Source organism: Citrobacter sp. wls615 (genome assembly GCF_005281355.1).
Classification (GTDB): Bacteria; Pseudomonadota; Gammaproteobacteria; order Enterobacterales; family Enterobacteriaceae; genus Citrobacter; species Citrobacter werkmanii.
Map to the genome: position 1 here is coordinate 1 of NZ_SZXM01000062.1, position 57671 is coordinate 57671.

The following is a 57671-nucleotide window of genomic DNA, read 5'->3' on the forward strand; positions in this document are numbered from 1 at the left end:
TCTGTCACCTATGTATCCGGTCATACATAGCGCCACCGGGCAATTGTTCTACTGGTACACTGGCAGCAGGTTAACGCTCGACAGGATATGGATAACCGCGTTGCCGACACCGAAGACCAGAATCAGGGCAATCATCGGTTTACCGCCCCAAACACGGAATTTCGGGCTGCCGAAACGTTCGCGGGATTTACGTGCCAACAGCGCTGGCACAATGGCAGCCCAGATAGTTGCAGCTAAACCTGCATAACCAATGGCGTACAGAAAACCGTTCGGCCACAGCAGGCCACCGACAATTGGCGGGACAAACGTCAGCAGTGCCGTTTTGAAACGACCCATTGCCGAGTCATCAAAACCAAACAGATCCGCCAGATAGTCGAACAGACCGAGCGTCACACCGAGGAATGAACTCGCCACCGCAAAGTTGGAGAACACCACCAGCAGCAGATCCAGACTACGGCTGTTCAGCACACCGCTCAGCGCCTGGACCAGCACGTCAATATTCCCGCCCTGCTGCGCAATACCAATAAATTCCGGACGCGGAATATTCCCCATCGTACCCAGCAACCATACGGTATACAGCACCAGCGCCAGCAGCGTGCCGTATACCAGGCACTTAACGATGGTCTTGGGATCCTTGCCGTAATACTTCATCAGGCTCGGGACGTTGCCGTGATAACCAAACGACGCCAGACAGAACGGCAGCGTCATCAGCAGGTACGGCGTATATGAAGCATTGCTCTGCGCCACGTTAAACAGCGTGGCAGGCTGAACGTGTCCCAGCAGGCTGCCGAAGGTTAGGAAAAAGGTAATGACCTTTGCCCCCAGCACAATGGCCGTCATACGGCTAACCGCTTTGGTACTTAACCACACCACAAACGCGACCAGCAGCGCAAAGCCAAGACCTGCCGCGCGCGCCGGAACGTTCAGCGACATCTCGGCAAAGGTGTGGTGCAGAATCGAACCGCTCGCCGAAATATAGGCATAGGTCAGAATGTAGAGCACAAAGGCAATAGAGATGCCGTTAACAACGTTCCAGCCTTTGCCCAGCAGATCTTTGGTAATGGTGTCGAAGCTGGAACCAATCCGGTAATTGAGGTTGGCTTCAAGGATCATCAGCCCGGAGTGCAGCATGCAGAACCAGGTGAAGATCAGCGCCGCCATGGACCAGAAAAACCACGCCCCGGACATGACCACCGGCAGAGAGAACATCCCCGCGCCAATAATGGTGCCGCCGATGATCACCACGCCGCCAAGCAGCGAAGGTGACGTTTGGGTGGTGGTTAGTGTTGCCATTTAGCCGTCTCTCCAGTCATTTATATTGCGACTACATATCAATGTGCTGCACTGTACCAGTACACGAGTACAATTGAAATAAAAAAAGCCCCGATTGTTGAGATCGGGGCTGTATATTTTACTTTACGCTTTTAAGCCGTTTGGCTTATGCGTCACCGCCGAAACGACGACGACCGGCTGAATCATCACGACGCGGAGCTGAAGAATCGTCACGGCGCGGGCCACGACCACCTTCACGACGTTCGCCGCTGAAACGACGACCATCACCACGACCGCCTTCACGACGCTCACCGCCAAAACCACGGCCTTCACCGCGACCGCCTTCACGACGCTCGCCGCTGAAGCGGCCACCGCCACGACGCTCACCACCGGTGTGCGGTACGGCATCGCCAACCAGCTGCATGTTCATCGGCTTGTTCAGGATGCGGGTACGGGTAAAGTGCTGCAGCACGTCGCCCGGCATACCTTTCGGCAGTTCGATGGTGGAGTGGGAAGCAAACAGCTTGATGTTACCGATGTAACGGCTGCTGATATCACCTTCGTTAGCAATCGCGCCAACGATATGACGGACTTCAACACCGTCATCACGACCCACTTCAATGCGGTACAGCTGCATATCACCAACGTCACGACGCTCACGACGCGGACGGTCTTCACGGTCGCCACGCGGGCCACGATCGTTGCGGTCACGCGGACCACGATCGTCACGGTCGCGGAATTCGCGTTTCGGACGCATCGGCGCATCTGGCGGCAGGATCAGCGGACGTTCGCCCTGAGCCATTTTCAGCAGTGCGGCTGCCAGCGTTTCGATATCCAGCTCTTCTTCCGGCTGCATTTTCGCCAGCAGAGCACGGTACTGATCCAGATCGCTGCTTTCCAGCTGCTGCTGTACTTTCGCGGCAAATTTTTCCAGACGGCGTTTGCCCAGCAGCTCTGCATTCGGCAGTTCTACTTCTGGAATGGTCAGCTTCATGGTGCGTTCAATGTTACGCAGCAGACGACGCTCGCGGTTCTCAACGAACAGCAGCGCACGGCCAGCACGACCCGCACGACCGGTACGGCCGATACGGTGAACATAAGATTCAGAGTCCATCGGGATATCGTAGTTAACGACCAGGCTGATACGCTCAACGTCCAGGCCACGGGCCGCAACGTCGGTTGCAATCAGAATATCCAGACGGCCATCTTTCAGACGCTCCAGAGTCTGCTCACGCAGAGACTGGTTCATGTCGCCGTTCAGTGCAGCGCTGCTATAACCGCTACGCTCCAGCGCTTCTGCAACTTCCAGGGTCGCATTTTTGGTACGGACGAAGATAATCGCCGCATCAAAATCTTCTGCTTCCAGGAAACGCACCAGCGCTTCATTTTTACGCATGCCCCATACAGTCCAGTAGCTCTGGCTGATGTCAGGACGGGTAGTGACGCTGGACTGAATACGTACTTCCTGCGGCTCTTTCATAAAGCGGCGGGTAATACGACGAATCGCTTCCGGCATGGTGGCAGAGAACAGCGCGGTCTGATGACCTTCCGGGATCTGCGCCATGATGGTTTCAACGTCTTCGATGAAGCCCATACGCAGCATTTCATCAGCTTCGTCCAGTACCAGACCGCTCAGTTTGGAGAGGTCCAGAGTACCGCGCTTCAGGTGATCCAGCAGACGGCCCGGCGTACCGACGACGATCTGTGGTCCCTGACGCAGGGCACGTAATTGCACGTCATAACGCTGGCCGCCGTACAGGGCTACCACGTTCACGCCGCGCATGTGTTTAGAGAAATCCGTCATGGCTTCTGCAACCTGAACCGCCAGTTCGCGGGTCGGTGCCAGCACCAGAATCTGAGGTGCCTTCAGCTCAGGATCAAGATTGTTGAGCAGCGGTAAAGAGAACGCTGCCGTTTTGCCGCTACCGGTCTGGGCCATACCCAGAACATCGCGACCGCCCAGCAGATGCGGAATGCACTCTGCCTGGATTGGAGATGGTTTTTCGTAACCCAGATCGTTAAGGGCTTCAAGGATAGGAGCCTTCAGGCCCAGATCTGCAAAAGTGGTTTCGAATTCAGCCATGTAGTACGTGTGCCTCAAAATTAATGGCGGCCAGTCTACATAACTCATCATGAAATTGATCTGCAATTTTCATTGAAAAGTGTGAACCGGCTCAAAGTAGGTGTATTAACGAACAACAACGCCCTCACCCGTGAAGGTGATGGCAATCAAAAAAGATTACGGGCTGATGTGTACGTCAGCTATTGCTGGTCCGATTCTGCCAGGTCATCTTGGTCCTGGCCCAGGAGCGATAATTCCAACAATGCGTATCGGTGCTCAACAAAGTTATGAACGTTGTTAGCCACCGCCAGTTTGAACAATGCCGTAGCGTTGTCCAAATCCCCCAGACTTAGGTAGTACTTACCTAAATAGAAGTTGGTTTCACTGAGATGCTCAGCGAGCGAGGTGTTATCCGTTGCGTCCGCCTTCAGGCGTTCCATCAGCGTTGCTTCGCTAATGTTGCCCAGGTAGAACTCGACAATGTTCCATCCCCATTGCTCTTTATCCGATTTTTCGAAGCGTTGTTTTAACGCTTCTTTAGCCTGCTTCTCATCGAGCTTCTGCTCGGCAAGATAAAGCCACAGACTGCGGAAAGGATCATTGGGATCGTCTTGATAAAACGCCAGCAGATCATCTTGCGCTAACTTGTCGCGACCGCCGTAATACAATGCGATACCGCGATTTAAGTGCGCGTAGTTGTAAGTTGGATCAAGCTCAAGTACAGAATCAAACGCTTCATAGGCAGCATCAAAATTGCCTGCCTGCGTTAAATATATACCTAAGTAATTGAATACTTCAGGCATATCTGGTCGGATTGCCAGCGCTTGTGAAAAATCATTTCGCGCAAGTGCCCTCAGACCGAGACTATCATACAACACTCCGCGCTCATATAAAAGCTGTGCGCGTTCGTCATCGGTTAAAGCCCGACTGGCAAGAATTTGTTCCATACGTGCCAGAATCACTTCCTGCTGCAAAGTCGGTTGCAATGGTACTGCGAGGACTTCACTCTTACGCCAGGCGGAATTACTGCATCCAGCCAGCGTGAGTGCTGTCGCAACGAAACACCAGCGCAAAAAAGGCTTCATTTCCCACTCCCGAAGACAACGATTGAATGAACGTCCAGGTTCCCCGGTTGCTAACAAGGCGTCCTGCCGGGTTAAAGGCCCTCCGCTCACACGGAGGGCAATGGCAACCTTACTCGCCCTGTTGGCTTACCGGAGCTTCCGGTTCGCCTGCAGGCTGAGACTGCTCAGTTGCTTCTTTAATGCTCAGACGTACACGGCCCTGGCGATCAACTTCCAGAACTTTAACCGGTACTTCCTGGCCCATCTGCAGGTAATCGGTCACTTTCTCAACGCGCTTATCAGCGATCTGAGAAATGTGTACCAGACCTTCTTTACCGCCACCGATGGCAACGAATGCGCCAAAGTCAACGATACGGGTCACTTTACCATTGTAGATACGACCTACTTCGATCTCTGCAGTGATCTCTTCGATACGACGGATAGCATATTTCGCTTTCTCGCCGTCGGTCGCTGCGATCTTCACAGTACCGTCATCTTCGATTTCGATAGTAGTGCCAGTCTCTTCGGTCAGGGCACGGATAACAGAACCGCCTTTACCGATAACGTCTTTAATCTTGTCCGGGCTGATCTTGATGGTGTGGATACGTGGAGCGAATTCAGAGATATCGCCACGCGGCGCGTTAATCGCCTGTTCCATCACACTCAGGATGTGCAGACGCGCACCTTTAGCCTGGTTCAGAGCAACCTGCATGATCTCTTTGGTGATACCTTCAATTTTGATATCCATCTGCAGTGCAGAGATACCGTCGCGGGAACCCGCCACTTTGAAGTCCATATCGCCCAGGTGGTCTTCGTCGCCCAGGATGTCAGACAGAACAACATAGTTGTCTCCTTCTTTCACCAGACCCATCGCGATACCCGCAACGGCGGCTTTGATCGGCACGCCTGCGTCCATCAGCGCCAGGGAAGCGCCGCATACGGAAGCCATGGAAGAAGAACCGTTAGATTCGGTGATTTCAGAAACCACACGCACGGTGTACGGGAATTTATCCAGTTCCGGCATCACTGCCAGCACGCCACGTTTCGCCAGGCGACCGTGACCAATCTCACGACGCTTCGGAGAACCGACCATACCGGTTTCGCCTACGCAGTACGGAGGGAAGTTGTAGTGGAACAGGAAGTTGTCAGTACGCTCGCCCATCAGTTCGTCGAGGTTCTGCGCATCACGGGTGGTGCCCAGGGTCGCGGTAACCAGCGCCTGAGTTTCGCCACGGGTGAACAGCGCGGAACCGTGGGTACGCGGCAGAACGCCAGTACGCACGTCCAGACCACGGATCATGTCTTTTTCACGGCCATCGATACGCGGCTCGCCTGCCAGTACGCGGCTACGAACAACGTTTTTCTCGATGGCGTGCAGGATTTCACCCAGTTCGTTAGCGTCCAGGGTTTCATCTTCAGCCACCAGAGTCGCGATGGTTTCAGATTTGATCACGTCAACCTGAGCGTAACGCTCTTGTTTGTCGGTGATACGGTAAGCATCGCTCAGACGAGCTTCTGCCAGTGCGGCAACGCGCGCGTTCAGCGCTTCGTTGACGGCTTCTGGCTGCCAGTCCCAACGCGGTTTGCCGGCTTCTTTCGCCAGCTCGTTGATAGCCTGAATAACAACCTGCTGCTGTTCGTGACCGAATACTACAGCGCCCAGCATCTGGTCTTCGCTCAGCAGTTCAGCTTCGGATTCAACCATCAGTACGGCAGCTTCGGTACCGGCAACAACCAGGTCCAGCTTGCTTTCTTTCAGTTCATCCTGAGTCGGGTTCAGTACGTACTGGTCATTGATATAACCAACACGTGCAGCACCGATCGGGCCGTTGAATGGGATGCCAGACAGCGTCAGCGCAGCGGATGCGCCGATCATTGCCACGATATCCGGGTTAACCTGTGGGTTAACAGAAACAACGGTCGCGATAACCTGAACTTCGTTAACGAACCCTTCCGGGAACAGCGGGCGAACCGGGCGGTCAATCAGACGCGCGATCAGGGTTTCGCCTTCGCTCGGACGGCCTTCACGACGGAAGAAGCTACCCGGGATACGGCCAGCAGCGTAGGTACGCTCCTGGTAGTTAACGGTCAGCGGGAAAAAGTCCTGGCCTGGTTTCGCTTTTTTCTGGCCAACAACGGTAACGAATACCGCAGTGTCATCCATGCTAACCATAACAGCGGCAGTCGCCTGACGCGCCATCATGCCGGTTTCCAGCGTAACGGTATGCTGACCGTACTGGAATTTACGAACGATCGGATTAAGCAAAATAATATCCTTTCTCTATTTTTTGACGGCACATTTTTGCGCCATCGTTAATACCCGATCTTCTGCGCATCCTCGCGACTAATGACAACCCTAACCCATACGCATGAGTAAAGCCTCTCATTAGCCGCGCGAACCTCTGCAACGGAAGATCATTCATAGCAACAATACATTAGTTTCCAGCGAATTGCTGCCATCTGCTGGAAAAAAGGGGCCATGAAGGCCCCCTCTTTCTGAAACTCGAAAGAATTAGCGACGCAGACCCAGACGCTCGATCAGCGCGGTGTAGCGTGCAACATCTTTACGTTTCAGGTAGTCGAGCAGTTTACGACGCTGAGAAACCATGCGCAGCAGACCACGACGGCTGTGGTGATCTTTTTTGTGCTCTGCAAAGTGGCCCTGCAGGTGGTTAATCTGTGCAGTCAACAGAGCAACCTGAACATCGGTAGAACCGGTGTCGTTTGCATCACGACCAAACTCAGAAACGATTTTAGCGGTAGCTTCAGTACTTAGAGACATTTTAAAACTCCAAAGTGTTAAGAATGAAAGGATGCCGATCTCTAATTCAGCTATCCCAGTGTACGCCACGCAGATTGTTAAACAATTTACGCGACGTTAAGCGGCAGTATTCTACTCGCAGCGCCCTTTTATCGCAAGACAGAGAGCGTTATGCCGGATATTCAACCACCAGGCGACGAGGGGCGACACGACCTTCATCGTCGATCTCCCCCATGCCGATAAATTTGCCGTCATCGCCTTCCGTCACACGCACCAGGCCTTCCAGCGGGACACCTGTCGTACGTACCGGGTTACCATTTTTAAAGTAAACCGACGATGTTAAAGGCAAATTAACAACAGGATAGTCCGATGCTGGACTGTCCATTGGCATCAGCAAGGGATCAAGCAACTGAGCGGCCGGAATGTTCTGCTGCTCAGCCTGTTCAACCAGCTCGCGCAAGTGTTCCAGCGTCACCATACGATCCACCGGATACTTGCTGACCGTCAGACGACGCAGGTACGTTACGTGCGCACCACAGCCGAGCTTCTCGCCCAGATCGTCGATAATAGTGCGAATATAGGTACCTTTGGAGCAGTGAACTTCCAGCTCCAGCTCGTTACCTTCATGGCGAATAAACAGCAGCTCATAGACGGTAATCGGGCGCGCTTCACGCGGCACTTCAATGCCCTGACGCGCATATTCGTACAGCTTTTTACCCTGATATTTCAGCGCCGAATACATTGACGGAATCTGCTCGATATCGCCGCGGAAAGTCTCCAGTGCGCTCGCAAGTTGCTCTGCGCTGAAGGTTACCGGACGTTCCTGCACGATTTGCCCGTCAGCATCGGAAGTGTCAGTACGCTGCCCCAGGCGGGCTACTACGCGATAGCGTTTGTCAGAATCCAGCAAATACTGTGAAAACTTCGTCGCTTCGCCGAGGCAGATAGGCAGCATGCCCGTCGCCAGCGGATCCAGCGCGCCGGTATGACCCGCACGGTTGGCATTGTAGATGCGCTTTACTTTTTGCAGTACGTCATTGCTGGACATGCCCTGCGGCTTATCCAGCAGCAGGACACCGTGAATGTCGCGACCACGACGACGAGGACGACTCATTAGTCCTCCTTGCTGTCGTCCGCTGGGTTCACACGACGTTCATCGTCATGTTTTACCACGCTGGTCACCAGGTTAGACATACGCATCCCTTCAACCAACGAGTTGTCGTAGAAGAAGGTCAGTTCAGGCACGATACGCAGACGCATCGCTTTCCCCAGCAGGGAGCGGATAAAACCAGAGGCTTCCTGTAGGGCCTTAATGCCGTTTTTCACAGCCGCTTCGTCCTGGTCGTTAAGGAAAGTCACGAATACTTTGGCATACGCCAGGTCACGGGACATCTCAACACCCGATACGGTGGTCATCATGCCAACACGCGGGTCTTTGATTTCGCGTTGCAGGATGAGTGCGATCTCTTTCTGCATCTCTTGCGCGACACGCTGCGGGCGACCAAATTCTTTCGCCATAATAAATTCTCCAGAATAAAGACAAAAAAGGGGCCATAAGCCCCTTTTTAAATTTCTTGCCGGGTGGCGCTTTAAAGCCTGATGGCGCTACGCTTATCAGGCCTACAACCCGGCTAACAATCCTAACGTAGGCCCGGTAAACGAAGTACCACCGGGCATTACGAAGATTATGCGATAGTACGTTTGATCTCGATGATCTCGAACACTTCGATCATATCGCCAACGCGAACGTCGTTGTAGTTCTTAACGCCGATACCACATTCCATACCGTTACGGACTTCGTTAACGTCATCTTTGAAGCGGCGCAGGGATTCCAGCTCGCCTTCATAGATAACTACGTTGTCGCGCAGGACGCGGATTGGGTTGTGACGCTTGATAGTACCTTCGGTAACCATACAGCCCGCGATCGCACCAAATTTCGGTGATTTAAACACATCGCGCACTTCAGCCAGACCGATGATCTGCTGTTTCAGTTCCGGAGACAGCATACCGCTCATCGCCGCTTTCACTTCGTCGATCAGATGATAGATGACGGAGTAGTAACGCAGATCCAGACTTTCAGATTCGATCACTTTACGCGCAGAAGCATCAGCACGGACGTTGAAGCCAACCAGAATCGCGTTGGACGCCGCAGCCAGGGTCGCGTCGGTTTCAGTGATACCACCTACGCCGGAACCGATGATCTTCACTTTCACTTCGTCGGTAGACAGTTTCAGTAAGGAGTCGGAGATCGCTTCTACAGAACCCTGTACGTCAGCTTTCAGTACGACGTTCACTTCGTGAACTTCGCCATCGGTCATGTTGGCGAACATGTTCTCAAGTTTGGATTTCTGCTGACGAGCCAGTTTAACTTCACGGAATTTGCCCTGACGATACAGTGCAACTTCACGGGCTTTCTTCTCGTCACGCACCACGGTCACTTCGTCACCGGCAGCCGGAACACCGGACAGACCGAGGATTTCCACTGGAATGGACGGACCTGCTTCCAGAACTTCCTGACCCAGTTCGTTACGCATCGCACGCACGCGGCCGTATTCGAAGCCACACAGTACGATGTCGCCTTTATGCAGCGTACCTTCGCGTACCAGGACGGTAGCAACCGGACCACGACCTTTATCCAGAAAGGATTCGATTACCGCGCCGCTCGCCATACCTTTACGAACAGCTTTCAGCTCCAGCACTTCGGCCTGCAGTAGGATCGCATCCAGCAGTTCGTCGATACCGGTACCGGCTTTCGCAGAAACGTGAACGAACTGGCTCTCGCCGCCCCACTCTTCCGGCATGATACCGTACTGGGACAGTTCATTTTTAACGCGATCCGGATCTGCTTCTGGTTTATCGATTTTGTTAACTGCAACCACCACCGGCACACCTGCCGCTTTCGCGTGCTGGATAGCTTCGATGGTCTGCGGCATCACGCCGTCGTCTGCTGCAACAACCAGAACCACGATATCCGTTGCCTGAGCACCACGAGCACGCATGGAGGTAAACGCGGCGTGACCCGGGGTATCCAGGAAGGTGATCATACCGTTGTCAGTTTCAACGTGGTACGCACCGATGTGCTGGGTAATGCCGCCCGCTTCGCCAGAAGCCACTTTCGTGGAACGAATGTAGTCCAGCAGGGAGGTTTTACCGTGGTCAACGTGACCCATGATGGTTACAACCGGTGCGCGCGGTTCAGCCGCAGCGCCGGTGTCACGGTCGCTCATTACTGCTTCTTCCAGCTCGTTTTCACGACGCAGGATAACTTTGTGGCCCATCTCTTCGGCAACCAGCTGTGCGGTTTCCTGGTCGATGACCTGGTTGATGGTCGCCATAGCGCCCAGTTTCATCATCGCTTTGATGACCTGAGAGCCTTTCACCGCCATCTTGTTAGCCAGTTCGCCAACGGTGATGGTTTCGCCGATCACAACGTCACGGTTAACAGCCTGAGCTGGCTTCTGGAAGCCCTGCTGCAGAGCGGAACCTTTACGCTGTTTACCGCCTTTACCACCACGAACTGCGGCGCGCGCTTCTTCACGGTCGGCTTTCGATTCAGCGTGTTTGTTGCCTTTCTTCGCCGGACGCGCGGCTTTCGCGCTGCGAGTACGACCACGGCCGCCTTCAACTTCACGATCGTTTTCGTCTTCTGCCTGGCGAGCGTGCTGAGAAGTTGTGACGTGATAATCGCTGGTATCTTCAACAGGTTCAGCGTTATCCACACCATTTTTCTCGTTTTCTTCCGCCATACGGCGAGCTTCTTCCGCTACGCGGCGAGCTTCTTCTTCAAGCTTGCGACGTGCTTCTTCTTCCGCTTTACGTTTCAGTTCTGCGGCTTCATTTTCACGGCGGGCTTTTTCGGCCTGGGCGGTTTTAGTCATATCGTCGGTCTGTTGATTGCTCACTTTGTCTTTTTCCGCAGCTTCACGTTTCGCTTTATCAGCGGCTTCACGCTTAGCTTGTTCTGCGGCCTCACGTTCGGCTTTTTGTTGCGCCTCGCGTTTGGCAGCTTCTTCTGCCTCACGACGGGCTTGCTCTTCCGCTTCACGCTGCGCCTGCTCTTCCGCGGCCAGGCGTTCAGCCTCTTGCGGATCGCGTTTCACAAAGGTGCGTGTCTTGCGGACTTCGATTTGTACCGATTTGCTTTTCCCACCGGTACCTGGAATATTGAGAGTACTGCGCGTTTTACGCTGCAATGTCAACTTATCCGGCGCTGAGCCGTTCTCACGGTTCAGATGCGCCAGTAAGGTTTGTTTCTCTTGTGCGGACACAGAGTCATCAGCAGACTTACGGATACCTGCATCAGCAAATTGCTGTACCAGGCGATCCACGGAGGTCTGTATCTCTGCAGCCAGCGTTTTTACGGTTACATCTGTCATACTGTTCCTTCCTGCTACAGTTTATTACGCTTCATCACCGAACCAGCAAATATTACGGGCAGCCATAATCAGCTCACCGGCTTTTTCGTCGGTCAACCCTTCGATATCAGCCAGATCATCAATGCCCTGTTCGGCGAGATCTTCCAGCGTACAAACACCACGGGCAGCCAGTTTAAAGGCCATATCGCGATCCAATCCTTCCAGATTCAGCAGATCGTCAGCCGGTTTGTTATCACCGAGGCTTTCTTCCTGGGCCAGTGCCAGAGTGGTCAGTGCGTTTTTAGCACGCTCGCGCAGCGCTTCAACGGTCGGTTCATCGAGGCCGTCAATTTCCAGCAGTTCTTTCATTGGCACGTAGGCCAGTTCTTCCAGCGTCGCAAAACCTTCTTCCACCAGAACTGTCGCGAAATCTTCATCGATATCGAGATATTTGGTGAAGGTATCGATGGCTGCATGTGCTTCAGCCTGATGCTTCGCTTGCAGGTCATCAACGGTCATTACGTTGAGTTCCCAACCGCTCAGTTGTGAAGCCAGGCGGACGTTCTGACCGTTACGTCCAATCGCCTGAGCCAGGTTACCGGCTTCAACCGCGATATCCATGGTGTGTTTGTCTTCATCCACCACGATAGAAGCGACATCTGCTGGCGCCATTGCGTTAATCACGAACTGCGCCGGGTTATCATCCCACAGGACGATATCGATACGCTCGCCGCCCAGTTCGGTAGAGACCGCCTGAACGCGCGCACCGCGCATACCGACGCAAGCACCGACCGGGTCGATACGCTTGTCGTTGGTCTTAACGGCGATTTTCGCACGAGAGCCAGGATCGCGAGCAGCCGCTTTAATTTCAATCACTTCTTCGCCAATTTCTGGCACTTCAATGCGGAACAGCTCAACCAGCATTTCCGGTTTGGAACGGGTGACGAACAGTTGCGCACCGCGCGCTTCCGGGCGCACAGAGTACAGAACGCCACGAATACGGTCGCCAGGGCGGAAGTTTTCGCGCGGCAGCATGTCTTCACGCAGGATCACGGCTTCAGCATTGCTGCCCAGATCCAGGGAAATGTTGTCACGGTTAACTTTTTTCACCACACCCGTAACGATTTCACCTTCGTGTTCGCGGAACTGATCAACAACCATTGCGCGTTCAGCTTCACGTACTTTCTGTACGATAACCTGTTTCGCGGTCTGGGTGGTGATACGGTCAAAGGTGACAGATTCAATCTGATCTTCAACATAGTCGCCCACGTTCAGGCTTTCGTCTTCGAAGCGTGCCGCTTCCAGGGTAATTTCTTTGGTCGGCTGAGTAACTTCTTCTACGATTACCCAACGACGGAAGGTATCGAAATCACCGCTTTTACGATCGATTTCTACGCGGACGTCGATCTCTTGCTCATATTTTTTCTTTGTTGCTGTAGCCAGCGCACTTTCCAGCGCTTCAAAAATTTTCTCGCGTGGCAGCGCTTTTTCGTTGGATACGGCTTCAACAACAGCCAAAATTTCTTTGTTCATCGCGGGCTTTTCACCTCAATCCAGACTGTTAAAAGTGGGGAACCAGGTTCGCCTTCTGGATATTACTCAGCGCGAACACTTCATCTTTACCTTCGACTGTGACCGTGATCATCTCACCGTCCACCGCTTTGATAACGCCCAGCCATTTACGACGGTTTTGTACCGCCATACGAAGAACCAGCGTGACTTCTTCCCCCAGGAAACGCACGTAGTGTTCAGCAGTGAACAGAGGACGGTCGAGACCCGGCGAGGAAACTTCCAGGTTATAGGCAACGGTGATTGGGTCTTCGACATCCATCACGGCGCTTACCTGATGGCTCACATCAGCACAATCATCAACATTGATGCCATCTTCACTATCAATATAGATGCGCAGTGTGGATGTGCGACCGCGAATAAATTCGATGCCGACCAGTTCGTAGCCCAGGGCTTCAACCGGTGCTGTAATCATCTCTGTTAATTTTTGCTCTAATGTGGACAAGCCCACCCCCAAGACATAAAAAAAGGGCCTAAAGCCCAGTTATTCTGTAGTCAGATAACAAAAAACCCCGATAAATCGGGGCTTTAGATAACTGAACCCTATAACCGCACCTGCGGTTCGGAGAACCTTCCGAAAGAATTTTTTTCAAATCCAGCTACGAAGGCCTAAGTCTTCACAGTATATTTGAAAAAGAACTCTAAGGGAAAGTGGTTGCGGGGGCCGGATTTGAACCGACGACCTTCGGGTTATGAGCCCGACGAGCTACCAGGCTGCTCCACCCCGCGCCTGAAACGTGGCAAATTTTACTCGTTTTGGGTAAAAAATGCAAATACTGCTGGGATTTGGTACCGAGGACGGGACGTAAAATCTGCGCACAGTATATTGATTCACTATGCGTTATGTCAACCTTGTTACGACTATGCAAATCAATGAATGCCTACCAGCGCATCTCCAGTAAGATAAATATGCCATCCGCGCCGCTATTTAACGAAATTGTCACTAAACTCTTCCTGTCATCCAGAAAAGATGATTAAATTAAAACTCATTTATTTTGCATAAAAATGCATTTAGTATAATAAGCCGACCTCTTCACCAGTCTATCAAGCAGGGTTTTATTTTATGACGACGATTCTCAAGCATCTCCCGGTAGGTCAACGTATTGGTATCGCTTTTTCCGGCGGCCTGGACACCAGTGCAGCACTGCTGTGGATGCGACAAAAAGGGGCTGTCCCATATGCATATACTGCAAATTTGGGCCAGCCGGATGAGGATGACTATGACGCCATTCCTCGCCGTGCAATGGAATATGGTGCTGAGAATGCTCGCCTGGTAGATTGCCGCAAGCAGCTGGTTGCCGAAGGGATCGCTGCCATTCAGTGCGGCGCCTTTCACAACACCACCGGTGGCCTGACCTATTTCAACACCACTCCGCTGGGCCGCGCCGTTACCGGCACCATGCTGGTTGCCGCCATGAAAGAAGATGGCGTGAACATCTGGGGTGACGGCAGCACCTATAAAGGCAACGATATTGAACGTTTCTATCGTTACGGCCTGCTGACCAACGCGGAACTGCAGATTTACAAACCATGGCTGGATACCGATTTTATCGATGAACTGGGTGGTCGCCATGAGATGTCCGAATTTATGATCGCCTGCGGTTTCGACTACAAAATGTCTGTCGAGAAAGCGTACTCCACTGACTCCAATATGCTCGGTGCGACCCACGAAGCGAAAGACCTGGAATTCCTGAACTCCAGCGTCAAAATCGTCAACCCGATTATGGGCGTGAAGTTCTGGGATGAGAGCGTGAAGATCCCGGCAGAAGAAGTGACCGTACGCTTTGAACAGGGTCATCCGGTAGCGCTAAACGGTAAAACCTTCAGCGATGATGTAGAAATGATGCTGGAAGCCAACCGCATCGGCGGCCGTCACGGTCTGGGCATGAGCGATCAGATTGAAAACCGTATTATTGAAGCGAAAAGCCGTGGCATCTATGAAGCCCCGGGGATGGCGCTGCTGCACATCGCTTACGAGCGTCTGCTGACCGGTATCCATAACGAAGACACCATTGAGCAATATCACTCTCATGGTCGTCAGTTGGGCAAACTGCTGTATCAGGGCCGTTGGTTCGACTCGCAGGCATTGATGCTGCGTGACGGTCTGCAGCGTTGGGTCGCCAGCCAGATCACCGGTGAAGTGACGCTGGAACTGCGTCGCGGCAACGACTACTCCATCCTGAACACCGTGTCTGACAACCTGACCTATAAGGCTGAGCGTCTGACCATGGAGAAAGGCGAGTCAGTATTCTCACCTGACGATCGTATCGGCCAGCTGACCATGCGTAATCTGGACATTACCGATACCCGCGAGAAGCTGTTCGGCTACGCGAAAGCCGGTCTGTTGACCGCCTCTTCAACGACCGGCCTGCCGCAGGTTGAGAATCTGGAAAACAAAGCGAAGTAAACATTCAGCATTCTAAGGCCGCGAAAGCGGCCTTTTTTATGCGCGGAATATAAGGTGTCTGTAGGCCTGATAAACGTAGCTCAATCTGGCGTTGTAATAATGTCGGATGGCGGCGTAAACGCCTTATCCGACCTACAGACAACCATAAATAACAGACGAAAAAAAGACGCTTTGCAGCGTCTTTTTTTTGGAATTTGGTACCGAGGATGGGACTCGAACCCACAAGCCCGTTAGGGCACTACCACCTCAAGGTAGCGTGTCTACCAATTCCACCACCTCGGTACAGAATACTTAGTGTGGGATATCGCTGGTCGGCTGAGCCGGAGCAGCTGGCTGAGTTTGCTCGGTTTTCGCCGGTGCGCTCAGATTTTCCCACTCACTTCCTTTATTGGTCTTATTGCTGTTCATGTTACCCAGCACCAGACTGATGATGAAGAACAAGGTTCCCAATACAGCCGTCATACGGGTCATGAAGTTACCAGAACCACTTGAACCAAACAGAGTACCAGAAGCGCCTGCGCCAAAAGAGGCTCCCATATCAGCGCCTTTACCTTGCTGCAGCATGATCAAGCCTACCAGGCCAATTGCCACAATAAGGAAAACTACTAAAAGAGCTTCGTGCATAATCAACCTGTTCCTTGCGGAGTTGCCGCGTACAATGCTTCGACCATTAAAGCGGGAATGTTTACTGTTTCCCACTGAAGCGGGTGTGAATACTAACCAAAGCGAATAACCTTCGCAAGGGCAATTTGTTAGCATTGTATCAACTGCGGAAAAAATCGCCATATCAATCAAAAACGCAGCAATTTCTCCCAGCATCTCTGCATGACTGCGCGTTGATCGTCAAGGTTAGCCCATACCACAACGGGGATTTCACAAATCAGATCGCCATTTTCTGGCCAACAGTGAATAACTTGCTGATTCACCAACTCTTCCGCCACCATTGATTCGGGTAACCATGCCATTCCCATATGGCGCAGTACCATTTCGCGTATCGTTTCACTTAAACCGCTCTCAAAGACTTTTTTCAGGCGCGGACGGACGCGTTGTTCTGCCGGCTCAATAATGCGTCTGACAAAGGTATAGTCGCTGTAGCAGAGCCACGGAATAGACACCTGCGGATCGTCAAGCGTATCCGCCAGCTGTGCAGAAATAACCGGAATAAATCGTTCATATCGCCATAGCGAACGTTTTAATCCGCCGGCGATCTCCAGCCCCGGCTGCGCTGACGGTAAGTCGTATGTCACCAGCAAATCAATCTGCCGGTCAATCAGCGCATTAAAGTGATTGTCTATCCCCTGAATACTGGCATTTACCGTGAAATTGAGCTGTGGTTCACTCTGGCGTAAATAGTTGATCATATCCGGCAGGATATTGACCGACAGCGTATGCAGACTGACCATGACCAGCGTGTTATCCGTTGCGGGCGACATCGCCGATAGCTCGTGGCACGCCTCTGTTAACGTACTGAGGACGTGTCGGGCATAGGGCTCAAAACGTTCACCATAGCGCGTCAGCGTGACGGGAGTCGTGGTCCGATCAAACAATGGCACGCCCAGCACCTCTTCCAGAGCTTTAATACGCCGACTGAGTGCAGGTTGAGTAATATGCCGCTGCGCAGCGGCTTGAGAGTAATTTCCATGCTGACTCAACGCCAGAAAATCTTCCAGCCACTTACAATCCACGTTTAACTCTCCACCATGCCATAACCGCATCCTCCAATAACAAATCGGTAATAGTCATAGATATAGTAATGGCTTTATGGTGAGCGTCATAACAACAATATTCCGTTTCACCTGCCGACTCTCACCCTCGACGTTTGACAGGACCGATATGTTTACTTTACTGACCAATGCCCGTGTTTTTTCCCCTGAGGATTTAGGCCTCTGCTCCCTGCTCATTCATGCCGACCGAATTGTGGCGGTAGAAAAAGATATTTCGCTCTTTGATGGCGTCAAAGAGGTCATCGATTGTCGGGGTAAATGGGTTATCCCTGGTATCATCGATCAGCATGTCCATCTTACCGGTGGCGGCGGGGAAGCCGGGTTTGCCAGTCGGACGCCAGCCGTCAAGCTGCGCGATCTGATTCAGGCGGGCATTACCACGGTCGTCGGCGTGTTGGGTACCGACGCTATTTCTCGCTCACCGAAAGATCTCTACGCCAAAATGCAGTCCCTTAATCTCGAAGGACTGCGTGCGTTTATGCACACGGGAGCCTACGCGGTACCCAGCCCGACCATTACGCGATCCATCCGCGATGACATGGCATTTATTCCGGCGATTCTTGGCGTAAAAATCGCGCTCGCCGATCACCGCGGTTCGTATCCCTCTTTCCAGGAATTGCTGAGAATAGTCAGCGATATCCGCGTCTCTTCCTTACTGGCCGGGAAAAAAGGGCTGTTGCATGTCCACCTGGGGAATCTACCGGAAGGGATGTCGCAACTGCTTGAGCTGTGTGATGCAGGCATTCCGATTCACCACATTTCGCCGACGCATGTGGCGAGAACAGAACCCTTGTTCGAACAGGCGATTGCTTTCGCCCATCGCGGCGGCCATATCGACGTTACGTCTGGCGGCAGCCGCTTTACACCTCAGGAGCAGGCGATCCTCCACGCCCTGGAAGCACAGGTTCCGGCCGAGCGCATCACGATCAGTTCTGATGGCAATGGCAGCGTACCGCGCTTTAACGCTCAGGGTATCGTGGAGGGTTTAAGCGCGGCGCCGGTCGCAGGTAACCTTAACCTGCTTCCCCGCCTGATTGATGTGGGAATTCCGGTGTCTCAGGCGATCGCCATGTTGACGGCAAACGTCGCACGCTCGCTGGGTATTTCCGGCGGCGTGCTCTGCGCCGGGGAACGTGCCGATATCTGCGTACTTAATGATGACCTCTCGCTGGCCCATCTGTTTGCTGCGGGTAAACCGTTGCTGCGCGATGGCGAGTGCCTGGTCACCGGCAACTTTGAGTGAGGAGGCGAGAATGTCATTATTACTGGCGCTAATCGCCATTATCTTTGCCGGACGTCTGATTCTCAAAAAGTATCATCCCCAGTCAGTACTGCTGTTGACCGGGATTATACTCCTGCTGATCGCGCATTTTAGTGGCATGACGACACTCAGTAGCCTGGTGAAAAAAAGCACCGGCTTTGGCCCCTTCGACGCCTTTGAATTTATTCGCGATACCCTGAGCGTGCGCCTCGGCGGTCTTGGGCTGCAAATTATGTTGATTGGTGGCTTCGCTACCTATATGTCGGCCATTGGCGCAAGCCAGGTGCTGGTTCGGGTGACGTCTCGTCCGTTGCAGCGTCTGAACTCGCCATACCTGCTGTTGGGACTGGCGCTGCTGCTGGGCCAATTCCTGTCGCTGTTTATCAGCAGCGCTACCGGACTGGGCCTGTTGTTAATGGCGACGCTTTACCCACTGCTGACCCGACTGGGCTGCAGTCGCGCCGCCGTTGCCGCCGTTATCGCCAGTACCTGTGCGGTTGAGTTTGGCCCCGGTTCCGGCAACTCAGTTCTCGCCGCCAAAACCGCAGGTATCGAGGTCGTGAACTATTTCGTGCAGGATCAGTTGCCGATCGTTGTCCCCGTTATCCTTTTCATCGCGCTGCTGCATATTGTTGTGCAACGCTTTTTCGATCGTCGGGAAAGCGGTGACAATGCGGCTCAGCAGATGCAGACATTAACGTCGACCGAAGAAGCCGACGCCCCGATCGGCTGGCTGTTTTTGCCCATGCTGCCGCTGGTGTTGATGCTGGTGTGCAGCGATTTAGTGTTCAGCTCGCTCAAAATTACGCTGGATACCGCCGTACTGATAAGTCTGGCCATTACGCTGGTTTGTGAGTACGGACGCCATCGTAAAGCCCGGGAAGTCATGGCTGGCGTACAAAAGGTATTCGACAGCATGGGCAGCGTTTTTGCCACCGTGGTGACGCTGATTATCGCCGGTGAAGTTTTTTCTGCCGGGCTGAAAGCCATTGGCGCCGTCGACGCACTGCTGTCGCTTTCCGGTGAATTTGGTCTCAGCGCCGCCTCAATTATCCTGTTGATGACACTTATCACCTTTGCGATTTCAGCGCTGATGGGTTCCGGAAATGCGGCATTTTTCTCCTTCGCCCCAATGGTGCCGGACATCAGCCGCCATATCGGCAGCGATATCGCAGTGATGATGCTACCTATCCAGATATCGGCGGGTATTGGTCGTACGTTATCTCCCATTGCTGGCGTCATCATTGCCATCGCGGGCATTGCCGGCGTATCGCCAGTAGATATTGTCAAGCGCACCGCGATCCCGATGCTCGGGGGTTGGCTACTAATGATTGCGCTGACCTTTGCCCGGTCAGGGCATTTACTGGCGGTTCTGCCGTGGCTGGCAGTCCTTGTACTACTGATGCTCGGGGGGTATTTCTGGCAACGCCGACGTAAACAGCCGCTGGCGGTATAGTAAAAAAAAAGCCGGAGTCTCAGACTCCGGCTCTCACTGTCTTCAGTGTTTACGCCGCTTTCACTGCATCTGCAATACGGTGGGCGAATTCAGTTACCTGCGCCTCGTCTTCACCTTCAACCATCACACGAATTAATGGTTCAGTGCCAGACTTACGCAACAGGACGCGTCCACGATTACCCAGCGCCGCTTCAACGTCTGCCATCACCGCTTTCACATTTTCATTTTCCAGCGGATCGCCGCTACCTGCGGTGTAACGAACATTAACCAGCAGCTGCGGGAACATTTTCATGCCGCTGCACAGGTCGTGCAAACTCATATGATTGCGCACCATTGCAGTCAGCACCTGCAGACCTGCCACGATACCGTCACCGGTGGTGGTTTTATCCAGCAGGATCACATGGCCTGAGTTTTCCGCACCGATACTCCAGCCTTTTTCCTGCATTTTTTCCAGGACATAGCGGTCACCGACTTTCGCACGGGCAAACGGAATACCCAACTGTTTCAACGCCAGCTCAAGGCCCATGTTGCTCATCAGCGTGCCTACCGCGCCACCGCGGAGCTGTCCCTGACGCAGCGCTTCACGGGCGATGATATACATGATTTGGTCACCGTCGACCTTATTGCCTTCGTGGTCGACCATGATCACGCGATCTCCGTCGCCGTCCAGCGCGATACCCAGATCGGCTTTTTCTGCGATCACCCGCGCTTGCAGGGCACGGACGTCGGTAGCGCCGACCTCTTCATTGATGTTAACGCCGTTTGGCTCACAACCAATGGCAATAACATTGGCGCCCAGCTCACGCAGTACATTTGGCGCAATGTGATACGTCGCACCGTTAGCGCAATCCACCACAATTTTAAGCTCGCTCAGGCTCAGTTCATTCGGGAAGGTGCCTTTGCAAAACTCGATATAGCGACCGGCGGCATCGACGATACGGGTGGCTTTACCCAGCTCAGCCGAATCCACGCAGGTGATCGCTTTTTCCATCTCGGCTTCTATGGCTTCTTCAACCGCATCCGGCAGTTTGGTGCCGTCGATAGAGAAAAATTTAATCCCGTTGTCATAGTACGGGTTGTGCGAAGCGGAGATAACGATCCCGGCTTCCGCACGGAAAGCACGCGTCAGATAAGCAACGGCAGGTGTTGGCATTGGGCCAGTGAAAGAGGCAGAAAGACCTGCGGCAGCCAGGCCCGCTTCCAGCGCAGATTCCAGCATATAGCCGGAAATACGCGTATCTTTACCGATGATAATTTTTCGTGAACCATGACGTGCCAGCACTTTTCCTGCCGCCCACCCCAGTTTGAGCACAAAGTCAGGGGTAATTGGGGAGTCGCCTACGCGACCACGGATCCCATCAGTGCCAAAATATTTACGATTACTCATAGCGTTTGTTTTCCTTTGCAGACAATGTGGCTTCCACCACACGCATCGCTTCTACGGTTTCTTTGACGTCATGGACACGAACGATCTGTGCCCCCTGCATTGCGGCAATCACCGCGCACGCAAGACTCCCGCTCAGGCGTTCGGATGGCCCCACATTCAGCAGTTGACCAACCATTGATTTTCGTGACATTCCAACCAGCAGCGGCAGATCAAAATGATGAAACTCAGCCAGGCGCGCCAGTAATGTGTAGTTGTGGGTGAGATTTTTACCGAATCCGAATCCCGGGTCGAGCAACAATTTATCTTTTGTGATTCCGGCTCGTTCACAACGTGCTATTTGCTCAACAAAGTAACGATTTACCTCAGCGAACACATCCTCGTACTTTGGCGCTTCCTGCATGGTTTTCGGCTGTCCCTGCATATGCATCAAACAAACCGGCAGTCCGGTTTCCGCGGCGGCTTCCAGCGCCCCGGGTTCCGAGAGTGAACGAATGTCATTAATGATATGTGCGCCAACCCGCGCGCATTCGCGAATCACTTCGGGTTTTGAGGTATCGACGGAAATCCATACTTCAAAACGTTGAGCAATCGCCTCCACCACGGGGATAACTCGTTGCAGCTCTTCTTCCACGCTCACATCAGCAGCGCCCGGACGCGTGGACTCCCCCCCCACATCAATGATAGTCGCCCCAGCGTTAATCATCAGATTTGCGTGTTTTACCGCCTCAACCAGAGAGTTGTGCGCCCCGCCATCGGAAAAAGAATCTGGCGTAACGTTTAAAATCCCCATGACGTGAGGATGGTTGAGATCCAGTGAAGAACCCTGAGCAAAGAGTTTCATAGTTTTATCCCTGGTAAAAATCTTGAGTATGCAGATAAGAAAAACCCCGGAGCAAGCCCCAGGGTTTTCAATTAAAACACGGTCATCATCAACGATAACTTATTTGTCGCCCAGTTGCTCTGACATGGTGCCAGAGTCCGGCGCACGCGGTTCATCAACCGGACGCGGCGCGCTCGGCTTGCCGGTGCTGCCAGAGTTGTTGTTAGAAGAACCCGGTTCTTCCCAACCCGCTGGCGGACGCACGTCGCGGCGAGCCATCAGATCATCAATCTGCGGTGCATCGATGGTCTCATATTTCATGAGCGCATCTTTCATCGAGTGCAGAATGTCCATGTTTTCGTTCAGCAGACGACGCGCACGGTCATAGTTACGCTCAATCAGCAGCTTAACTTCCTGATCGATAATACGAGCCGTTTCATCGGACATATGTTTAGCTTTCGCAACAGAACGTCCCAGGAACACTTCGCCTTCTTCTTCAGCGTACAGCAGCGGACCGAGTTTATCGGAGAAGCCCCACTGAGTAACCATGTTACGTGCCAGGTTAGTCGCGACTTTGATGTCGTTCGACGCACCGGTAGAAACATGTTCAGCACCGTAGATGATCTCTTCCGCCAGACGACCGCCATACAGCGTGGAGATCTGGCTTTCCAGCTTCTGACGGCTGGCGCTAATTGCGTCGCCTTCAGGCAGGAAGAAGGTCACACCCAGCGCACGACCGCGTGGGATAATCGTTACTTTGTGTACCGGATCGTGTTCCGGCACAAGGCGACCGATAATCGCGTGGCCAGCTTCGTGATACGCGGTAGATTCTTTCTGCGCTTCCGTCATCACCATGGAGCGACGTTCCGCACCCATCATGATTTTGTCTTTCGCTTTCTCGAACTCAACCATCGACACCACGCGCTTGTTGCCGCGAGCAGCAAACAGCGCCGCTTCGTTCACCAGGTTCGCGAGGTCCGCACCGGAGAAGCCAGGGGTACCACGGGCAATGATTGCCGCATCGATATCCGGAGACAGTGGTACGCGACGCATATGCACTTTCAGGATCTGTTCACGACCGCGAACGTCCGGCAGACCAACCACAACCTGACGGTCGAAACGGCCTGGACGCAGCAGCGCAGGGTCAAGAACGTCCGGACGGTTAGTTGCCGCGATAACGATAATACCTTCGTTACCTTCGAAGCCGTCCATCTCAACCAGCATCTGGTTCAGCGTCTGCTCACGTTCATCGTGACCACCGCCCAGACCAGCGCCACGCTGGCGGCCTACGGCGTCGATTTCATCGATGAAGATGATGCACGGTGCCGCTTTCTTGGCCTGTTCGAACATGTCACGCACACGAGATGCACCAACACCCACGAACATTTCCACGAAATCAGAACCGGAAATTGTAAAGAATGGAACCTTCGCTTCACCGGCGATAGCTTTCGCCAACAAGGTTTTACCGGTACCCGGAGGACCGACCATCAGGACGCCTTTCGGGATTTTACCGCCCAACTTCTGGAAACGGCTCGGTTCGCGCAGGTATTCAACCAGCTCAGCAACCTCTTCCTTCGCTTCGTCACAACCCGCAACGTCAGCAAACGTGGTTTTGATCTGATCTTCCGTCAGCATGCGCGCTTTGCTCTTACCGAACGACATGGCGCCTTTGCCACCACCGCCCTGCATTTGACGCATGAAGAAGATCCAGACACCAATCAGCAGCAGCATTGGGAACCAGGAAATGAAGATAGAAGCCAGCAGGCTCGGCTCTTCAGGCGGCTCACCGACAACCTTGACGTTTTTGGTCAGCAGGTTATCAAGCAGCTTCGGATCGTTAACCGGAATGTAGGTCGTGTAACGGTTACTATCTTTCTTGGTAACGTTAATCTCACGTCCGTTGATCTTCGCTTCACGAACCTGGTCCTGATTGACCTCTTGCAGGAAGGTAGAGTAATCAACCTTACGGCCATTAGACTCGCTGGGCCCAAAGCTCTGGAATACTGACATCAGCACAACGGCAATGACCAGCCAGAGAATTAGGTTTTTCGCCATGTCACTCAAGGGATTAACCTCATATTACAACTGTGTTAAAAACAGCGTCAGGATACTCTATATCCAGTTTCTTTCAAACTTTCGTTTGAAATCTACCGGTTATGGTTTACGCCCGGTCGCTACAATATACACTTCACGCGAACGGGCGCGAGAAGAGTCCGGCTTACGAACTTTGACCTTCGTAAACAGGGAGCGAATCTCTCTTAGATACTCATCGAAGCCTTCGCCCTGGAACACCTTCACTACAAAACTACCACCTGGCGCTAAAACATCTCGAGCCATTCCAAGCGCCAGCTCTACCAGATACATGGCCCGGGGAATATCCACCGCCGGTGTTCCACACATATTTGGCGCCATATCAGACATGACAACTTGTACTTTACTGTCACCTACGCGTTCAAGTAACGCTTGCAGGACTAATTCATCACGAAAGTCGCCCTGAAGGAAGTCCACACCAACGATTGGATCCATAGGTAAAAGATCGCAAGCGATAATGCGGCCGCTGTTGCCGATCTGCGTAACCGCATATTGCGACCAGCCACCCGGTGCAGCGCCGAGATCAACAATCGTCATCCCCGGTTTAAAAATTTTGTCACTTTGCTGTATTTCATCAAGTTTAAACCAGGCACGGGAACGTAACCCCTTTTTCTGCGCCTGTTGAACATATTTATCGCTAAAGTGTTCCTGAAGCCAGCGGCTTGAGCTGGCAGAACGCTTTTTACCTGTCATTTCACATTCCCAAAGGGCAGTTCATCGTAACCAATGGTGTAAATTTCTACACAGCTATTTGGTGATATATGGGAGATGGCGGTAGAATGACCCGTTTTCAATCCCAACGTAAGCAAAAATATACGATGAATCTGAGTACTAAACAAAAACAGCACCTGAAAGGTCTGGCACATCCGCTCAAGCCGGTAGTTATGCTTGGCAATAATGGTTTGACCGAAGGGGTACTGGCCGAGATTGAACAAGCGCTAGAGCACCATGAACTTATCAAGGTGAAAATCGCCTCGGAAGATCGCGATACCAAAACCTTGATCGTGGAAGCTATCGTACGCGAAACCGGCGCCTGCAATGTACAGGTCATCGGCAAAACGCTGGTACTGTATCGCCCGACTAAAGAACGTAAAATCTCGCTGCCACGCTAAGAATATCCCAAAGTCGCACACGAAGTTTGTGTAAAACGCGGGGTTTTCCGCTAGCAGGAGAGCAAAATGCCACGCTCTCTTCGTTGATAAAAGGCCGCTATGCGGCCTTTTTCCTTTCTTTACAATGTATCAACATCTTAACCAAGATGCGAATTACAGGTATTCGACCTTCGTTACTTCATATTCAACTTCACCGCCCGGCGTTTTGATAACGACGACGTCATCCTGCTCTTTGCCAATCAGGCCACGAGCAATAGGCGAGTTCACTGAAATCAGGTTCTGTTTAAAATCAGCTTCATCATCGCCGACAATACGCCAGGTCTGCTCTTCGTCATTATCGAGATTCAGAACGGTAACCGTCGCGCCGAAAACAACACGACCATTGTTCGGCATTTTTGTGACGTCAATCACCTGCGCATTGGACAGTTTAGCTTCGATATCTTTAATGCGTCCTTCGCAGAATCCCTGCTGTTCGCGAGCCGCGTGATACTCCGCGTTCTCTTTCAGGTCACCGTGTTCACGCGCTTCCGCGATAGCGGCGATAATTTCAGGACGGCGCACAGATTTCAGAAAATCCAGCTCTTCGCGCAGTTTTTCAGCACCACGTAAGGTCATCGGGATAGCTTGCATTTGTTATACCTCTTGAACATTCCTGTAGGGGGCGATGGTTCTCACCCCGGCTGCTAAGCCCACCCTGGCATACGCCATGCCAGAGTCAGAAGCAAAAAAATACCGACCCGGGGCTCAAGGTCCCAGGTCAGCTACAATTCTCTATTTGATGATCATTTTACCCTGGAGTTCCCTATGGGTCATCGTTTACTTTTTGGGGCGTTGCGCCGTAGTATGACGGCCTGTTTCCAGGTTGTTAGCGCGAGATTATGCGATTTCCCAGATTTACCATTGGATTGACTGCCAGTATAGCGTTCAGCGTTCAGGCTGCGAATGTCGACGAATACATCAACCAGCTTCCTGCCGGGGCCAACCTCGCCCTTATGGTACAGAAGGTTGGCGCACCTGCACCCGCTATCAATTTTCATAGCCAGCAGATGGCGCTCCCCGCCAGTACCCAGAAAGTGATCACCGCGCTGGCGGCGTTGATTCAGCTCGGGCCTGACTTCCGTTTTACCACCACGCTTGAGACGAAAGGCAACGTGGAAGGCGGCATCTTGAAAGGCGACTTAGTGGCGCGATTTGGTGCCGATCCGACGCTAAAACGCCAGGATATTCGCAATATGGTGACGACCCTGAAAAAATCGGGTGTGACGCAAATTGCCGGAAATGTTCTGATCGACACCTCTATTTTCGCCAGTCATGATAAAGCCCCCGGTTGGCCCTGGAACGACATGACGCAATGTTTTAGCGCCCCGCCAGCCGCAGCCATTGTCGATCGCAACTGTTTCTCGATTTCGCTCTACAGCGCGCAAAAACCGAACGATCTGGCATTTATTCGCGTGGCATCCTACTACCCGGTCACCATGTTCAGCCAGGTGCGAACCCTCGCGCGTGGCTCTGCCGAAGCGCAATATTGTGAACTGGACGTGGTTCCAGGCGATCTCAACCGCTTCACGCTGACCGGATGCCTACCTCAACGCGCCGACCCGCTGCCGCTGGCGTTCGCCATTCAGGACGGTGCCAGCTATGCCGGGGCGATTATTAAAGATGAGCTAAAACAAGCGGGTATCACTTACAGCGGCACGCTGCTGCGCCAGACGCAGGTCAACGAACCGGGAACCGTGGTTGCCAGCAAACAGTCAGCGCCGCTGCATGACCTGCTTAAGATTATGCTGAAAAAATCAGACAACATGATCGCCGATACCGTTTTCCGCATGATTGGCCATGCACGATTTAACGTCCCGGGCACCTGGCGGGCAGGTTCCGATGCCGTACGCCAGATTTTGCGTCAGCAAGCGGGCGTTGATATCGGCAACACCATTATCGCCGACGGTTCTGGCCTCTCCCGCCATAACCTGATTGCCCCAGCGACCATGATGCAGGTGCTGCAATACATCGCACAGCACGATAACGAGCTGAACTTTATTACTATGCTGCCGCTGGCGGGCCATGACGGCTCCCTGCAATACCGTGCGGGCCTGCATCAGGCTGGCGTGGATGGCAAAGTATCGGCGAAGACAGGCTCGCTACAGGGCGTCTACAACCTCGCAGGCTTCATCACCACGGCAAGCGGTCAGCGCATGGCATTTGTGCAGTATCTGTCGGGTTATGCGGTAGAGCCGGCTGATCAGCGTAATCGTCGTATTCCGCTGGTTCGCTTTGAGAGCCGGTTGTACAAGGATATTTATCAGAATAACTGATAGAAAACGGGCCGCAAATGCGGCCCGTTGGCTTTTGTAGGCCGGATAAGCGTAAGCGCCATCCGGTTACGAGATTAACGTTTGTAGATGAACTCAACGCCTTCTTCGTCGTCTTCGTCCCAATCGTCATCCCAGTCATCTTCCGCTTCGTCTTCGACTTCAGCGAGCTGCTGGCGGTGATAATCATCCCACATGAACTCAACTTTCTCTGGCTGTTTTGCTTCTTCAGCCTGAACAATCGGGTTCTCAATGATAAAGGTCATCACATCCCAGCACAGATCCTTCACGCCCAACTGGCTGGCGGCGGAGATCAGGTAATATTTACCTTCCCAGCCCAGCGCTTCAGCGATCGCTTTCGCTTTCTCTTCCGCTTCGGCCTTGTCCAGCAAATCAATTTTGTTGAACACTAACCAGCGCGGTTTAGACGCCAGATCCTGACTGTATTTTTCCAGTTCGCCAATAATAATACGGGCGTTTTCTACCGGATCGGAGCCATCAATTGGATCGATATCGATGAGGTGCAGCAGCACGCGGCAACGTTCCAGGTGTTTCAGGAAGCGAATACCGAGGCCCGCGCCTTCAGCCGCGCCTTCAATCAGCCCCGGAATGTCGGCCACGACGAAACTCTTTTCGTTGTCCATACGCACCACGCCCAGGCTTGGTACCAGGGTGGTGAACGGATAATCGGCAACTTTCGGCTTCGCCGCGGATACCGCACGGATAAACGTCGATTTACCGGCATTTGGCATACCCAGCATACCGACATCCGCCAGCAGCATCAGTTCCAGCAACAGATCGCGCTTATCACCCGGTGTCCCCATCGTTTTCTGACGCGGAGTACGGTTGACCGAGGATTTGAAACGGGTGTTACCCAGGCCGTGCCAGCCGCCTTTAGCGACCATCAGACGCTGACCATGCTTGGTCATGTCGCCCATGGTTTCGCCGGTGCCCTGATCGATAACGCGCGTACCGACAGGCACTTTAATCGTAACGTCTTTACCGCGTTTACCTGTGCAATCGCGGCTCGCGCCATTCTGACCACGTTCCGCACGGAAAGATTTTTCAAAACGGTAATCGATCAGCGTGTTCAGGTTTTCGTCGGCTTCCATCCATACGTCGCCGCCATCACCGCCATCACCGCCGTCCGGGCCGCCTTTTGGAATATATTTTTCACGGCGGAAGCTCACGCAACCATTACCGCCATCACCTGCAACGACCAGAATCGATGCTTCATCAACAAACTTCATTTTACTCTCCGTAAATCATTCGCCTGAGCGGGGTTGCGAAACCACCGTTTCATGCTTACGTAAACCGCCCCAAATTCGATGACCAATGGCGGAATACATCGCGCCCGCAACCACGATAAACGCACCGAGATAACCTAAAAGGTTTAGCATCGGTCTGGCGAAGAAATCGGGCCAGGCCAGTGATAATAAATCTGAAAATAACAACGTAAACAGCGGGGTAAGCGTAATAATGGCGCTTACCTGTGCAGCCTGCCAACGCGCCATCGCTTCCGCGAGAGCGCCGTATCCCACCAGCGTATTCAGGCCACAGAATACCAGGCAGGCCAGCTGCCAGTCGCTGAGCTGCGTGATGACGCCGGGCTTAGCCAGCGGCAACAACGCTATCGTACATAAAGTGTACAGTAAAAACAGGATCTGCGGTGACGCCAGACGACGCAATAACACCTTTTGCGCGACCCCATAGCTCACCCAAACCATCGCCGCACCGACACCAAAGATAACGCCCCAGGTGTAATCGGTGAGTCGGGTAAAAATTTCGATCAGACTGGTATTAAAAAACAGAACCAGGCCGCTCAGAAGCATAATGGCGCCAATCACCTGCGTGCCGCGCATCTTTTCTTTCAGGATAAAGACGCTGGCGATCATCATACCAACCGGTGACAGTTGGCCGATAACCTGCGAAGCCGTTGGGCTCAAGTATTGCAAAGATGAACTAAACAGAATGAAGTTACCGAACAGCCCACCGGTGGCTATTGCCAACAGCACCAACCAACGCGCTTTGCGAAAAATGCGCAATGGGGGGAGCTTTTTTTTAACCGCAAGGATAGCGCCAAGGCCAATACTTGCCATTAAAAAACGGTAGAACACCACGGTAGGAGGCTCCATCACCTCCAGCACTTGCTTCATTGCTATTGGCAAAGCGCCCCAACATATTGCAGTCGTGAGTGCTAACAGAATACCAATGCCTGCCTGCTGCTTCATGCCGTATTCCCTGCAAGGGCTCGTTTCCGGTTTATCACGGCGCGACGAGCATATTTACCGGCCGTCGAATGTAAAAAGCCCCGCAACGTGTTGCGGGGCTTTTATCCGTTACCGGGACGCGAAAAACTTATTCAGCAACGATGCTGATGAATTTACGGTTTTTCGGGCCTTTCACTTCAAATTTCACTTTACCGTCTGCTTTAGCAAACAAAGTGTGGTCTTTGCCGCAACCAACGTTGGAGCCAGCGTGGAATTTAGTACCACGTTGACGAACGATGATGCTACCAGCCAGAACTGTTTCACCGCCGAAGCGTTTTACGCCCAGACGTTTAGCTTCTGAATCGCGACCGTTACGAGTCGAGCCGCCAGCCTTTTTATGTGCCATTTAATCTGCTCCCCTTAACTTAAGCGCTGATGCCAGTGATTTTCACATCAGTGAACCACTGACGATGGCCCTGCTGCTTACGGTAGTGTTTACGACGACGAAACTTAACGATTTTAACTTTCTCGCCACGACCGTGAGCAACAACTTCAGCTTTGATAACGCCGCCATCAACGAAAGGAACGCCGATTTTGACTTCTTCACCGTTTGCGATCATCAGAACTTCAGCGAATTCAACAGATTCGCCAGTTGCGATGTCCAGCTTTTCCAGGCGAACGGTCTGACCTTCGCTTACTCGGTGTTGTTTACCACCACTTTGGAAAACCGCGTACATAAAAAACTCCGCTTCCGCGCACACCTTTTTGATGATTCAGAGTGCGCTATAAATATTCACAATAGGGCGCGAATATTACGCAAAACGCGAGCCTTTGACAAGTGCTACCGTCAATACATGAAGAAAAAAAACACAACACGTACGGTAACGTTTATCTACGGCGTTTTTTCAGTACAATCAGCATATATTTATAACCCTGAACCCGACGTTACCTCGCCATACAGTGAGGTAATCGGGGCGAGAAGCCCGGCTTTTGCGATGAATTTAGAAAAAATCAATGAGTTAACCGCGCAAGATATGGCGGGGGTCAATGCGACAATCCTTGAACAGCTCAATTCCGACGTCCAATTGATCAATCAGTTAGGGTACTACATCGTGAGCGGCGGCGGAAAACGCATTCGCCCAATGATCGCAGTACTTGCAGCACGTGCCGTTGGTTACCAGGAAAATGCGCACGTTACGATTGCGGCTCTCATCGAGTTTATCCACACCGCAACCCTGCTGCATGACGATGTTGTGGATGAGTCTGATATGCGACGCGGAAAAGCCACAGCAAATGCGGCGTTTGGTAATGCGGCCAGCGTGCTGGTCGGCGATTTTATCTATACCCGCGCATTTCAGATGATGACCAGCCTCGGCTCGCTGAAAGTACTGGAAGTTATGTCGAAAGCGGTCAACGTCATCGCAGAAGGTGAAGTTCTGCAGTTGATGAACGTCAACGACCCGGACATCACCGAAGAAAACTATATGCGCGTCATCTACAGCAAGACGGCGCGTTTGTTTGAAGCCGCAGCCCAATGCTCAGGTATTCTGGCTGGCTGCAGCGAAGAACAAGAGAAAGGGTTGCAGGATTATGGCCGTTATCTCGGGACTGCGTTTCAGTTAATTGACGATTTACTGGATTACAGCGCAGATGGCGAGCAACTGGGTAAAAACGTCGGCGATGACCTTAACGAAGGTAAACCGACGCTACCGCTGCTGCATGCCATGCGCCACGGCACCCCAGAACAAGCGCAGATGATCCGCCAGGCCATTGAGCAAGGTAACGGTCGTCACCTTCTGGAGCCGGTTCTGGAAGCGATGAACGCCTGTGGCTCACTGGAGTGGACCCGACAGCGGGCGGAAGAAGAGGCCGATAAAGCCATCGCCGCGTTGCAGGTGTTGCCTGATACGCCATGGAGAGAAGCGCTGATTGGTCTGGCGCATATCGCCGTACAGCGCGACCGCTAATTCCCCTGCCCTCAATCCCCCATCGTCCCGTGCCCCGCACGGGATATTCTTATAAATTCCTATAAATCTTTTCCACTTCCCAGTGCGTTACGCACAATCTTGGTATATTCCGAATATACACACACTTTACATGAACATTTTAGAACATTTGTTCTTTGAGAGTTATAGTGTCACCACAACCGATCGTGGAACCGTAAGTCATTAACCCAAGGAGAGATGAATTTATGGAAAGCAAGCTGATTGACTGGCATCCGGCCGACATCATCGCCGGGCTGCACAAAAAAGGGACCTCAATGGCCGCTGAGTCACGTAAAAATGGATTGAGTTCATCAACGCTGGCAAATGCGTTAACACGACCATGGCCAAAAGGTGAGTTGATTATCGCCCGGGCGCTGGGAACTGACCCTTGGGTGATTTGGCCGTCACGCTATCACGATGCGAAAACGCATGAATTCATCGACAGAACACGGATGATGAGGGGACCGAGAGGGAAAAAGAATCCTGAATGAACATTAAGCAGTAACCCCCGGCCCAAAGACCTGGGGGTTACAAGAGGCGTTGACGATTACTCGCCTTTCACGCGCTCAATGTTTGCGCCCAGCGCGCGCAGTTTATCTTCGATGCGCTCATAGCCGCGATCGATGTGATAAATACGGTCGACCACTGTTGTACCTTCAGCAATACAACCTGCCAGCACTAAACTTGCAGATGCACGCAGATCGGTCGCCATCACCTGTGCGCCAGAGAGCGTTTCCACGCCGTGGCAAATCACGGTGTTGCTTTCAATTTCCGCGTGAGCGCCCATACGGCTCAGCTCAGGCACGTGCATGAAGCGGTTCTCAAACACGGTTTCCGTGATGAAGCCCGTCCCTTCTGCTACCAGGTTCAGCAGCGTGAACTGGGCTTGCATATCGGTCGGGAACGCCGGGTGCGGCGCAGTGCGCACATTGACCGCCTTCGGACGCTTGCCGTGCATGTCGAGGCTTATCCAGTCGTCGCCGACTTCGATATCCGCACCCGCATCACGCAGCTTCGCCAGGACGGCATCCAGCGTGTCCGGCTGTGCATTGCGGCAGATAATTTTGCCGCGAGAAATCGCCGCCGCCACCAGGAAAGTACCGGTTTCAATACGGTCTGGCAGAACGCGATAAACACCACCGCCGAGACGTTCAACGCCTTCGATGGTAATACGATCGGTGCCCTGACCCGTGATCTTCGCGCCCAGCGTAATCAGGAAGTTCGCGGTATCGACGATCTCTGGCTCGCGCGCGGCGTTTTCGATGATAGTGGTGCCTTCAGCAAGTGTTGCCGCACACATAATAGTGACCGTCGCACCGACGCTCACTTTATCCATGACGATGTGCGCGCCTTTCAGACGACCATCAACGGACGCCTTCACATAGCCTTCTTCCAGCTTGATCGTCGCGCCTAACTGCTCCAGACCGGTAATGTGCAGGTCAACCGGACGCGCGCCGATGGTGCAACCACCCGGCAGTGAAACCTGACCCTGGCCAAAACGAGCAACCAACGGTCCGAGCGCCCAGATAGACGCACGCATGGTTTTTACCAGATCATACGGTGCACAGAAGACGTTAACGTCACGCGCATCAATGTGCACGGAACCATTACGCTCAACTTTCGCCCCCAACTGGCTCAGTAGCTTCATGGAGGTGTCAACGTCCTTCAGTTTCGGGACGTTTTGGATCTCTACAGGTTCTTCCGCCAGCAGCGCCGCAAAAAGGATCGGCAGTGCGGCGTTTTTAGCGCCTGAAATTGTGACTTCGCCCTGGAGCTTCGTTGGCCCCTGAACACGAAATTTATCCATTATTCTGTTCTCTGTTAAGAATTTATCTTCGCTACCGGCACATCACCCGTAGCTCAAAAACCGTTAAGTTTGCGATCACGCGCCCATTCCGCTGGGGTAAACGCTTTAATCGACAAAGCATGAATGCGGTTGTCCGCAATGTACTCCATCAACGGGCCATAGACTGATTGCTGCTTCTTGACCCGGCTCATGCCTTCAAACATCTCACCCACGGCAATAACCTGAAAGTGACTGCCGTCGCCAGAAACGTGGACTTCCTGGAGGGAGAGTGCATTCATCAGCACGCTCTGAATTTCATTATTTTCCATGGGCTCTTCATTCGTCAGATAGTGAAAACAGCCCAACATCTTAGAGCAAAGTGGCGCTGTCATAAATAAGCAAAAAGCCTCGCTGATAAATCAGACAAGGCTTTGGTGGCAGATCCCCTGTAATGGGGGTGCTGAATGCAGGCACAAGGCCTTATCCAGCCTGAAAAAATTAACGCGGAAGGACGTCGTCAGGCAGATTGTAAAGCTGCGCCAGCGTGTAAACTTTATCGTTAACGCCAGCGAGCGAAACGCTGTTCCCCTGCTGCTTGCCCTGATCGATCAAGTGCAGCAGTAACGCCAGACCACCGGTATCCACCCGGGAAACCTGGTTCAGGTCGATGCAAGTTACCCCTTGCATCGCCTCAACTCGTGCATCCCATAATGGATTTAACACGTCCTGATCCAGCTCTCCCACCAGCACCAGCTTGTCAGCTTCACGCATCCAGGTGAGTGACTGCGTCATTATTTTTTCTCTTCCAGGGTAATTTTCTGCTGAGAAATAGATTTCAGCTGTGCCGTCAGGCCATCGATACCTTTGGTACGCAGCAGATCGCTCCACTCATTCTGTTTGGTGGTGATCATACTTACGCCTTCGGCGATCATGTCATACGCCTGCCAGTTACCGGTTTGCGAGTTTTTACGCCACTGGAAATCCAGACGAACCGGAGGACGGCCATTCGGATCGATAATAGTCACGCGGATAGGCACGATGGTCGCATCACCCAGCGGCTGCTCAGGGGCAATCTGGTAGGTCTGACCGTGGTACATTGCCAGCGCCTGACCGTAAGCCTGCTTCAGGTATTCACGAAAGGCGGCGAAATAGGCGTCACGCTGTGCCGGGGTCGCTTCTTTGTAGTAGCGGCCCAGGACCAGCGCACCGGCGTATTTAACCTGTACGTATGGCAACAATTCCTGATCGACAACATCGCGCAGGTAATCCGGGTTTGCGCGGATTTTAGGTTGCTCGTTTTTTAGGCGGTCAAAGGTCTTCTGCGCCGCCTCATTCATCAATTTGTACGGGTTAGTCTGATCCGCTGCGGTTGCCGCGCTAAGGGGGGCAATGATCAGCATTGCCACCATCATCAATCGTTTAAACATACGTCGATTCTCCTGAGATTATTTCGTTGCGCCCGCAGGCGTAGTGGCTTCATTATTGCCTTCAGTTGCGGCTGGCGCATCGCCAGAATTCTTATTGTCATCACCTTTACTGTTGCTGTTGTAAAGGAACTGACCAATCATGTCTTCCAGCACCATCGCGGATTTCGTGTCCTGAATCGTACCGCCATCTTTGAGGATAGACGTTCCCAGCTCAGGATCTTCAAAACCGACGTTCAACGCCAGATACTGCTCGCCCAGCAGGCCGGAAGTACGGATGCTCAGTGAGCTGGTGTCTGGAATATGGTTAAAACGCGATTCGATTTCCAGCGTCACGCGCGGCAGATACGTTTTCGGATCTAACGAGATATCCGATACACGTCCAACCACCACCCCGCCAATCCGCACAGGAGAGCGTTCTTTCAGGCCGCCGATATTATCAAAGGTCGCATAAATCGTGTAAGTCGGCTCAGTACGCATTGAGGTAACATTCGCTGCTTTCAGGCAGACAAACAGCGCAGCCAGCAGCGCAACCAGCAAGAATAACCCGACCCAAATTTCATTTTTTTTCGTTTGCATGAACTCAATTCCCAAACATCAGTGCGGTGAGCACAAAATCCAGCCCCAGAACGGCGAGAGAGGCGTGCACAACGGTGCGTGTCGTTGCCCGGCTAATGCCGGCAGAGGTCGGGATCGCATCATAACCATTGAACAATGCAATCCAGGTGACCGTAATGGCGAACACCACGCTTTTAATCAGACAGTTGACCAGGTCCAGACGCCAGTCGACGGCATTTTGCATCGCCGACCAGAAAAAGCCTGCATCAATACCTTTCCAGCTAACGCCAACCAGCGAACCACCCCAGATCCCCACCGCGACAAAAATAATCGTCAACAGCGGCAATGAAATGACACCAGCCCAAAACCGCGGAGAGATCACCCGACGCAGTGGATCGACGGCCATCATTTCCAGACTGGAGAGCTGCTCGGTCGCCCGCATCAGGCCAATCTCTGCGGTTAAGGCCGATCCGGCGCGCCCGGCAAACAGTAGCGCCGCAACAACCGGCCCCAGCTCACGTAACAATGACAGCGCCACCAGCATGCCAAGGCTGGTTTCCGCGCTGTAGGTTGTCAGAACCAGGTATCCCTGCAGCCCCAGCACCATACCGATGAACACACCAGAAACAATAATGATCAGCATCGATAAGACACCGACATTATAGAGCTGGCGTATCAGCAACGGCGCATGTTTGCGAAACTCCGGCTTGCCGACAAGCGCATTGAACAACATTAATCCGGCTCGCCCGAACGTCCTGAGGGTTTTAATCCCTCGATGTCCGAGTGATGCCAGCGCATTTAACAACATGGGTGGCTTAACTCCCTGTTTTGAGTAAATCGATGTGGTAGTCGCCCGCCGGGTAACGGAACGGAACCGGCCCATCAGCAATACCGTCAAGGAACTGACGTACGCGCGGGTCGGCATTTTCTTGCAGAGCCTGAGCACTACCGTAGGCCACTATTTTTTTGTCCGCCATAATATAGGCGTAATCTGCAATACTCAGCACCTCAGGCACATCATGGGACACCACCACACAGGTGACGCCCAGCGCACTGTTCAGTTCCGAAATCAGTTTCACCAGCACGCCCATAGTAATGGGGTCCTGGCCGACGAACGGTTCGTCAAACATAATGAGGTCAGGTTCCAGCGCGATGGCGCGTGCTAACGCGGCGCGGCGCGCCATCCCACCGGATAATTCAGAAGGCATTAATTTTGCCGCGCCCCGCAGACCAACGGCCTCAAGCTTCATCATCACCGTGCTCTTCAGCAATGGCGCCGGCAACGTTGTATGCTCGCGTAGCGGATACGCGACGTTGTCAAACACGTTCATGTCGGTAAACAGCGCACCAGACTGAAACAGCATGCTCATGCGCTTACGTACGGTAAATAAACGCGAACGGGACATAGCCGGAACGTTTTCGCCGTCAAACAGGATCTCGCCCTTATCCGGAGGGATCTGTCCGCCAATCAGACGCAACAGCGTCGTTTTGCCGATGCCTGATGGCCCCATGATCGCCGTCACCTTACCGCGCGGTACCGTCAGGGAAATATTATCAAAGATGCAGCGGTCGCCTCGGGAAAAGCTGACATCGCGCATATCGACTAGATTCGCCACAGACTGCCCCATTGATTCATCCTTTACTATTGCCTCGTTGATCGAAGAGTTTGGCGCTCAATTTAGCCCTGAACCCAACATATTTACAGATTATTGCCTGTCCTGGTTAGCGAAAGCTGGCATTTGTTTTACTTTTTAGCCGCATAAAGTCAAAATTAAGACTTCGTTACGGCTTCCAGAAGATCCTTCAAGTGGACCGGCGAGTATACCTGAAGAAAGGACTTTAGATGCTTTTAGCGACGGCGCTGTTAATAATTGGTTTACTTCTGGTGGTCTACGGTGCCGACCGTCTGGTATTTGCCGCATCCATTTTATGTCGAAATTTCGGTATCCCCCCCATTATTATTGGGATGACCGTCGTCAGCGTAGGGACGTCGTTACCCGAGATCATTGTCTCTGTGGCTGCATCAATAAATGGGCAACTCGATTTGGCCGTCGGTACCGCTATCGGTTCTAACATTACCAACATTCTGCTTATTTTAGGTCTGTCGGCGCTGATTCATCCTTTTACCGTGCATTCTGATGTTCTGCGTCGTGAATTACCGCTAATGTTGCTGGTAAGTCTTTTAGCCGCATCCGTCCTGTATGACGGCCAGTTGAGTCGTAGTGACAGTTTCTTTCTCCTGCTTCTGGCCGTGCTATGGCTGCTATTCATTGTTAAAATCGCTCGTCTGGCTGAGCGACAAGGCAATGACACGCTGACCCGGGAGCAGATAGCGGAGCTTCCGCGCGAAGGCGGATTACCGGTCGCGTTTTTGTGGCTGGGCATTGCGCTGATTATTATGCCAATAGCAACACGGATGGTGGTGGACAATGCCACTGTACTGGCGAACTATTTCGCCATGAGCGAACTCACCATCGGGCTGACGGTAGTCGCTATTGGTACCAGCCTGCCAGAGCTGGCAACGGCCATTGCGGGTCTGCGTAAAGGCGAAAACGACATCGCCGTTGGCAACATCATCGGCGCGAACATTTTTAATATTGTTATCGTCCTCGGACTGCCGGCGCTGATTACGCCGGGTGAAGTCAACCCGATGGCCTTCATCCGTGACTATAGCGTCATGCTGCTGGTGAGCGTAATTTTTGCACTACTCTGCTGGCGACGTCCGCGCCAGATTGGTCGCGGCGCGGGTGCGCTGCTGACCGGCGGTTTTATCATATGGCTGGCGATGCTGTATTGGTTATCGCCACTTCTCGTTGGATAACTGGAAACGCATTATGTCGCACTTAGAGTTGCAACCGGGTTTTGACTTTCAGCAAGCAGGCAAGGAAGTCCTGGCAATTGAACGTGAAGGCCTGGCGGAGCTTGATCAGTACATTAATCAAAACTTTACCCTCGCTTGTGAAAAAATATTCAGTTGCCCGGGAAAAGTGGTGGTGATGGGGATGGGGAAATCCGGACATATCGGACGGAAGATGGCGGCCACATTTGCCAGCACCGGCACCCCCTCATTTTTCGTACATCCTGGCGAAGCCGCGCATGGCGATCTGGGTATGGTCTCGCCGCAGGATGTGGTTATTGCCATCTCAAACTCCGGTGAATCCAATGAGATAGCGGCGTTAATCCCGGTATTAAAACGTCTTCATGTCCCGCTTATTTGCATGACTGGCCGTCCGGAAAGCAGCATGGCGCGTGCGGCAGATGTGCATCTGTGTGTTAAAGTGCCCAAGGAAGCTTGCCCATTAGGCCTGGCGCCGACCAGTAGCACCACTGCAACGCTGGTGATGGGTGATGCTCTTGCCGTGGCGTTATTAAAAGCGCGTGGCTTCACCGCGGAAGATTTTGCGTTATCGCATCCAGGTGGCGCACTGGGCCGTAAGCTTTTGCTGCGAGTTAACGATATTATGCATACGGGCGATGAAATCCCGCATGTGAATAAAAGCGCCAGCCTGCGTGACGCCTTACTTGAGATCACACGTAAAAATCTCGGCATGACCGTCATTTGCGATGATGCAATGAAGATTGACGGTATTTTCACCGATGGCGATTTACGTCGCGTCTTTGATATGGGTGTAGATGTACGCCAGTTAGGCATTGCCGATGTGATGACCCCTGGAGGCATTCGCGTGCGTCCGGGCATTCTTGCCGTTGATGCTCTGAACTTAATGCAGTCCCGCCATATCACTTCGGTAATGGTTGCTGATGGCGACCAGTTACTCGGTGTGTTACATATGCATGATCTGCTGCGTGCAGGTGTAGTGTAAGAAACTCAAGGATAAAGAAAATGAGTAAAGCAGGTGCGTCGCTTGCGACCTGTTATGGACCCGTCAGCGCTGACATTATCACCCGGGCAGAGAACATCCGTTTGCTGATCCTGGATGTGGATGGCGTACTGTCTGATGGTCTGATTTATATGGGCAACAACGGTGAAGAGCTGAAGGCTTTTAATGTCCGCGATGGCTACGGAATCCGCTGTGCGCTCACTTCCGGTATTGAGGTTGCTATTATTACCGGACGAAAGGCTAAACTTGTAGAAGATCGCTGTGCCACATTGGGGATCACGCATCTGTATCAGGGGCAGTCAGACAAACTGATCGCCTTTGACGATCTGCTTGGAAAACTGGCGATCGCGCCGGAAAATGTGGCCTATGTTGGCGATGACCTGATTGATTGGCCAGTGATGGCAAAAGTGGGATTAAGCGTAGCGGTGGCGGATGCCCATCCATTGCTGATTCCACGTGCCGACTACGTCACCCGTATCGACGGTGGACGCGGCGCTGTACGTGAAGTCTGCGATTTATTACTCCTGGCGCAGGGCAAACTGGACGAGGCCAAAGGGCAATCGATATGAGCAAAACCAGACGTTGGGTTATCATTCTACTGTCGCTGGCTGTCCTTGTGATGATTGGTATTAACCTGGCAGACAAAGACGAGGCCACTCAGGTCGCCGTCAATAACAACGAGCCAACCTATAAAAGCGAACATACCGATACCGTCGTGTATAGTCCGGAAGGCGCGCTGAGCTATCACTTGATCGCCCAACACGTTGAATATTATTCAGAACAAGCGGTTTCGTGGTTTACTCAACCGGTATTAACCACGTTTGATAAGGATAAAGTACCGACCTGGTCAATCAAGGCCGATAAAGCCAAATTGACCAACGATCGGATGCTGTATCTGTACGGCCATGTTGAAGTTAACGCCCTGGTGCCTGACTCTCAACTACGCAGAATTACGACCGATAACGCACAGGTTAACCTGGTGACTCAAGACGTCACTTCTGATGATCTTGTCACGTTATATGGCACAACATTTAACTCCAGCGGACTGAAGATGCGCGGCAACTTACGCAACAAGAACGCCGAGCTGATTGAAAAGGTTAGAACCTCATATGAAATCCAAAACAAACAAACTCAGCCTTAATCTTGTGCTTGCCAGCTCACTTCTGGCCGCCAGCATTCCGGCATTTGCCGTCACCGGTGATACCGAGCAGCCGATTCACATTGAGTCGGACCAGCAGTCCCTGGATATGCAGGGCAACGTGGTGACGTTTACTGGCAACGTGATTGTGACCCAGGGCACCATCAAAATTAACGCCGATAAAGTCGTTGTGACCCGCCCGGGCGGTGAAGACGGTAAAGAAGTGATTGATGGTTACGGTGATCCAGCCACGTTTTACCAGATGCAGGACAACGGTAAGCCAGTGAAAGGCCGCGCCTCACACATGCACTATGAACTGGCGAAAGACTTCGTCGTTCTCACCGGTAAGGCTTACCTGGAACAGCTTGATAGCAACATCACAGGCGATAAGATCACCTATCTGGTAAAAGAGCAGAAAATGCAGGCCTTCAGCGATAAAGGCAAACGCGTCACCACCGTTCTGGTTCCGTCGCAGTTGCAGGACAAAAACAAGGCTCCGGCAGAGAAAAAAGGTAACTGATTCGTTATGGCAACATTAACTGCAAAGAACCTTGCAAAGGCCTATAAGGGCCGCCGTGTGGTGGAAGATGTCAGTCTGACCGTCAACTCCGGGGAGATCGTCGGTCTGCTCGGTCCTAACGGTGCGGGTAAGACAACGACCTTTTACATGGTGGTCGGCATTGTCCCGCGCGACGCGGGCAACATTATCATTGATGACGAAGATATTAGTCTGCTGCCACTGCATGCGCGCGCGCGTCGCGGCATCGGCTACCTGCCGCAGGAAGCGTCGATTTTCCGTCGCCTGAGCGTGTTTGATAACCTGATGGCGGTACTGCAAATTCGTGACGATCTCACCAGTGAGCAGCGGGAAGATCGCGCCAATGAGCTGATGGAAGAATTCCATATCGAACATCTGCGTGACAGCATGGGCCAATCGCTCTCCGGTGGTGAACGACGCCGTGTGGAAATCGCCCGCGCGCTGGCCGCGAATCCGAAATTTATCCTGCTTGATGAACCGTTTGCCGGTGTTGACCCGATTTCCGTTATCGATATCAAACGGATCATCGAACACCTGCGCGACAGCGGGCTTGGGGTATTGATTACCGACCATAACGTCCGCGAAACGCTGGCAGTGTGTGAGCGCGCCTATATCGTGAGCCAGGGACACCTGATCGCCCACGGCACGCCGACAGAAATACTGCAGGATGAGCACGTTAAGCGCGTATACCTTGGGGAAGACTTCAGACTCTGATAGGGTAGAAGACTTCACGTCACCGCAGGAGAAAACAACTCTGAACATGAAGCAAGGTTTGCAACTCAGGCTTAGCCAACAACTGGCGATGACGCCTCAGCTACAACAGGCGATCCGTCTGTTGCAGTTGTCCACGCTGGAACTTCAGCAAGAACTTCAGCAAGCGCTGGAAAGTAACCCACTGCTCGAGCAAACCGATCTTCACGACGAAATTGATACCCAGGAAAAACAGGACAGCGAATCCCTCGATACCGCAGATGCGCTCGAACAAAAAGAGATGCCAGAGGAATTGCCGCTTGACGCCAGTTGGGATGAAATCTACACCGCTGGTACGCCTTCAGGCACCAGCGGAGATTACATTGACGACGAACTGCCTGTTTATCAGGGTGAGACCACGCAATCGCTGCAGGATTACCTGATGTGGCAAGTGGAGCTGACCCCGTTCTCGGATACCGATCGCGCCATTGCGACATCGATTGTTGATGCGGTTGACGAAACCGGTTATCTCACCGTGACCCTGGACGATATTCTCGAAAGCATGGGCGATGACGACGTCGGTATGGATGAAATCGAAGCCGTGCTTAAACGCGTTCAGCGCTTTGATCCCGTTGGCGTGGCGGCCAAAGATCTGCGTGACTGCTTACTGATCCAACTTTCGCAGTTTGATAAAGCCACACCGTGGCTGGAAGAAGCGCGTCTGATCATCAGCGATCACCTCGATCTGTTAGCCAACCATGACTTCCGCACCCTGATGCGCGTGACCCGGCTGAAAGAAGACGTGCTGAAAGAAGCCGTCAATCTTATTCAGTCGCTGGATCCAAGACCTGGGCAATCGATCCAGACCGGCGAGCCGGAGTACGTTATTCCGGATGTGCTGGTGCGTAAGCATAACGATCGCTGGGTGGTCGAACTCAACGGCGACAGCATTCCTCGTTTACAGATTAACCAGCACTACGCCGCCATGTGCAATAGCGCGCGCAACGATGCCGACAGCCAGTTTATTCGTAGCAATCTGCAAGATGCGAAGTGGCTGATTAAAAGCCTGGAAAGCCGCAATGATACGTTGCTGCGCGTCAGCCGCTGCATCGTTGAGCAGCAGCAAGCTTTCTTTGAGCAAGGCGAAGAGTTTATGAAACCGATGGTGCTGGCGGATATCGCCCAGGCCGTCGAGATGCACGAATCGACCATTTCCCGTGTGACCACGCAAAAGTATCTGCACAGTCCGCGCGGCATTTTTGAATTGAAGTATTTCTTTTCCAGTCACGTTAACACTGAAGGCGGAGGTGAAGCCTCATCCACAGCTATCCGTGCGCTGGTGAAGAAATTAATTGCTGCGGAAAACCCCGCGAAACCACTGAGTGACAGCAAGTTAACCTCTATGCTGTCAGAACAGGGTATCATGGTGGCGCGCCGCACCGTTGCGAAGTACCGAGAGTCTTTATCCATTCCGCCGTCTAACCAGCGCAAACAGCTGGTATGACCCAACCGATAAGGAAGACACTATGCAGCTCAACATCACTGGAAACAACGTCGAAATCACGGAAGCTCTGCGCGAGTTTGTTAATACCAAGTTCGCCAAGCTTGAACAATATTTCGACCGGATTAATCAGGTCTATATTGTGTTGAAAGTGGAGAAGGTTACACATATCTCGGATGCAACACTGCATGTAAACGGTGGCGAAATTCATGCCAGCGCGGAAGGTCAGGATATGTACGCCGCCATTGACGGTTTAATTGATAAACTGGCTCGGCAGTTAACAAAACATAAAGATAAACTGAAACAGCACTAACTTGTCCGGGCAGTTAGCGGGTGCAGGACGGCCTGTTGTGCAGCACAACGGGCCATTTGTACGGTTAGCGCTTAGGTGAAATTATGATAAATAACGATACGACTCTACAACTGAGCAATGTTCTTAACCAGGAATGTACGCGTGCGGCCGTTCACTGCCAAAGCAAGAAACGCGCACTGGAAATCATCAGTGAACTGGCGGCAAAACAGCTCAGCCTGCCCTCTCAGGTGGTATTTGAAGCCATTCTGACGCGTGAAAAAATGGGCAGTACCGGCATCGGTAACGGTATTGTCATCCCGCATGGCAAGCTGGAAGAAGACACGATGCGCGCGGTTGGTGTGTTTGTGCAACTCGAAACGCCCATCGCCTTCGACGCCATTGATAATCAACCCGTCGACCTGCTTTTCGCCCTGCTGGTCCCGGCAGACCAAACCAAGACACATTTGCATACATTGTCGCTGGTCGCCAAACGTCTGGCAGATAAAACCATCTGCCGTCGCCTGCGCGCCGCACAGAGTGACCAGGAGTTGTATCAAATCATCACGGACACCGAAGGTGGACAGGATGAAGCATAACAACCCAATGGCATCCTTTTTTGTCGTTGTGAGGAGAAACAGTACATGGTACTGATGATCGTCAGCGGTCGTTCAGGGTCAGGCAAATCCGTCGCCCTGCGTGCGCTGGAAGATATGGGTTTTTACTGCGTGGATAACCTTCCCGTAGTGCTGTTGCCCGATCTGGCTCGTACACTGGCCGATCGCCAGATTTCTGCGGCCGTCAGCATTGATGTGCGCAACATGCCTGAGTCCCCGGAAATTTTTGAGCAGGCAATGAATAATCTGCCCGAGGGTTTCTCACCACAGCTGCTGTTCCTTGATGCAGACCGTAACACGCTGATTCGTCGCTACAGTGACACGCGCCGTTTACACCCGCTCTCCAGCAAGAACTTGTCTCTGGAAAGCGCTATCGATAAGGAAAGCGATTTGCTGGAGCCACTGCGCTCTCGCGCTGACCTGATCGTTGATACCTCCGAAATGTCCGTACACGAACTAGCGGAAATGTTACGTACCCGACTGCTGGGTAAGCGCGAACGTGAATTGACGATGGTATTCGAATCCTTTGGTTTCAAACACGGTATCCCGATTGATGCGGATTACGTCTTTGACGTGCGCTTTCTGCCTAACCCACACTGGGATCCAAAGCTGCGCCCAATGACCGGTCTTGACCGCCCCGTCGCCGCATTCCTCGACAGGCACACAGAAGTACACAATTTTATTTACCAGACTCGCAGCTATCTTGAGCTATGGTTACCCATGCTGGAGACCAACAACCGTAGCTACCTTACCGTAGCCATCGGCTGTACCGGCGGGAAACACCGTTCGGTGTATATTGCTGAGCAGTTGGCAGACTACTTCCGCTCACGCGGTAAAAACGTGCAGTCACGCCATCGTACGCTGGAAAAACGTAAATCATGACCGTGAAGCAAACCGTTGAAATCACCAATAAGCTGGGCATGCATGCCCGCCCAGCGATGAAACTGTTTGAATTGATGCAGGGTTTCGAAGCAGAAGTTTTACTGCGTAATGATGAAGGAACGGAAGCCGAGGCCAACAGCGTTATCGCTCTGCTGATGCTGGATTCAGCCAAAGGGCGTCAGATAGAAGTCGAAGCCACGGGACCACAGGAAGTAGAAGCCCTGGCCGCAGTGATTGCCCTGTTTAATTCAGGGTTTGATGAAGATTAATCGAGTACACAGAACGTAGCCAGTAGGCCGGATAAGGCGTTTACGCCGCATCCGGCAATAACTACGCTAATACAGCTTATTTTCCCGCATAAACGACTCACCACCTAACTGGCGCATTTGGCGCATAATCCACGCCTGGCGGTTACGCACATAACCAGAAGGCGCATTCGCCTTAAAACGCAAAGGATTGGGCAATACTGCCGCCAGCAAGGCCGCTTCAGACAGGCTCAACCGACTGGCCGGTTTATGAAAATACCGTTGCGCCGCCGCCTCCACGCCAAATATCCCATCGCCAAACTCGGCGATATTCAAATAGACGGTCAGAATACGTTTCTTACTCCAGACGGTTTCCATACCCAGCGTTAGCCCGGCTTCAAGGCCCTTACGCACCCAGCTACGTCCATCCCACAAAAAGAGGTTTTTCGCCGTCTGTTGCGATAACGTCGACGCCCCGCGAATGCGGTTTTCATTGCGTTCATTGTGCGCCAGCGCTTTCTCTATGGCGGTGACGTCAAACCCCCAGTGGTCTGGAAACTTCTGGTCCTCCGCAGCAATCACCGCCAGTCCAATCCACGGTGAGATCTCATCCATACTCACCCAGTCCGAGTGCGCCACATAGCCGAAATCACCGGACAGCCATGCGCCCAGCTGTCGCTCGACCATTACCGCCGAGAAAGGCACAGGCATCACGCTGAAAAGTGCGATGCCTCCGCCCCAGAATACGGCGAGGACAACCACCACCCGCAGAAAAATACGTCGCAGAAAGGCGGTTACTCCTTTTCTCATTCAGTCAGCACCAGCACACGCGATACCAGTTTATCGATGCCACTCGCAGCCTGAGCGATATCCTGCGCCAGCATATAGGCAGGCGTGGTGACGATTTTGTTGTCTTCATCGACGACAATGTCATCAACCGGACAAGGCACATGCTCAGCGCCCATCTCTTCCAGCACCTCTGCCGTGTCGATATCAGTGCCGATGGTCAGACGCAGCGGGAAGTCAAAAATTTTAGGTAACATGGCAGGCGCAATGCACATAAACCCCAACGGCTTACCCGCCTGATGCATGGCCACCGCCAGCGCGGCTAAATCGCTGTCAACCCGGCATTCGCTGCCCTGACTGGCAAAATTGCTCAGATTTTTGGCCGCACCAAACCCACCCGGCACGATCAACGCATCCAGTTCCGATGAGACTGCCTGCGCAAGTGGGCGAATATCGCCACGTGTGATACGCGCGGCTTCAATCAGCACATTGCGAGTTTCCAGCATCGGCTCGCCGGTCAGATGATTAATCACATCCGCTTGTTGTTTATCTGGTGCGAAACAGACAGCCTGAGCGCCGTTGCGGGCAATGGCCAGAAGCGTGAGAACAGTTTCATGGATCTCTGCACCGTCATACACGCCGCATCCGCTGAGCACGACACCCACTTTTTTCATCGTAATACTCCTTTCTCAACTGGCTGAAACATATTAGTTATTATGATTTAAATGCTACGCTTCACACATTTAACTGATTCATGTAACAAATTATTTAAGATTTGCTATCTTAACTGCGTGCGGCCTGAAAAATAGGGCTGCGCCTTTGTACACAATGACAATAATTTACGGCGCAGCCACGATTTCCCTGGTGTTGGCGCAGTATTCGCGCACCCCGGTCAAGCCGGGGTCATTTTTTTTCCACGCTCGCCACCCAGGCTTTTAGTACCGCCACGTCGTGCTGCCACTCCTGCTTCATCTCTTCAATCCATTCAGCAACGTTATCTTCCCAGGCTGGAAGATCTGGCGACTGGATTTGCTGACCTAACTGTTGCAGATGACGCAGCCCCACCGAACCTGCCGCACCTTTAATTTTATGACCTTCCTCAACCACGCCTTTTTTATCACGTGCAGTCAGATTGGATTCCAGCACGCTCAAATATCCCGGCATCATTTTCTCAAACACCGCCAGCCCGTCGGTAATTAACTTCGGACCCACCAGCTCGAGGTATTGTTCCAACATAGGAATATCTAACAGCGCTTGCGATTTACTGCTCTCTTCAGATGTCACAGTGCTCTCCTCTTTGTTTCGGGTATCCCAGTATTTTTTGATCATGGCGGTTAAAGCCGGGACTGACAGCGGCTTACTCAGCACGTCGTCCATTCCCGCCTCCAGATACTCTTTTTTATCTTTCAGAACGTTGGCGGTAAGGGCCACCAGCGGCGGCAAGTCTTCACGCGAGTATTTTTGCGTCAACTCGCGGGAGATATCCAGCCCAGTCATATCCGGTAGCTGAATATCCAGTAATACCAGGTCATATTCACCCGGCGTGAACATTTCCAGCGCGGCTTTCCCGGTCATCGCGACATCCACGCTGTTGCCTAATTTTTCCAGCACGGAGCGCGCAACAATAACGTTCAGCTCAATGTCTTCTACCAGCAGCACATTCAGGGCTGGCAGCGGCAGTTCATCGTCTTCAAAAGCATCTTCAATCTCTTCCGCTACCGCAGGGGCATGCACGGTTAGCGTAAAGATGGACCCTTTTCCTGCCTGGCTGGAAACCGTAATATCACCGCCCATGTTTTTCGCCAGACGCTTCGACACGGCCAAACCAATCCCGGTCCCCGTAGCCGGTTTACCGCCGTTACTGTCCTTCACCTGATAATACATAGCGAAGATTTTATCCTGCTCATCCTGCGGAATGCCGATGCCGGAATCTTCAACTTCGAAATGCAGCATATTCCCCTGGTCATAGCGCGCCCGCACGGTCACCTGCCCCTGCTGGGTAAACTTCACGGCGTTGCTGATCAGATTCCACAGGATCTGACGCAGACGCGTTCCGTCGGTAATGACCTTATGCGGCAGCGGTAACGTCGGCTCAAGCACAAAGCGCAGCCCTTTTTGCTGCGCCTGTAGGCCAGAGAGGTTTTCCAGATCCGCCATAAAGCTGGTGAAATCGATCGGCTGGTTATCGAGCTGGACTTTACGTCGCTCCATCTTATCCATATCGATAATATCGTTGAAAATATTCCCCAGCGTCACAGCAGAGACGTGGATTGTTTTCAGGTATTTTTCCTGTTCCGCGGTCAGATCCGTATCCAGCAGGATCCGGCTTAAGCCGACAATGCCGTTAAGCGGGGTGCGCAGCTCGTGGCTGATGGTAGAAATAAAGGTGGTCTTATCGCGGCTGGCGCGCTCAAGCGCGTCCTGATAACGCTTACGCTCGGTAATATCGCGCCCAAAGCCCATCAGACCATGTCGTTTACCTACGCGGTCATAGTAAGGCACTTTACGAATTTCAAAGCAGGCTTTGCGTCCATCCGGGTAGTCCAGCCACTGTTCATAAGTGAGCGAGACGTTATGACGAAACACCTTCTCGTCGGTCTCAATAACTTTTTCCGCCGCCTCAGGGGAGTAAACGTCAGCCGGTTTTAAATTCACCAGTTGCTTTTCACTCTTGCCGGTCAGCAGCTCCATGGCGCGGTTACAGCCGGAAAATTCTTTATCTTCATTACGATAAAAGACCAGATCCGGCGAGGCATCAAGGAAAGAGCGTAAAAATGAAGACTGTTGCTCAAGCTGAATCTGCGCCTCTTCGCGCTCTTTGATTTCGACCTTCAGCTGTTCAAACGTTTCCTGGCGCTCCGCTTCGGCTTTTTCACGCTCAACAATTTCCTGATTGAGCTGGGCAATATTATCTTTCAACTGCACATTGAGCTTGAGATCGCGCTCGCGCATCTCTTCCAGCTTTTGCACCAGTCGTGACAGACGCTGCCGGGACTCCTCCAGTTGCTCCACCACCACTGACAAAAAATAGACGGCCCAGGGGGTAATTAACAGACCAAAAAAGATAGAGCGGATGACATCAATGCTTTCTACCTGGCCATGCAGCACCATGGTGACAGCCATTTGCACCACAATTGCCAACACCACCAAAGCCAGCGCTAATAGCAGCGAAAAGCGCACCAGACCTAACTTCATCATCAGGTCGACGTAATATTGCGCCAGCATACGGATTTGCTTCATAGAGGGTTCCTTCACGACAACTTGGCACAATAATACTCAATTCTCAGCGTGACGTTGAAGATTGTGCAAGAAATGCGGAGGTTATCGGTGAAATGACCGCGGAGAGGCCATCGTAGGCCTGATAAGCAAAGCGCCATCAGGCAAGCAGGCGCAGATTGCCGGATGTCGGCTTTGCCTTATCCGGCCTACGGAGAGTTAGTTCTCAGGCTGTACCCATGGCGTACCGAGCGCCGAGCCTTGCACACCGTACTTGTTAAGGTACTTATCCAGTTCGACCATGCCGGTCCAGCGGTTTTCACACCATAGCGGTGCCAACAGCGTTGGGCGGCGCGCGCTGGCGGAAATTCGATGATAAATCACCTCTGGCGGCGTATGACGGATCATCTCCCCGGCGGTAACCGTATAGTCGTCCAGTTCAATTCCGTTCAGCCGCCCGGCTTCCCAGGCTTTCGCCATCGTACTGCCTTTCACAATATGCAGCGGGTGCAGCTTAATACCGTCAACACCCGTCTCCACTACACGTTCCATGGTTTGCAGGCATTCTGCCTGCCCTTCTCCCGGCAGACCGACAATCAGGTGCGAGCACACTTTCAGCCCACGCTCGCGTGCCAGTCGCGTAGTGCGTTGGTAGCAGGCAAAATCATGGCCGCGGTTAATACGATGCAGGGTTTTGTCATGCGCAGTTTGCAAACCGAGTTCCAGCCATACCTCATAGCCGAGGTCTTTATACTCGCAAAGCAGATCGAGTACCGCATCCGGCACACAGTCGGGGCGCGTCCCAACGCATAACCCGACGATACTGGCCTGGCTAACCGCCTGCTGATACATCGAACGCAGCACCTGCACTTCAGCAAAGGTGCTGGTATAGGCCTGGAAATAGGCCAGATAGCGTTTCGCGCGATTGACCAGATGCGCCTGATGCTCAAGCTGCTCGGCAATAGAATGGTGCTGCTGTGCTTCATCGGCAAACGAGGCGACATTGCAGAAAGTACATCCACCACGTCCGATGGTGCCATCACGATTTGGACAGCTAAAGCCGCCGTGAAGCGTGAGTTTATGAACCTTTTGCCCGTAACGGCGAGAAAGATCCCCACCAAACATATTGACTAATTTCTGTAACTGCATAATCTGGTAGACCGCGCCTTGAAAAGAGGCCAAAGCCTGCCATTTTTTGCCCCAGTCGGCGATGACCTGGATCAATCGCCCTGGCGTGCCTTTATTCATTGCATAACAAATCAAAATAATCGAAATTTCATTCATTAAAAATGAAATTACTTTTCCTTATATCCGACTGTTTTTTTTATCTTCTTATACTCTCGGCATAAAAACAGTATCTTTAAGACGCCAAAACTCCAAAAACCAGCATAAAATGCCAAGCATAGCGATAAACAAAGGGAGGACGGGGGATATACAGCCTTTCTGACAGTGAGACAGATCACACTTCGCTCTCCATTCTCCTTGCGTTAAATCAATGTAAAAAAGCCTTAATTTTCAACATATTCATAAAGTTAATCGCCCTATAGCACATTTTTGCATAAATAAGATTGCCATTTGACCTGTGTGTGGATTCCCGATAACGTGGAAATCCGCTGGAAGCTTTCTGGATGAGCAGTCTGCTCATCATATTTATGCAGTAATTGAGATTCCCTCTGAAGCAAGTCCTCAAACTTGTTTGACCTATGCGAAAAGGATAAAGAGGGCGAATGCGAGGTAAGCGTATGACACGCAAACCCCGTCGCCATGCTCTTGGTGTGCCCGTGCGCAACGGTCCAGATGGGAATCCCGCAGAGCCTGGGGAGGTTCACTGATATGTTGTACGATAAATCCCTTGAGAGGGATAACTGTGGTTTCGGCCTGATCGCCCACATAGAAGGCGAACCTAGCCACAAGGTAGTGCGTACCGCCATACACGCACTGGCCCGCATGCAGCACCGTGGCGCAATTCTAGCCGATGGTAAAACCGGCGATGGTTGCGGTTTGCTGTTACAAAAACCTGACCGCTTTTTCCGCATCGTGGCGCAAGAGCGCGGCTGGCGTTTAGCTAAAAACTATGCCGTCGGCATGATCTTTTTAAATAAAGACGCTGAACTGGCTGCGGCTTCTCGTCGCATTGTCGAAGAAGAATTACAGCAGGAGACCCTGTCGATTGTCGGCTGGCGCGACGTGCCGACCAACGAAGGTGTTCTCGGTGAAATCGCCCTCTCCTCCCTGCCTCGTATCGAGCAAATTTTTGTCAACGCCCCTGCGGGCTGGCGTCCACGTGATATGGAGCGCCGCCTGTTCATCGCGCGCCGTCGTATCGAAAAACGCCTCCAGGACGATAAAGACTTCTACGTCTGTAGCTTGTCGAACCTGGTCAATATCTATAAAGGTCTGTGTATGCCGGCGGATCTGCCGCGCTTTTACCTGGACCTGGCGGACCTGCGTCTGGAATCGGCCATCTGCCTGTTCCACCAGCGCTTCTCCACCAATACCGTACCGCGCTGGCCGCTGGCGCAACCGTTCCGCTACCTGGCGCATAACGGTGAAATCAACACCATCACCGGCAACCGCCAGTGGGCACGCGCACGTACCTATAAATTCCAGACGCCACTGATCCCTGACCTGCACGACGCCGCACCGTTCGTTAACGAAACCGGCTCCGACTCCAGCTCAATGGATAACATGCTGGAACTGCTGCTGGCTGGCGGGATGGACATTATTCGCGCCATGCGTTTACTGGTGCCGCCGGCCTGGCAGAACAACCCGGATATGGACCCGGAGCTGCGCGCGTTCTTTGACTTTAACTCCATGCACATGGAGCCGTGGGATGGCCCGGCGGGCATTGTTATGTCCGACGGCCGCTTTGCCGCCTGTAACCTTGACCGTAACGGCCTGCGTCCGGCGCGCTACGTCATCACCAAAGACAAGCTGATTACCTGCGCCTCTGAAGTTGGGATCTGGGATTATCAGCCGGATGAAGTCGTCGAGAAAGGTCGCGTCGGCCCTGGCGAGCTGATGGTTATCGACACCCGCAGCGGGCGCATTCTGCACTCTGCCGAAACCGACAATGACCTGAAAAGCCGCCACCCGTACAAAGAGTGGATGGAGAAAAACGTTCGTCGTCTGGTGCCGTTCGAAGAGCTGGCTGACGATCAGGTCGGCAGCCGCGAGCTGGACGATGATACCCTCGCCAGCTACCAGAAACAGTTTAACTACAGTGCCGAAGAGCTGGATTCCGTGATCCGCGTACTCGGTGAAAACGGCCAGGAAGCGGTCGGTTCCATGGGGGATGATACCCCGTTTGCCGTGCTGTCCAGCCAGCCGCGCATCATTTATGACTACTTCCGCCAGCAGTTCGCGCAGGTGACTAACCCGCCTATCGACCCGCTGCGTGAAGCGCACGTTATGTCGCTGGCCACCAGCATCGGTCGCGAGATGAATGTCTTCTGCGAAGCGGAAGGTCAGGCACACCGTCTGAGCTTTAAATCGCCGATCCTGCTGTACTCCGATTTCACCCAGCTCACCACCATGAAAGAGGAGCATTATCGCGCTGACCGTCTGGATATCACCTTCGACGTGACCGAAACCACGCTCGAAGAGACCGTCAAAGCCTTGTGCGATAAGGCGGAACAGATGGTACGTAACGGCACGGTACTGCTGGTGCTCTCTGACCGTAATATCGCAAAAAACCGTCTGCCGGTTCCGGCACCAATGGCCGTGGGCGCAGTGCAAACGCGTCTGGTAGAACAAAGCCTGCGTTGCGACGCCAACATCATCGTTGAAACGGCGAGCGCCCGTGACCCGCACCACTTCGCGGTACTGCTCGGCTTTGGCGCGACAGCCATTTATCCGTATCTGGCGTATGAAACGCTGGGGCGTCTGATCGACACTCAGGCGATTGCCAAAGATTACCGGACCGTGATGCTGAACTACCGTAACGGCATCAACAAAGGTCTGTACAAAATCATGTCCAAAATGGGCATCTCAACCATCGCCTCTTACCGCTGCTCGAAGCTGTTTGAAGCCGTTGGTCTGCATGATGATGTCGTGGCGCTGTGCTTCCAGGGCGTAGTCAGCCGCATCAGCGGCGCAGGGTTTGTCGACTTCCAGCAGGATCTGCTAAACCTCTCGAAACATGCCTGGCTGGCGCGGAAACCTATTAGCCAGGGCGGTTTGCTGAAGTACGTCCACGGCGGTGAATACCACGCTTACAACCCGGACGTGGTGCGCACACTGCAACAGGCAGTACAAAGCGGCGAATACAGCGACTATCAGGAATATGCCAGGCTGGTCAATGAGCGTCCGGCGGCCACGCTGCGCGATCTGCTGGCGATTACGCCCGGCGATGAAGCCGTGAGCATTGACGAGGTAGAACCCGCGAGCGAATTATTTAAACGCTTTGATACAGCAGCCATGTCTATCGGCGCATTAAGCCCGGAAGCACACGAGGCGTTGGCGGAAGCGATGAACAGCATCGGTGGTAACTCTAACTCTGGCGAAGGCGGCGAAGATCCTACGCGTTATGGCACCAACAAGGTATCGCGTATTAAGCAGGTGGCTTCCGGTCGCTTTGGCGTAACCCCGGCGTACCTGGTCAACGCCGACGTCATTCAGATTAAAGTCGCTCAGGGCGCGAAACCGGGCGAAGGCGGTCAGTTGCCGGGTGATAAAGTTACCCCGTACATCGCTAAACTGCGCTATTCAGTGCCGGGCGTGACGCTGATCTCCCCGCCGCCGCACCACGATATCTACTCTATCGAGGACTTAGCGCAGCTGATTTTCGACCTCAAACAGGTCAACCCGAAAGCGATGATCTCGGTGAAGCTGGTTTCTGAACCAGGCGTCGGCACCATCGCCACCGGCGTGGCAAAAGCCTATGCAGACCTCATCACCATCGCTGGCTACGACGGCGGCACCGGCGCAAGCCCGCTCTCCTCGGTGAAATATGCGGGCTGCCCATGGGAGCTGGGTCTGGTGGAGACCCAGCAGGCGCTGGTCGCCAACGGTCTGCGTCACAAGATTCGTCTGCAGGTCGATGGCGGTCTGAAAACTGGCGTGGATATCATTAAAGCGGCGATTCTCGGCGCGGAAAGCTTCGGTTTCGGCACCGGTCCAATGGTCGCGCTGGGCTGTAAATATCTGCGTATTTGCCATCTGAACAACTGCGCAACCGGCGTGGCAACTCAGGACGACAAACTGCGTAAGAACCACTATCACGGTCTGCCGTTCAAAGTGACCAACTACTTTGAATTTATCGCCCGCGAAGTGCGCGAGCTGATGGCCGAGCTGGGCGTGAAACGTCTGGTGGATCTGATTGGTCGTACCGACCTGCTCAAAGAGCTGGAAGGGTTTACCGCCAAGCAACAGAAACTGGAACTGTCTCGTCTGCTGGAAACCGCCGAGCCGCATCCTGGTAAGGCGTTGTTCTGCACCGAGAACAACCCGCCGTTTGATAACGGCGTACTGAACGCACAGCTCCTGCAACAAGCAAAACCGTATGTCGACGAGCGCCAGAGCAAAACCTTCTGGTTCGATATCCGCAACACCGACCGTTCCGTGGGTGCGTCGCTGTCTGGCTATATTGCCCAGACCCACGGCGATCAGGGGCTGGCATCTGACCCGATTAAAGCACACTTCAACGGTACTGCGGGCCAGAGCTTTGGCGTGTGGAACGCGGGCGGCGTGGAGCTGTATCTGACCGGCGATGCCAACGACTATGTCGGTAAAGGCATGGCGGGCGGCCTGCTGGCAGTGCGTCCTCCGGTTGGCTCGGCTTTCCGTAGCCATGAGGCGAGCATCATCGGTAACACCTGCCTGTACGGCGCCACCGGCGGTCGTCTGTTTGCAGCAGGCCGTGCGGGCGAGCGCTTTGCGGTGCGTAACTCCGGCGCTATCACCGTGGTGGAAGGTATCGGCGACAACGGCTGCGAGTATATGACCGGCGGCATCGTCTGTATTCTCGGTAAAACGGGCGTCAACTTCGGGGCGGGTATGACGGGAGGATTCGCCTACGTACTGGATGAAGACGGTGATTTCCGCAAGCGCGTGAACCCGGAACTGGTGGAAGTGCTGGACGTTGATTCTCTGGCCATTCATGAGGAACACCTGCGCGGTCTGATTACCGAGCACGTGCAACATACCGGCTCTTCACACGGCGAAGAGATCCTGGCTAACTGGCCAGCATTCTCAGCGAAATTCGCGCTGGTAAAACCAAAATCCAGTGATGTGAAAGCACTGTTGGGTCACCGTAGTCGTAGCGCAGCAGAGCTGCGTGTGCAGGCGCAGTAAGGGGTAGCAGCAATGAGTCAGAACGTATACCAATTTATCGACCTGCAGCGCGTTGATCCGCCGAAGAAACCGCTGAAGATCCGTAAGATCGAGTTTATCGAGATCTACGAGCCGTTTTCCGAAGGTCAGGCCAAAGCGCAGGCAGATCGCTGCCTGTCCTGCGGCAACCCGTACTGCGAGTGGAAGTGCCCGGTGCATAACTACATCCCGAACTGGCTGAAGCTGGCCAACGAGGGGCGTATTTTTGAAGCGGCCGAGCTGTCACACCAGACTAACACCCTGCCGGAAGTTTGCGGTCGCGTCTGCCCGCAGGATCGTCTGTGTGAAGGATCCTGTACCCTGAACGACGAGTTCGGCGCGGTGACCATCGGTAACATCGAGCGCTATATCAACGATAAAGCGTTCGAAATGGGCTGGCGTCCGGATATGACCGGTGTGCGCCAGACGGACAAACGCGTGGCGATTATCGGTGCGGGTCCGGCGGGCCTGGCCTGCGCTGATGTGCTAACCCGCAACGGCGTGAAGGCGGTGGTGTTTGATCGTCATCCGGAGATCGGTGGTCTGCTGACCTTCGGCATCCCGGCTTTCAAGCTGGAGAAAGAGGTCATGACCCGCCGCCGTGAAATCTTCACCGGCATGGGTATTGAGTTCAAACTCAATACCGAAGTGGGTCGCGACGTACAGCTCGACGACCTGCTGAAGGATTACGACGCGGTGTTCCTCGGCGTGGGTACTTACCAATCCATGCGCGGTGGGCTGGAAAACGAAGACGCTTCCGGCGTATTCGACGCCCTGCCGTTCCTGATCGCCAATACCAAACAGTTAATGGGCTTTGGCGAAAGCAGCGACGAGCCGTACATCAGCATGGAAGGCAAACGCGTCGTCGTTCTCGGCGGGGGCGATACCGCGATGGACTGTGTGCGCACCTCGATTCGCCAGAACGCAGCGCACGTAATCTGCGCCTATCGCCGCGACGAAGAGAACATGCCGGGCTCCAAACGCGAGGTGAAAAACGCGCGTGAAGAAGGCGTGGAATTCCAGTTCAACGTACAGCCGTTAGGTGTGGAAGTGAATGCCAACGGTAAAGTATGCGGCGTGAAAATGGCGCGTACCGAAATGGGCGAACCGGATGCGAAAGGTCGTCGCCGCGCGGAGATCGTCGCCGGTTCCGAGCACGTTGTACCGGCGGATGCGGTGGTACTGGCGTTTGGTTTCCGTCCGCACAGTATGGAATGGTTGGCAAAACACAGCGTCGAACTGGATTCTCAGGGCCGGATTATCGCTCCGGAACGCAGTGACATCGCCTTCCAGACCAGCAACCCGAAAATCTTCGCCGGTGGCGACATCGTGCGCGGTTCGGATCTGGTGGTCACCGCGATTGCCGAAGGTCGTAAAGCGGCTGACGGGATACTGAATTACCTGGAAGTGTAACTCTTCGAGCTCCCCTGCCACAGCCTGACGCTGATGGATGGGGAGCTAATATTTTTCCGCTTACATGGTCAGCTTACTGGTATTACTCACAGACGAACTTATTCGTTCGCAAACCATGCTGGAAACTCAACTCACACGCGGTGGTTCACTGACGACGGAGAAAAACCAGCAAACCATTAATGCCATGAATAATTATCAAGAAAATATCACACGGAAACGTTTGCTTTATTCTGAGAACTGTATATTATGCGGCGGATTTTTTGGGCAAAATTCATGGAGGCGTTGTGTCGCAGGACAACAATTATAGCCAGGGCCCCGTCCCTCTGGCGGCGCGGAAAGGCGTGATACCACTAACGTTTGTTATGTTGGGGCTCACATTTTTTTCCGCCAGTATGTGGACCGGTGGCACACTCGGTACCGGTCTTTCTTATAATGATTTCTTCCTGGCAGTTCTCTTCGGTAATCTTCTCCTCGGTATTTACACTGCATTTCTCGGTTTCATCGGCGCAAAAACAGGGCTCTCAACCCACCTTCTGGCGCGTTACTCATTTGGGGTGAAAGGCTCCTGGCTTCCTTCACTGCTATTAGGCGG

General features: G+C 53.1%; 54 protein-coding genes, 2 tRNA genes and 1 pseudogene (1 of these 57 running past the window's edge). 22 read left to right on the plus strand and 35 right to left on the minus strand.

Going from position 1 to position 57671, the window contains the following annotated elements:
- Positions 1–48: 48 nt before the first annotated feature.
- The 12 genes from mtr to FDX04_RS16985 all read right to left on the minus strand — a co-directional run bounded on the left by mtr (position 49) and on the right by FDX04_RS16985 (position 13812).
- Positions 49–1293 carry a tryptophan permease gene (mtr, locus tag FDX04_RS16930; RefSeq protein WP_061382515.1) on the minus strand — a complete coding sequence of 415 codons (1245 nt, stop codon included), beginning with the start codon at positions 1291–1293 and terminating at the stop codon, positions 49–51.
- 145 nt (positions 1294–1438) lie between these two features.
- The gene (gene deaD / locus FDX04_RS16935; protein WP_042311259.1) at positions 1439–3355 is read right to left on the minus strand and encodes an ATP-dependent RNA helicase DeaD; all 1917 of its coding nucleotides are present in this window, start codon (positions 3353–3355) and stop codon (positions 1439–1441) included.
- Positions 3348–3428, minus strand: coding sequence for a protein YrbN (gene yrbN, locus FDX04_RS16940; RefSeq protein WP_010723222.1), 81 nt, complete (start codon positions 3426–3428; stop codon positions 3348–3350). Before yrbN ends, deaD begins: the two co-directional genes overlap by 8 nt.
- A 106-nt stretch (positions 3429–3534) precedes the next feature.
- Positions 3535–4419 carry a lipoprotein NlpI gene (gene nlpI / locus FDX04_RS16945; protein WP_003024982.1) on the minus strand — a complete coding sequence of 295 codons (885 nt, stop codon included), beginning with the start codon at positions 4417–4419 and terminating at the stop codon, positions 3535–3537.
- Between the two features lie 109 nt (positions 4420–4528).
- The gene (gene pnp, locus FDX04_RS16950) at positions 4529–6664 is read right to left on the minus strand and encodes a polyribonucleotide nucleotidyltransferase (RefSeq protein ID WP_137360126.1); all 2136 of its coding nucleotides are present in this window, start codon (positions 6662–6664) and stop codon (positions 4529–4531) included.
- Between the two features lie 246 nt (positions 6665–6910).
- A complete protein-coding gene (gene rpsO, locus FDX04_RS16955; RefSeq protein ID WP_000059465.1) occupies positions 6911–7180 on the minus strand; it encodes a 30S ribosomal protein S15 in 270 nt (89 codons plus the stop codon).
- Between the two features lie 148 nt (positions 7181–7328).
- Positions 7329–8273 (minus strand): tRNA pseudouridine(55) synthase TruB, encoded by a 945-nt coding sequence (gene truB, locus FDX04_RS16960; protein ID WP_042311264.1) that lies wholly within the window; start codon positions 8271–8273, stop codon positions 7329–7331.
- Complete coding sequence (rbfA, locus tag FDX04_RS16965; RefSeq protein WP_003024988.1) at positions 8273–8677, minus strand: 30S ribosome-binding factor RbfA; 405 nt, start codon at positions 8675–8677, stop codon at positions 8273–8275. The genes truB and rbfA overlap by 1 nt, the downstream gene beginning before the upstream one ends.
- 167 nt (positions 8678–8844) lie before the next feature.
- On the minus strand, positions 8845–11535 hold the full coding sequence (gene infB / locus FDX04_RS16970) for a translation initiation factor IF-2 (protein ID WP_038634196.1): 2691 nt from the start codon (positions 11533–11535) through the stop codon (positions 8845–8847).
- Between the two features lie 24 nt (positions 11536–11559).
- Positions 11560–13047 (minus strand): transcription termination factor NusA, encoded by a 1488-nt coding sequence (gene nusA / locus FDX04_RS16975; protein WP_038634199.1) that lies wholly within the window; start codon positions 13045–13047, stop codon positions 11560–11562.
- A gap of 28 nt (positions 13048–13075) precedes the next feature.
- Entirely contained in the window at positions 13076–13528 is a 453-nt protein-coding gene (gene rimP, locus FDX04_RS16980) for a ribosome maturation factor RimP (RefSeq protein ID WP_042311367.1), read from the minus strand.
- Positions 13529–13735: 207 nt separating this feature from the next.
- Positions 13736–13812: transfer RNA gene (locus tag FDX04_RS16985), tRNA-Met, on the minus strand.
- A gap of 334 nt (positions 13813–14146) precedes the next feature.
- On the opposite strand from FDX04_RS16985, the gene argG reads away from it, so the two are divergent.
- The gene (argG, locus tag FDX04_RS16990; protein WP_042311271.1) at positions 14147–15490 is read left to right on the plus strand and encodes an argininosuccinate synthase; all 1344 of its coding nucleotides are present in this window, start codon (positions 14147–14149) and stop codon (positions 15488–15490) included.
- Between the two features lie 195 nt (positions 15491–15685).
- On the opposite strand, the gene FDX04_RS17000 is transcribed toward argG, so the two are convergent.
- The 3 genes from FDX04_RS17000 to FDX04_RS17010 all read right to left on the minus strand — a co-directional run bounded on the left by FDX04_RS17000 (position 15686) and on the right by FDX04_RS17010 (position 17175).
- A tRNA-Leu gene (locus FDX04_RS17000) sits at positions 15686–15772 on the minus strand.
- Between the two features lie 9 nt (positions 15773–15781).
- Complete coding sequence (gene secG / locus FDX04_RS17005) at positions 15782–16114, minus strand: preprotein translocase subunit SecG (protein ID WP_006687886.1); 333 nt, start codon at positions 16112–16114, stop codon at positions 15782–15784.
- Positions 16115–16281: 167 nt separating this feature from the next.
- Positions 16282–17175 carry a LysR family transcriptional regulator gene (locus tag FDX04_RS17010; RefSeq protein ID WP_137371266.1) on the minus strand — a complete coding sequence of 298 codons (894 nt, stop codon included), beginning with the start codon at positions 17173–17175 and terminating at the stop codon, positions 16282–16284.
- Positions 17176–17323: 148 nt separating this feature from the next.
- Here FDX04_RS17010 and iadA point away from each other — a divergent pair, with 148 nt between their 5' ends.
- The gene (gene iadA, locus FDX04_RS17015; RefSeq protein WP_137360128.1) at positions 17324–18457 is read left to right on the plus strand and encodes a beta-aspartyl-peptidase; all 1134 of its coding nucleotides are present in this window, start codon (positions 17324–17326) and stop codon (positions 18455–18457) included.
- A gap of 10 nt (positions 18458–18467) precedes the next feature.
- Complete coding sequence (gene dcuC / locus FDX04_RS17020; protein WP_137371267.1) at positions 18468–19931, plus strand: C4-dicarboxylate transporter DcuC; 1464 nt, start codon at positions 18468–18470, stop codon at positions 19929–19931.
- Positions 19932–19980: 49 nt separating this feature from the next.
- On the opposite strand, the gene glmM is transcribed toward dcuC, so the two are convergent.
- The 4 genes from glmM to rlmE all read right to left on the minus strand — a co-directional run bounded on the left by glmM (position 19981) and on the right by rlmE (position 24922).
- Positions 19981–21318, minus strand: coding sequence for a phosphoglucosamine mutase (gene glmM, locus FDX04_RS17025; RefSeq protein ID WP_047026384.1), 1338 nt, complete (start codon positions 21316–21318; stop codon positions 19981–19983).
- Positions 21311–22159, minus strand: coding sequence for a dihydropteroate synthase (gene folP, locus FDX04_RS17030; protein ID WP_061382519.1), 849 nt, complete (start codon positions 22157–22159; stop codon positions 21311–21313). The genes glmM and folP overlap by 8 nt, the downstream gene beginning before the upstream one ends.
- Before the next feature lie 99 nt (positions 22160–22258).
- Positions 22259–24193, minus strand: a complete 1935-nt coding sequence (gene ftsH, locus FDX04_RS17035) for an ATP-dependent zinc metalloprotease FtsH (protein WP_003025013.1) — start codon at positions 24191–24193, stop codon at positions 22259–22261.
- 99 nt (positions 24194–24292) lie between these two features.
- Positions 24293–24922 (minus strand): 23S rRNA (uridine(2552)-2'-O)-methyltransferase RlmE, encoded by a 630-nt coding sequence (gene rlmE, locus FDX04_RS17040; protein WP_006687879.1) that lies wholly within the window; start codon positions 24920–24922, stop codon positions 24293–24295.
- A gap of 125 nt (positions 24923–25047) precedes the next feature.
- Here rlmE and yhbY point away from each other — a divergent pair, with 125 nt between their 5' ends.
- On the plus strand, positions 25048–25341 hold the full coding sequence (gene yhbY / locus FDX04_RS17045; protein WP_003025016.1) for a ribosome assembly RNA-binding protein YhbY: 294 nt from the start codon (positions 25048–25050) through the stop codon (positions 25339–25341).
- A gap of 153 nt (positions 25342–25494) precedes the next feature.
- On the opposite strand, the gene greA is transcribed toward yhbY, so the two are convergent.
- Complete coding sequence (gene greA / locus FDX04_RS17055; RefSeq protein WP_003025019.1) at positions 25495–25971, minus strand: transcription elongation factor GreA; 477 nt, start codon at positions 25969–25971, stop codon at positions 25495–25497.
- 248 nt (positions 25972–26219) lie between these two features.
- On the opposite strand from greA, the gene dacB reads away from it, so the two are divergent.
- Positions 26220–27653: a serine-type D-Ala-D-Ala carboxypeptidase gene (gene dacB, locus FDX04_RS17060; protein ID WP_137371268.1), complete on the plus strand. Its 1434-nt coding sequence runs from the start codon at positions 26220–26222 to the stop codon at positions 27651–27653.
- Positions 27654–27727: 74 nt separating this feature from the next.
- On the opposite strand, the gene cgtA is transcribed toward dacB, so the two are convergent.
- The 4 genes from cgtA to rplU form a co-directional block, all read right to left on the minus strand.
- Positions 27728–28900, minus strand: a complete 1173-nt coding sequence (gene cgtA / locus FDX04_RS17065; RefSeq protein ID WP_038634240.1) for an Obg family GTPase CgtA — start codon at positions 28898–28900, stop codon at positions 27728–27730.
- Between the two features lie 15 nt (positions 28901–28915).
- Complete coding sequence (locus FDX04_RS17070; RefSeq protein ID WP_006687874.1) at positions 28916–29881, minus strand: DMT family transporter; 966 nt, start codon at positions 29879–29881, stop codon at positions 28916–28918.
- Between the two features lie 127 nt (positions 29882–30008).
- A complete protein-coding gene (rpmA, locus tag FDX04_RS17075) occupies positions 30009–30266 on the minus strand; it encodes a 50S ribosomal protein L27 (RefSeq protein WP_003025030.1) in 258 nt (85 codons plus the stop codon).
- A 19-nt stretch (positions 30267–30285) separates the two neighbouring features.
- Positions 30286–30597: a 50S ribosomal protein L21 gene (gene rplU / locus FDX04_RS17080; RefSeq protein ID WP_003025032.1), complete on the minus strand. Its 312-nt coding sequence runs from the start codon at positions 30595–30597 to the stop codon at positions 30286–30288.
- Positions 30598–30855: 258 nt separating this feature from the next.
- Here rplU and ispB point away from each other — a divergent pair, with 258 nt between their 5' ends.
- Positions 30856–31827, plus strand: coding sequence for an octaprenyl diphosphate synthase (gene ispB / locus FDX04_RS17085; protein ID WP_003025033.1), 972 nt, complete (start codon positions 30856–30858; stop codon positions 31825–31827).
- Between the two features lie 224 nt (positions 31828–32051).
- Positions 32052–32336: a DNA-binding transcriptional regulator SfsB gene (sfsB, locus tag FDX04_RS17090; protein WP_137360131.1), complete on the plus strand. Its 285-nt coding sequence runs from the start codon at positions 32052–32054 to the stop codon at positions 32334–32336.
- Positions 32337–32392: 56 nt separating this feature from the next.
- Here the strand turns inward: sfsB and murA are convergent, their stop codons facing one another.
- The 7 genes from murA to mlaF form a co-directional block, all read right to left on the minus strand.
- Entirely contained in the window at positions 32393–33652 is a 1260-nt protein-coding gene (gene murA / locus FDX04_RS17095) for a UDP-N-acetylglucosamine 1-carboxyvinyltransferase (RefSeq protein ID WP_006687871.1), read from the minus strand.
- Between the two features lie 53 nt (positions 33653–33705).
- On the minus strand, positions 33706–33960 hold the full coding sequence (gene ibaG / locus FDX04_RS17100; protein WP_032940719.1) for a BolA family iron metabolism protein IbaG: 255 nt from the start codon (positions 33958–33960) through the stop codon (positions 33706–33708).
- 169 nt (positions 33961–34129) lie between these two features.
- On the minus strand, positions 34130–34423 hold the full coding sequence (gene mlaB, locus FDX04_RS17105) for a lipid asymmetry maintenance protein MlaB (protein ID WP_042311286.1): 294 nt from the start codon (positions 34421–34423) through the stop codon (positions 34130–34132).
- The gene (gene mlaC / locus FDX04_RS17110; protein ID WP_038634253.1) at positions 34423–35058 is read right to left on the minus strand and encodes a phospholipid-binding protein MlaC; all 636 of its coding nucleotides are present in this window, start codon (positions 35056–35058) and stop codon (positions 34423–34425) included. Before mlaC ends, mlaB begins: the two co-directional genes overlap by 1 nt.
- 18 nt (positions 35059–35076) lie before the next feature.
- Complete coding sequence (gene mlaD, locus FDX04_RS17115) at positions 35077–35634, minus strand: outer membrane lipid asymmetry maintenance protein MlaD (RefSeq protein ID WP_047026392.1); 558 nt, start codon at positions 35632–35634, stop codon at positions 35077–35079.
- Between the two features lie 4 nt (positions 35635–35638).
- Positions 35639–36421, minus strand: a complete 783-nt coding sequence (gene mlaE / locus FDX04_RS17120) for a lipid asymmetry maintenance ABC transporter permease subunit MlaE (protein ID WP_006687866.1) — start codon at positions 36419–36421, stop codon at positions 35639–35641.
- Between the two features lie 7 nt (positions 36422–36428).
- On the minus strand, positions 36429–37241 hold the full coding sequence (gene mlaF, locus FDX04_RS17125; protein WP_003828749.1) for a phospholipid ABC transporter ATP-binding protein MlaF: 813 nt from the start codon (positions 37239–37241) through the stop codon (positions 36429–36431).
- A gap of 215 nt (positions 37242–37456) precedes the next feature.
- Here mlaF and FDX04_RS17130 point away from each other — a divergent pair, with 215 nt between their 5' ends.
- The 11 genes from FDX04_RS17130 to npr all read left to right on the plus strand — a co-directional run bounded on the left by FDX04_RS17130 (position 37457) and on the right by npr (position 45376).
- On the plus strand, positions 37457–38434 hold the full coding sequence (locus FDX04_RS17130) for a calcium/sodium antiporter (protein ID WP_137371269.1): 978 nt from the start codon (positions 37457–37459) through the stop codon (positions 38432–38434).
- A gap of 13 nt (positions 38435–38447) precedes the next feature.
- Complete coding sequence (gene kdsD / locus FDX04_RS17135; RefSeq protein WP_038634261.1) at positions 38448–39434, plus strand: arabinose-5-phosphate isomerase KdsD; 987 nt, start codon at positions 38448–38450, stop codon at positions 39432–39434.
- 20 nt (positions 39435–39454) lie between these two features.
- Positions 39455–40021, plus strand: coding sequence for a 3-deoxy-manno-octulosonate-8-phosphatase KdsC (gene kdsC / locus FDX04_RS17140; protein WP_137360133.1), 567 nt, complete (start codon positions 39455–39457; stop codon positions 40019–40021).
- Positions 40018–40593 (plus strand): LPS export ABC transporter periplasmic protein LptC, encoded by a 576-nt coding sequence (gene lptC / locus FDX04_RS17145; protein ID WP_061382523.1) that lies wholly within the window; start codon positions 40018–40020, stop codon positions 40591–40593. Before kdsC ends, lptC begins: the two co-directional genes overlap by 4 nt.
- Positions 40562–41110, plus strand: coding sequence for a lipopolysaccharide ABC transporter substrate-binding protein LptA (gene lptA, locus FDX04_RS17150; RefSeq protein ID WP_042311295.1), 549 nt, complete (start codon positions 40562–40564; stop codon positions 41108–41110). Before lptC ends, lptA begins: the two co-directional genes overlap by 32 nt.
- 6 nt (positions 41111–41116) lie before the next feature.
- Positions 41117–41842, plus strand: coding sequence for an LPS export ABC transporter ATP-binding protein (gene lptB, locus FDX04_RS17155; protein ID WP_003025073.1), 726 nt, complete (start codon positions 41117–41119; stop codon positions 41840–41842).
- 46 nt (positions 41843–41888) lie between these two features.
- The gene (gene rpoN / locus FDX04_RS17160) at positions 41889–43322 is read left to right on the plus strand and encodes an RNA polymerase factor sigma-54 (protein WP_043017801.1); all 1434 of its coding nucleotides are present in this window, start codon (positions 41889–41891) and stop codon (positions 43320–43322) included.
- 22 nt (positions 43323–43344) lie between these two features.
- A complete protein-coding gene (hpf, locus tag FDX04_RS17165) occupies positions 43345–43632 on the plus strand; it encodes a ribosome hibernation promoting factor (RefSeq protein WP_038634275.1) in 288 nt (95 codons plus the stop codon).
- 83 nt (positions 43633–43715) lie between these two features.
- Positions 43716–44207, plus strand: a complete 492-nt coding sequence (ptsN, locus tag FDX04_RS17170) for a PTS IIA-like nitrogen regulatory protein PtsN (RefSeq protein ID WP_137371270.1) — start codon at positions 43716–43718, stop codon at positions 44205–44207.
- Positions 44208–44252: 45 nt separating this feature from the next.
- Positions 44253–45107, plus strand: a complete 855-nt coding sequence (gene rapZ / locus FDX04_RS17175; RefSeq protein ID WP_003025085.1) for an RNase adapter RapZ — start codon at positions 44253–44255, stop codon at positions 45105–45107.
- On the plus strand, positions 45104–45376 hold the full coding sequence (gene npr, locus FDX04_RS17180; RefSeq protein ID WP_003828770.1) for a PTS phosphocarrier protein NPr: 273 nt from the start codon (positions 45104–45106) through the stop codon (positions 45374–45376). The genes rapZ and npr overlap by 4 nt, the downstream gene beginning before the upstream one ends.
- A 66-nt stretch (positions 45377–45442) precedes the next feature.
- Here npr and mtgA read toward each other — a convergent pair whose 3' ends face one another.
- From mtgA to FDX04_RS17200, 4 genes are all read right to left on the minus strand, one after another.
- Positions 45443–46162, minus strand: coding sequence for a monofunctional biosynthetic peptidoglycan transglycosylase (gene mtgA / locus FDX04_RS17185; protein WP_137371271.1), 720 nt, complete (start codon positions 46160–46162; stop codon positions 45443–45445).
- Positions 46159–46812, minus strand: coding sequence for an isoprenoid biosynthesis glyoxalase ElbB (gene elbB, locus FDX04_RS17190; RefSeq protein WP_003828774.1), 654 nt, complete (start codon positions 46810–46812; stop codon positions 46159–46161). The genes mtgA and elbB overlap by 4 nt, the downstream gene beginning before the upstream one ends.
- A 229-nt stretch (positions 46813–47041) precedes the next feature.
- A complete protein-coding gene (gene arcB, locus FDX04_RS17195; RefSeq protein WP_137360136.1) occupies positions 47042–49378 on the minus strand; it encodes an aerobic respiration two-component sensor histidine kinase ArcB in 2337 nt (778 codons plus the stop codon).
- Positions 49379–49573: 195 nt separating this feature from the next.
- A complete protein-coding gene (locus FDX04_RS17200) occupies positions 49574–50503 on the minus strand; it encodes a TIGR01212 family radical SAM protein (RefSeq protein WP_103014945.1) in 930 nt (309 codons plus the stop codon).
- A 684-nt stretch (positions 50504–51187) separates the two neighbouring features.
- Here FDX04_RS17200 and gltB point away from each other — a divergent pair.
- The 4 genes and pseudogenes from gltB to codB form a co-directional block, all read left to right on the plus strand.
- The gene (gltB, locus tag FDX04_RS17205) at positions 51188–55648 is read left to right on the plus strand and encodes a glutamate synthase large subunit (RefSeq protein WP_137360137.1); all 4461 of its coding nucleotides are present in this window, start codon (positions 51188–51190) and stop codon (positions 55646–55648) included.
- 12 nt (positions 55649–55660) lie between these two features.
- The gene (locus FDX04_RS17210) at positions 55661–57079 is read left to right on the plus strand and encodes a glutamate synthase small subunit (protein ID WP_137371272.1); all 1419 of its coding nucleotides are present in this window, start codon (positions 55661–55663) and stop codon (positions 57077–57079) included.
- 82 nt (positions 57080–57161) lie between these two features.
- Positions 57162–57245: pseudogene (locus tag FDX04_RS24520) on the plus strand (hypothetical protein); the annotation flags it as partial.
- Between the two features lie 118 nt (positions 57246–57363).
- Positions 57364–57671 carry the beginning of a cytosine permease gene (gene codB, locus FDX04_RS17220; protein ID WP_137360140.1) on the plus strand. It continues 946 nt past the right edge of the window, so only the first 308 of its 1254 coding nucleotides appear in the window; its start codon is at positions 57364–57366; the stop codon falls past the right edge of the window.

Coding starts and splice junctions, on each gene's coding strand:
- mtr (WP_061382515.1), bottom strand. CDS start 1,293: ATGGCAACACTAACCACCACCCAAACGTCACCTTCGCTGCTTGGCGGC.
- deaD (WP_042311259.1), bottom strand. CDS start 3,355: ATGGCTGAATTCGAAACCACTTTTGCAGATCTGGGCCTGAAGGCTCCT.
- yrbN (WP_010723222.1), bottom strand. CDS start 3,428: ATGAAAATTGCAGATCAATTTCATGATGAGTTATGTAGACTGGCCGCC.
- nlpI (WP_003024982.1), bottom strand. CDS start 4,419: ATGAAGCCTTTTTTGCGCTGGTGTTTCGTTGCGACAGCACTCACGCTG.
- rpsO (WP_000059465.1), bottom strand. CDS start 7,180: ATGTCTCTAAGTACTGAAGCTACCGCTAAAATCGTTTCTGAGTTTGGT.
- truB (WP_042311264.1), bottom strand. CDS start 8,273: ATGAGTCGTCCTCGTCGTCGTGGTCGCGACATTCACGGTGTCCTGCTG.
- rbfA (WP_003024988.1), bottom strand. CDS start 8,677: ATGGCGAAAGAATTTGGTCGCCCGCAGCGTGTCGCGCAAGAGATGCAG.
- infB (WP_038634196.1), bottom strand. CDS start 11,535: ATGACAGATGTAACCGTAAAAACGCTGGCTGCAGAGATACAGACCTCC.
- nusA (WP_038634199.1), bottom strand. CDS start 13,047: ATGAACAAAGAAATTTTGGCTGTTGTTGAAGCCGTATCCAACGAAAAA.
- argG (WP_042311271.1), top strand. CDS start 14,147: ATGACGACGATTCTCAAGCATCTCCCGGTAGGTCAACGTATTGGTATC.
- secG (WP_006687886.1), bottom strand. CDS start 16,114: ATGCACGAAGCTCTTTTAGTAGTTTTCCTTATTGTGGCAATTGGCCTG.
- iadA (WP_137360128.1), top strand. CDS start 17,324: ATGTTTACTTTACTGACCAATGCCCGTGTTTTTTCCCCTGAGGATTTA.
- dcuC (WP_137371267.1), top strand. CDS start 18,468: ATGTCATTATTACTGGCGCTAATCGCCATTATCTTTGCCGGACGTCTG.
- glmM (WP_047026384.1), bottom strand. CDS start 21,318: ATGAGTAATCGTAAATATTTTGGCACTGATGGGATCCGTGGTCGCGTA.
- folP (WP_061382519.1), bottom strand. CDS start 22,159: ATGAAACTCTTTGCTCAGGGTTCTTCACTGGATCTCAACCATCCTCAC.
- ftsH (WP_003025013.1), bottom strand. CDS start 24,193: ATGGCGAAAAACCTAATTCTCTGGCTGGTCATTGCCGTTGTGCTGATG.
- rlmE (WP_006687879.1), bottom strand. CDS start 24,922: ATGACAGGTAAAAAGCGTTCTGCCAGCTCAAGCCGCTGGCTTCAGGAA.
- yhbY (WP_003025016.1), top strand. CDS start 25,048: ATGAATCTGAGTACTAAACAAAAACAGCACCTGAAAGGTCTGGCACAT.
- greA (WP_003025019.1), bottom strand. CDS start 25,971: ATGCAAGCTATCCCGATGACCTTACGTGGTGCTGAAAAACTGCGCGAA.
- dacB (WP_137371268.1), top strand. CDS start 26,220: ATGCGATTTCCCAGATTTACCATTGGATTGACTGCCAGTATAGCGTTC.
- cgtA (WP_038634240.1), bottom strand. CDS start 28,900: ATGAAGTTTGTTGATGAAGCATCGATTCTGGTCGTTGCAGGTGATGGC.
- FDX04_RS17070 (WP_006687874.1), bottom strand. CDS start 29,881: ATGAAGCAGCAGGCAGGCATTGGTATTCTGTTAGCACTCACGACTGCA.
- rpmA (WP_003025030.1), bottom strand. CDS start 30,266: ATGGCACATAAAAAGGCTGGCGGCTCGACTCGTAACGGTCGCGATTCA.
- rplU (WP_003025032.1), bottom strand. CDS start 30,597: ATGTACGCGGTTTTCCAAAGTGGTGGTAAACAACACCGAGTAAGCGAA.
- ispB (WP_003025033.1), top strand. CDS start 30,856: ATGAATTTAGAAAAAATCAATGAGTTAACCGCGCAAGATATGGCGGGG.
- sfsB (WP_137360131.1), top strand. CDS start 32,052: ATGGAAAGCAAGCTGATTGACTGGCATCCGGCCGACATCATCGCCGGG.
- murA (WP_006687871.1), bottom strand. CDS start 33,652: ATGGATAAATTTCGTGTTCAGGGGCCAACGAAGCTCCAGGGCGAAGTC.
- ibaG (WP_032940719.1), bottom strand. CDS start 33,960: ATGGAAAATAATGAAATTCAGAGCGTGCTGATGAATGCACTCTCCCTC.
- mlaB (WP_042311286.1), bottom strand. CDS start 34,423: ATGACGCAGTCACTCACCTGGATGCGTGAAGCTGACAAGCTGGTGCTG.
- mlaC (WP_038634253.1), bottom strand. CDS start 35,058: ATGTTTAAACGATTGATGATGGTGGCAATGCTGATCATTGCCCCCCTT.
- mlaD (WP_047026392.1), bottom strand. CDS start 35,634: ATGCAAACGAAAAAAAATGAAATTTGGGTCGGGTTATTCTTGCTGGTT.
- mlaE (WP_006687866.1), bottom strand. CDS start 36,421: ATGTTGTTAAATGCGCTGGCATCACTCGGACATCGAGGGATTAAAACC.
- mlaF (WP_003828749.1), bottom strand. CDS start 37,241: ATGGGGCAGTCTGTGGCGAATCTAGTCGATATGCGCGATGTCAGCTTT.
- FDX04_RS17130 (WP_137371269.1), top strand. CDS start 37,457: ATGCTTTTAGCGACGGCGCTGTTAATAATTGGTTTACTTCTGGTGGTC.
- kdsD (WP_038634261.1), top strand. CDS start 38,448: ATGTCGCACTTAGAGTTGCAACCGGGTTTTGACTTTCAGCAAGCAGGC.
- kdsC (WP_137360133.1), top strand. CDS start 39,455: ATGAGTAAAGCAGGTGCGTCGCTTGCGACCTGTTATGGACCCGTCAGC.
- lptC (WP_061382523.1), top strand. CDS start 40,018: ATGAGCAAAACCAGACGTTGGGTTATCATTCTACTGTCGCTGGCTGTC.
- lptA (WP_042311295.1), top strand. CDS start 40,562: ATGAAATCCAAAACAAACAAACTCAGCCTTAATCTTGTGCTTGCCAGC.
- lptB (WP_003025073.1), top strand. CDS start 41,117: ATGGCAACATTAACTGCAAAGAACCTTGCAAAGGCCTATAAGGGCCGC.
- rpoN (WP_043017801.1), top strand. CDS start 41,889: ATGAAGCAAGGTTTGCAACTCAGGCTTAGCCAACAACTGGCGATGACG.
- hpf (WP_038634275.1), top strand. CDS start 43,345: ATGCAGCTCAACATCACTGGAAACAACGTCGAAATCACGGAAGCTCTG.
- ptsN (WP_137371270.1), top strand. CDS start 43,716: ATGATAAATAACGATACGACTCTACAACTGAGCAATGTTCTTAACCAG.
- rapZ (WP_003025085.1), top strand. CDS start 44,253: ATGGTACTGATGATCGTCAGCGGTCGTTCAGGGTCAGGCAAATCCGTC.
- npr (WP_003828770.1), top strand. CDS start 45,104: ATGACCGTGAAGCAAACCGTTGAAATCACCAATAAGCTGGGCATGCAT.
- mtgA (WP_137371271.1), bottom strand. CDS start 46,162: ATGAGAAAAGGAGTAACCGCCTTTCTGCGACGTATTTTTCTGCGGGTG.
- elbB (WP_003828774.1), bottom strand. CDS start 46,812: ATGAAAAAAGTGGGTGTCGTGCTCAGCGGATGCGGCGTGTATGACGGT.
- arcB (WP_137360136.1), bottom strand. CDS start 49,378: ATGAAGCAAATCCGTATGCTGGCGCAATATTACGTCGACCTGATGATG.
- FDX04_RS17200 (WP_103014945.1), bottom strand. CDS start 50,503: ATGCAGTTACAGAAATTAGTCAATATGTTTGGTGGGGATCTTTCTCGC.
- gltB (WP_137360137.1), top strand. CDS start 51,188: ATGTTGTACGATAAATCCCTTGAGAGGGATAACTGTGGTTTCGGCCTG.
- FDX04_RS17210 (WP_137371272.1), top strand. CDS start 55,661: ATGAGTCAGAACGTATACCAATTTATCGACCTGCAGCGCGTTGATCCG.